The 51,900-nt window shown below is 72.3% G+C and carries 43 protein-coding genes and 3 pseudogenes; 28 read left to right on the forward strand and 18 right to left on the reverse strand.

Annotated elements, in window-relative coordinates; translation table 11 throughout:
* Positions 1-142 precede the first annotated feature (142 nt).
* On the reverse strand, positions 143-919 hold the full coding sequence (locus tag ACWEV0_RS22600; RefSeq protein WP_453151202.1) for an SDR family oxidoreductase: 777 nt from the start codon (positions 917-919) through the stop codon (positions 143-145).
* A gap of 134 nt (positions 920-1,053) precedes the next feature.
* On the opposite strand from ACWEV0_RS22600, the gene ACWEV0_RS22605 reads away from it, so the two are divergent.
* The gene (locus ACWEV0_RS22605; protein ID WP_453151204.1) at positions 1,054-1,827 is read left to right on the forward strand and encodes an SDR family NAD(P)-dependent oxidoreductase; all 774 of its coding nucleotides are present in this window, start codon (positions 1,054-1,056) and stop codon (positions 1,825-1,827) included.
* Here the strand turns inward: ACWEV0_RS22605 and ACWEV0_RS22610 are convergent.
* On the reverse strand, positions 1,788-2,891 hold the full coding sequence (locus ACWEV0_RS22610; protein ID WP_453151205.1) for a GlxA family transcriptional regulator: 1,104 nt from the start codon (positions 2,889-2,891) through the stop codon (positions 1,788-1,790). The two genes, ACWEV0_RS22605 and ACWEV0_RS22610, sit on opposite strands and share 40 nt — an antisense overlap.
* Positions 2,892-3,033: 142 nt before the next feature.
* On the opposite strand from ACWEV0_RS22610, the gene ACWEV0_RS22615 reads away from it, so the two are divergent.
* Positions 3,034-3,957: an NADP-dependent oxidoreductase gene (locus tag ACWEV0_RS22615; RefSeq protein WP_453151206.1), complete on the forward strand. Its 924-nt coding sequence runs from the start codon at positions 3,034-3,036 to the stop codon at positions 3,955-3,957.
* A gap of 133 nt (positions 3,958-4,090) precedes the next feature.
* On the opposite strand, the gene katG is transcribed toward ACWEV0_RS22615, so the two are convergent.
* A complete protein-coding gene (gene katG, locus ACWEV0_RS22620; protein ID WP_453151207.1) occupies positions 4,091-6,322 on the reverse strand; it encodes a catalase/peroxidase HPI in 2,232 nt (743 codons plus the stop codon).
* Positions 6,323-6,496: 174 nt separating this feature from the next.
* Between katG and ACWEV0_RS22625 the strand changes: the two are divergent.
* Positions 6,497-6,901 (forward strand): annotated as a pseudogene (locus tag ACWEV0_RS22625) (Fur family transcriptional regulator); the annotation flags it as partial.
* A 146-nt stretch (positions 6,902-7,047) separates the two neighbouring features.
* Here ACWEV0_RS22625 and msrB read toward each other — a convergent pair.
* From msrB to ACWEV0_RS22645, 4 genes are all read right to left on the reverse strand, one after another.
* Positions 7,048-7,455 (reverse strand): peptide-methionine (R)-S-oxide reductase MsrB, encoded by a 408-nt coding sequence (msrB, locus tag ACWEV0_RS22630; RefSeq protein ID WP_403799181.1) that lies wholly within the window; start codon positions 7,453-7,455, stop codon positions 7,048-7,050.
* Between the two features lie 28 nt (positions 7,456-7,483).
* Complete coding sequence (gene murC / locus ACWEV0_RS22635; protein ID WP_453151208.1) at positions 7,484-8,878, reverse strand: UDP-N-acetylmuramate--L-alanine ligase; 1,395 nt, start codon at positions 8,876-8,878, stop codon at positions 7,484-7,486.
* Positions 8,879-9,021: 143 nt separating this feature from the next.
* Positions 9,022-9,492, reverse strand: a complete 471-nt coding sequence (locus ACWEV0_RS22640) for an indole-3-glycerol phosphate synthase (RefSeq protein WP_451610798.1) — start codon at positions 9,490-9,492, stop codon at positions 9,022-9,024.
* A gap of 104 nt (positions 9,493-9,596) precedes the next feature.
* Complete coding sequence (locus tag ACWEV0_RS22645; RefSeq protein ID WP_453151209.1) at positions 9,597-10,367, reverse strand: pyrimidine reductase family protein; 771 nt, start codon at positions 10,365-10,367, stop codon at positions 9,597-9,599.
* A 36-nt stretch (positions 10,368-10,403) separates the two neighbouring features.
* Between ACWEV0_RS22645 and zapE the strand changes: the two genes are divergently transcribed.
* Both zapE and ACWEV0_RS22655 read left to right on the forward strand, forming a co-directional pair.
* Entirely contained in the window at positions 10,404-11,498 is a 1,095-nt protein-coding gene (gene zapE / locus ACWEV0_RS22650; RefSeq protein ID WP_453151210.1) for a cell division protein ZapE, read from the forward strand.
* 31 nt (positions 11,499-11,529) lie between these two features.
* A complete protein-coding gene (locus tag ACWEV0_RS22655; RefSeq protein WP_453151211.1) occupies positions 11,530-11,964 on the forward strand; it encodes an OsmC family protein in 435 nt (144 codons plus the stop codon).
* A 12-nt stretch (positions 11,965-11,976) separates the two neighbouring features.
* Here ACWEV0_RS22655 and ACWEV0_RS22660 read toward each other — a convergent pair whose 3' ends face one another.
* Positions 11,977-12,915, reverse strand: a complete 939-nt coding sequence (locus tag ACWEV0_RS22660) for an oxidoreductase (RefSeq protein ID WP_453151212.1) — start codon at positions 12,913-12,915, stop codon at positions 11,977-11,979.
* Here ACWEV0_RS22660 and ACWEV0_RS22665 point away from each other — a divergent pair.
* From ACWEV0_RS22665 to ACWEV0_RS22675, 3 genes and pseudogenes are all read left to right on the forward strand, one after another.
* A pseudogene (locus ACWEV0_RS22665) lies at positions 12,909-13,598 on the forward strand (TetR family transcriptional regulator); the annotation flags it as partial. The gene ACWEV0_RS22660 and the pseudogene ACWEV0_RS22665 sit on opposite strands and share 7 nt — an antisense overlap.
* Positions 13,599-13,627: 29 nt before the next feature.
* On the forward strand, positions 13,628-14,482 hold the full coding sequence (locus tag ACWEV0_RS22670) for a PPK2 family polyphosphate kinase (protein ID WP_453151213.1): 855 nt from the start codon (positions 13,628-13,630) through the stop codon (positions 14,480-14,482).
* A gap of 17 nt (positions 14,483-14,499) precedes the next feature.
* A complete protein-coding gene (locus ACWEV0_RS22675; RefSeq protein WP_453151214.1) occupies positions 14,500-15,387 on the forward strand; it encodes a polysaccharide deacetylase family protein in 888 nt (295 codons plus the stop codon).
* A 29-nt stretch (positions 15,388-15,416) separates the two neighbouring features.
* Here ACWEV0_RS22675 and ACWEV0_RS22680 read toward each other — a convergent pair whose 3' ends face one another.
* The 5 genes from ACWEV0_RS22680 to ACWEV0_RS22700 form a co-directional block, all read right to left on the reverse strand.
* On the reverse strand, positions 15,417-17,045 hold the full coding sequence (locus ACWEV0_RS22680; RefSeq protein ID WP_453151215.1) for a hypothetical protein: 1,629 nt from the start codon (positions 17,043-17,045) through the stop codon (positions 15,417-15,419).
* Between the two features lie 196 nt (positions 17,046-17,241).
* Positions 17,242-18,864, reverse strand: a complete 1,623-nt coding sequence (locus tag ACWEV0_RS22685) for a glycosyltransferase family 2 protein (protein WP_453151216.1) — start codon at positions 18,862-18,864, stop codon at positions 17,242-17,244.
* 104 nt (positions 18,865-18,968) lie between these two features.
* Positions 18,969-19,610, reverse strand: coding sequence for an ABC transporter (locus ACWEV0_RS22690; protein ID WP_453151217.1), 642 nt, complete (start codon positions 19,608-19,610; stop codon positions 18,969-18,971).
* On the reverse strand, positions 19,607-20,419 hold the full coding sequence (locus tag ACWEV0_RS22695) for an ABC transporter ATP-binding protein (protein ID WP_453151218.1): 813 nt from the start codon (positions 20,417-20,419) through the stop codon (positions 19,607-19,609). Before ACWEV0_RS22695 ends, ACWEV0_RS22690 begins: the two co-directional genes overlap by 4 nt.
* A 72-nt stretch (positions 20,420-20,491) precedes the next feature.
* Positions 20,492-21,166, reverse strand: coding sequence for an AIM24 family protein (locus tag ACWEV0_RS22700; RefSeq protein WP_453151219.1), 675 nt, complete (start codon positions 21,164-21,166; stop codon positions 20,492-20,494).
* 95 nt (positions 21,167-21,261) lie between these two features.
* Here ACWEV0_RS22700 and ACWEV0_RS22705 point away from each other — a divergent pair, with 95 nt between their 5' ends.
* From ACWEV0_RS22705 to ACWEV0_RS22725, 5 genes are all read left to right on the forward strand, one after another.
* Complete coding sequence (locus ACWEV0_RS22705; protein WP_453151220.1) at positions 21,262-21,972, forward strand: aminoacyl-tRNA hydrolase; 711 nt, start codon at positions 21,262-21,264, stop codon at positions 21,970-21,972.
* A gap of 117 nt (positions 21,973-22,089) precedes the next feature.
* Positions 22,090-23,520 carry a DUF692 domain-containing protein gene (locus tag ACWEV0_RS22710; protein WP_453151222.1) on the forward strand — a complete coding sequence of 477 codons (1,431 nt, stop codon included), beginning with the start codon at positions 22,090-22,092 and terminating at the stop codon, positions 23,518-23,520.
* The gene (locus ACWEV0_RS22715) at positions 23,517-24,587 is read left to right on the forward strand and encodes a TIGR04222 domain-containing membrane protein (RefSeq protein ID WP_453151223.1); all 1,071 of its coding nucleotides are present in this window, start codon (positions 23,517-23,519) and stop codon (positions 24,585-24,587) included. Before ACWEV0_RS22710 ends, ACWEV0_RS22715 begins: the two co-directional genes overlap by 4 nt.
* A 100-nt stretch (positions 24,588-24,687) precedes the next feature.
* Positions 24,688-25,434, forward strand: a complete 747-nt coding sequence (locus ACWEV0_RS22720) for a TIGR04222 domain-containing membrane protein (RefSeq protein ID WP_453151224.1) — start codon at positions 24,688-24,690, stop codon at positions 25,432-25,434.
* 92 nt (positions 25,435-25,526) lie between these two features.
* Positions 25,527-27,221 (forward strand): alpha/beta hydrolase, encoded by a 1,695-nt coding sequence (locus ACWEV0_RS22725; protein WP_453151225.1) that lies wholly within the window; start codon positions 25,527-25,529, stop codon positions 27,219-27,221.
* Between the two features lie 25 nt (positions 27,222-27,246).
* On the opposite strand, the gene hemQ is transcribed toward ACWEV0_RS22725, so the two are convergent.
* Positions 27,247-27,960 carry a hydrogen peroxide-dependent heme synthase gene (gene hemQ / locus ACWEV0_RS22730; protein WP_453151226.1) on the reverse strand — a complete coding sequence of 238 codons (714 nt, stop codon included), beginning with the start codon at positions 27,958-27,960 and terminating at the stop codon, positions 27,247-27,249.
* Positions 27,961-27,977: 17 nt separating this feature from the next.
* Positions 27,978-29,465, reverse strand: a complete 1,488-nt coding sequence (gene hemG, locus ACWEV0_RS22735; RefSeq protein WP_453151227.1) for a protoporphyrinogen oxidase — start codon at positions 29,463-29,465, stop codon at positions 27,978-27,980.
* A 138-nt stretch (positions 29,466-29,603) separates the two neighbouring features.
* On the opposite strand from hemG, the gene ACWEV0_RS22740 reads away from it, so the two are divergent.
* The 3 genes from ACWEV0_RS22740 (at position 29,604) to ACWEV0_RS22750 (ending at position 32,616) form a co-directional block, all read left to right on the forward strand.
* The gene (locus ACWEV0_RS22740) at positions 29,604-30,638 is read left to right on the forward strand and encodes a DUF4349 domain-containing protein (protein ID WP_453151228.1); all 1,035 of its coding nucleotides are present in this window, start codon (positions 29,604-29,606) and stop codon (positions 30,636-30,638) included.
* A 40-nt stretch (positions 30,639-30,678) separates the two neighbouring features.
* Complete coding sequence (locus tag ACWEV0_RS22745) at positions 30,679-32,055, forward strand: FAD-dependent oxidoreductase (RefSeq protein WP_453151229.1); 1,377 nt, start codon at positions 30,679-30,681, stop codon at positions 32,053-32,055.
* Between the two features lie 66 nt (positions 32,056-32,121).
* A complete protein-coding gene (locus ACWEV0_RS22750) occupies positions 32,122-32,616 on the forward strand; it encodes a hypothetical protein (protein WP_453151230.1) in 495 nt (164 codons plus the stop codon).
* Positions 32,617-32,661: 45 nt separating this feature from the next.
* On the opposite strand, the gene hemE is transcribed toward ACWEV0_RS22750, so the two are convergent.
* Positions 32,662-33,747, reverse strand: a complete 1,086-nt coding sequence (gene hemE, locus ACWEV0_RS22755; protein ID WP_451606361.1) for a uroporphyrinogen decarboxylase — start codon at positions 33,745-33,747, stop codon at positions 32,662-32,664.
* A 91-nt stretch (positions 33,748-33,838) separates the two neighbouring features.
* Here hemE and ACWEV0_RS22760 point away from each other — a divergent pair, with 91 nt between their 5' ends.
* From ACWEV0_RS22760 to ACWEV0_RS22775, 4 genes are all read left to right on the forward strand, one after another.
* Complete coding sequence (locus ACWEV0_RS22760) at positions 33,839-34,552, forward strand: DUF3000 domain-containing protein (protein WP_453151231.1); 714 nt, start codon at positions 33,839-33,841, stop codon at positions 34,550-34,552.
* Between the two features lie 286 nt (positions 34,553-34,838).
* Positions 34,839-35,504 carry a response regulator transcription factor gene (locus ACWEV0_RS22765; RefSeq protein ID WP_017242457.1) on the forward strand — a complete coding sequence of 222 codons (666 nt, stop codon included), beginning with the start codon at positions 34,839-34,841 and terminating at the stop codon, positions 35,502-35,504.
* A 174-nt stretch (positions 35,505-35,678) separates the two neighbouring features.
* A complete protein-coding gene (locus ACWEV0_RS22770) occupies positions 35,679-37,031 on the forward strand; it encodes an RNA-guided endonuclease InsQ/TnpB family protein (RefSeq protein ID WP_453151232.1) in 1,353 nt (450 codons plus the stop codon).
* Positions 37,003-38,286 (forward strand): ribonuclease D, encoded by a 1,284-nt coding sequence (locus ACWEV0_RS22775; protein WP_453151233.1) that lies wholly within the window; start codon positions 37,003-37,005, stop codon positions 38,284-38,286. Before ACWEV0_RS22770 ends, ACWEV0_RS22775 begins: the two co-directional genes overlap by 29 nt.
* A gap of 30 nt (positions 38,287-38,316) precedes the next feature.
* Here the strand turns inward: ACWEV0_RS22775 and ACWEV0_RS22780 are convergent, their stop codons facing one another.
* A complete protein-coding gene (locus tag ACWEV0_RS22780) occupies positions 38,317-39,525 on the reverse strand; it encodes an alpha/beta fold hydrolase (protein ID WP_453151234.1) in 1,209 nt (402 codons plus the stop codon).
* 290 nt (positions 39,526-39,815) lie between these two features.
* On the opposite strand from ACWEV0_RS22780, the gene ACWEV0_RS22785 reads away from it, so the two are divergent.
* The 8 genes from ACWEV0_RS22785 to ACWEV0_RS22820 all read left to right on the forward strand — a co-directional run bounded on the left by ACWEV0_RS22785 (position 39,816) and on the right by ACWEV0_RS22820 (position 51,564).
* Positions 39,816-41,042 (forward strand): thiolase family protein, encoded by a 1,227-nt coding sequence (locus tag ACWEV0_RS22785; protein ID WP_453151235.1) that lies wholly within the window; start codon positions 39,816-39,818, stop codon positions 41,040-41,042.
* Positions 41,039-43,177, forward strand: a complete 2,139-nt coding sequence (locus ACWEV0_RS22790) for a 3-hydroxyacyl-CoA dehydrogenase NAD-binding domain-containing protein (RefSeq protein ID WP_453151236.1) — start codon at positions 41,039-41,041, stop codon at positions 43,175-43,177. The genes ACWEV0_RS22785 and ACWEV0_RS22790 overlap by 4 nt, the downstream gene beginning before the upstream one ends.
* 163 nt (positions 43,178-43,340) lie before the next feature.
* Positions 43,341-44,411 (forward strand): phage baseplate protein, encoded by a 1,071-nt coding sequence (locus ACWEV0_RS22795; RefSeq protein WP_453151237.1) that lies wholly within the window; start codon positions 43,341-43,343, stop codon positions 44,409-44,411.
* 253 nt (positions 44,412-44,664) lie between these two features.
* Positions 44,665-46,659, forward strand: coding sequence for a hypothetical protein (locus tag ACWEV0_RS22800; RefSeq protein WP_453151238.1), 1,995 nt, complete (start codon positions 44,665-44,667; stop codon positions 46,657-46,659).
* 106 nt (positions 46,660-46,765) lie between these two features.
* On the forward strand, positions 46,766-48,271 hold the full coding sequence (locus tag ACWEV0_RS22805; protein WP_453151239.1) for an SDR family NAD(P)-dependent oxidoreductase: 1,506 nt from the start codon (positions 46,766-46,768) through the stop codon (positions 48,269-48,271).
* A gap of 55 nt (positions 48,272-48,326) precedes the next feature.
* A complete protein-coding gene (locus ACWEV0_RS22810; protein ID WP_453151240.1) occupies positions 48,327-49,130 on the forward strand; it encodes a rhamnogalacturonan acetylesterase in 804 nt (267 codons plus the stop codon).
* A 9-nt stretch (positions 49,131-49,139) separates the two neighbouring features.
* A complete protein-coding gene (locus tag ACWEV0_RS22815) occupies positions 49,140-49,952 on the forward strand; it encodes an Ig-like domain-containing protein (protein WP_453151242.1) in 813 nt (270 codons plus the stop codon).
* A 7-nt stretch (positions 49,953-49,959) separates the two neighbouring features.
* Positions 49,960-51,564, forward strand: a complete 1,605-nt coding sequence (locus ACWEV0_RS22820; RefSeq protein ID WP_453151243.1) for a glycosyltransferase — start codon at positions 49,960-49,962, stop codon at positions 51,562-51,564.
* On the opposite strand, the pseudogene ACWEV0_RS22825 reads toward ACWEV0_RS22820, so the two are convergent.
* A pseudogene (locus ACWEV0_RS22825) lies at positions 51,541-51,900 on the reverse strand (hypothetical protein); the annotation flags it as partial. The gene ACWEV0_RS22820 and the pseudogene ACWEV0_RS22825 overlap by 24 nt on opposite strands.

The following is a 51,900-nucleotide window of genomic DNA, read 5'->3' on the forward strand; positions in this document are numbered from 1 at the left end:
TCACGGGGTTGGTGGCCTCTGCGCTCATGGGGCACCTCCGGCGGCGTCGACCGGCGGAGAGCCGGGCAGGCGTGCCCGGTGGGCCGGTGCTTGATACTACCGGCCGGATCCGACGGGGGTGGATCCGGCCGCGCGGCTCGGCTCAGGCGCCCGGGTACGCCTCGACCTGCGCCGTCCTCGCCTGCGGCCGCGTCGTCAGGAAGTCCTCGAAGGTGACGCGTCCTTCGGCCCGGTCGGGGGCGAGGTGGCCGCCGGCGCGGAAGGCGCGGTAGGCGCTGCCGGGGAGGGGAACGGACAACAGCGGGCGGCGCTTCCCGCTCGCGCGCAGGTAGGCGCCGGCCAGGTCGGGAAACGTGCGCACCTCCGGGCCGGCCATGTCCGGGACGCGGCCGGCGGGCTCGCCTTCCGCCAGTTCGGCGAGCCGGTCGGCGACCTCGCCCACCTCGATGGGCTGGTCGGCGACGCCCGCCGGGAGCAGCATCACGGGCAGTCGGGCCGACAGCTCCAGGAACCGGAGGACGAGGTCGTGGAACTGGGTCGTACGGAGGATCGTGTGGCCGAGCCCGGACTCCTCGACGAGCTTCTCGACGGCGAGCTTGGCCTTGTAGTAGGGGAACGGCACGCGGTCGACGCCGACGATCGAGATGTAGAGCAGGTGCCGGACCCCGGCCCGCTTCGCGGCGTGGAGGAGATGCCGGGCGGCCTTCTCGTCGCCGCCGGTCTGCGTGCTCGCGCAGTGCACGACGGTGTCCACGCCCGCGAGCGCCGTGTCCAGACCGGGTCCGCCCTCGCGCAGGTCGACGGCGTACGGCTGGGAGCGCCGGCTCAGTACGCGCACCTCGTGGCCTGCGGCGCGCAGCCGCGCGGTGACGAGCCGCCCGAGGGTACCGGTCCCTCCGGTCACCAGGATCGTGGTCATGGCCGTGCCTTTCGTTCGTGTCGTGTCTTCCGACCTGCCGTCCGACACCTGGAGGACGGATCACCGTCCGGAAACGTGACATCCCTTCCTCATGGCCTGTGCCAGGATGCGAAGATCACTGCGAGGAGATCCGAATGACGTACCTGGACGACCTGTTCTCCCTCTCCGGTCGCACCGCCCTTGTCACCGGCGGCAGTTCCGGCATCGGCAAGGCGATCGCGCGGGCCCTCGCGGGCGCCGGCGCGCATGTCGTGATCGTCGCGCGGCGCGAGGCGGAGCTGAAGGCGGCCGTCGACGAGCTGACGGCCCAGGGCTGCCGGGCGGACCGGGTGAGCGGGGATCTCGGCACGCGTGAGGGCGTGCGGGCGGCCGCCGAGGATGCCGTACGGGCGCTGGGCGCCGAGCCGGACATCGTCGTCAACTCGGCCGGGATCAACCTGCGTCCGCCGCTGTCCGACCTCGGCGACGACGTCTGGGACCTGACCATGGCGGTGAACCTGGAGGCGCCGTTCCTGCTCGGGCAGCGCTTCGGTCCCGGCATGGCCGAGCGCGGCTTCGGACGGTTCATCCACATCACGTCCCAGCAGGCGCACCGGGCGTTCGTGAACTCGGGGGCGTACGGGGTGTCGAAGGGCGGCCTGGAGGCGCTGGCGCGTTCGCAGGCCGAGGCGTGGTCCCCGTACGGCGTGACCGCCAACACCCTGGTCCCGGGCTTCGTGATGACGCCCCTGAACCAGCGGCTCTCCGCCGACCCGGAGAAGGTCGCGGCGCTGGCCGCCCGCACCATGGTCGGCCGCAACGGGCTGGCCGAGGACTTCGAGGGCGCGGCCGTGTTCCTGGCGAGCCGGGCCTCCGCGTACGTGACCGGTCAGGCGATCTTCGTGGACGGCGGCTTCTCCGTCCACTGACCCCGTCCGGATCCCGCCCTCTGGGGCGCGTCGACGACGTCATGGGGGCTGAAGGTACGGCGGTAGGCGGCGGGCGAGACCCCGAAGGCCGTTCTCATGTGCGCGCGCAGGGAGTTCGCGGAGCCGAAACCGGCTCGGTGCGCGACCAGGTCGATCGGCAGGTCGGTGGTCTCCAGCAGCTGCTTGGCCAGTTCCAGGCGTTGCGCGGTGAGCCATTGCACCGGCGTCATGCCGACCTCGTCGCGGAATCGCCTGGTGAAGGACCGCAGACTCATCCGGGCGTGCTCGGCGAGCTGGGCGAGGGAGAGCGGTTCGCCGAGGTGTTCCAGGGCCCAGGCACGGGTCGCCGTGGTGCTGGCCACCGTGGGGTCGGGGACCGGGCGGTCGATGTACTGGGCCTGGCCGCCGTCCCGCCAGGGCGGTACGACGCACATGCGGGCGGCCCGGTTCGCGGCCGCCGCTCCGTGGTCGCGGCGGATCATGTGCAGGCACAGATCGACGCCGGCGGCCACGCCCGCGGAGGTCAGTACGTCGCCGTCGTCGACGAAGAGGACGTCCTCGTCGACCTTGACCCTGGGGTAGGCGCGACGGAACTCGGGGGCCAGGTTCCAGTGGGTGGTGGCCGGCCGGCCGTCGAGCAGCCCCGCCGCGGCCAGCACGTAGGACCCGGTGCAGATGGAGACCAGGCGGACGCCGGGCCGGACGCCGGCGATGGCCGCGGCGACCTCGGGAGGCAGGGGCCCGCCACGGCCCAGCTCGGGCATGGCGTGCGTGGGCGGGATGATCACGGTGTCCGCGGCGGCCAGGGCCTCGGGGCCGGCCGCGGGCTGCACGGTGAAGCCGGCGTCGCTCAGCACGGGGCGGCCGTCCGCGGTGCAGACGGTGATGTCGTAGAGCGGTCGGCCCTCGGCGTCCTCCACGCTGCCGAAGACACGTGAGGGGATGCCGAGCTCGAAGGGCGGCACCCCGGGCAGCGCGAGCACGGCGATCCGGTGCCGCCGGATCGTTCGTCGAGCCCGGTCCCGACCGCCGTCCGTCGCCGAGCGCCGCCGCGTCTCACTCATGGCCCGATCCTCATGGCCAGATCCTGTCACATCATGGCCGGACGGCCAACACCGTCGTGGGCGGGGATGGCCGACGGTGGACTGCGTCGCGCCGGGAACTGCCGGCGACGGCCTGATCGAGACAAAGGATTTGGCGGACAGCATGCGTGCGATGGTCGTGAAGCAGTGGGGCGGAGCCGAAAACCTCGTCGAGCGCGAGGTCGAGCGCCCGCGGCCGGGACTGAACGAGGTCCTGGTGCGGGTGCACGCGGCCGGCGTGAACCCGGTGGACTGGAAGACCCGCGCCGGCGGAGCGCTCATCGAGTGGGGCGCCGTGCCCGCGGTGGGCTGGGACGTGTCAGGCACCGTCGAGGCCGTCGGGCCCGGGGTGGGCATGTTCCGTCCCGGCGACGAGGTCTTCGGGATGCCGCTGTTCCCGCGCCAGGCGGGTGGATACGCCGAGTACGTCGTGGCGCCGGCCCGGCACCTCGCGCCGAAGCCGAAGGGCCTGACGCACGTGGAGGCGGCCGCGCTGCCGCTCGCGGCGCTGACCGCCTGGCAGGCCCTGGTGGACACGGCGGACGTGCGCCCCGGCGAGCGGGTACTGGTGCACGCGGCGGCCGGAGGAGTCGGCCACTTCGCGGTGCAGATCGCCAAGGCCCGCGGCGCGTACGTCATCGGCACGGCCAGCGCCGCCAAGCACGACCTGGTGCGACAGCTGGGCGCGGACGAGGTGATCGACTACCGCTCGGTGCGGTTCGAGGACGTCGTGACCGACGTCGACGTCGTCCTGGACGGGCTCGGCGGTCCGACGGCCGAGCGTTCCCTGAAGGTGCTCCGGGACGGTGGCCGGCTGATCACCCTGCCCGGCCCGGACGACGTGCCCGTCGCTCAGGACGGGGTGCGGGCGGTGTGGGTGCTGGTCGAGCCGGATCACCTGGGCCTGCGTGAGATCGCCCGGCTGGTGGAGCAGGACGCCCTGAGGCCCGTCGTCGAGACGGTCCTTCCGCTGGCCGAGGCCGCGCGGGCACACGAGATCGGCGAGCGGGGCCGCACCACGGGCAAGATCGTCCTGACGGTCGTCTGATCCGGGGCCGGGCCGCGCGGGGCCGGGCCGCGCGGGGCCGGCACCGGAGCGGCTGGTCACCGGGACCCCGCGGCGCAGCCGGAGGCCCCGGGCGGTTTCCCGCCCGGGGCCTCCTCAGCCGCTGGTCAGGCGATCAGCGCAGGTCGAACCGGTCCAGGTCCATGACCTTGGTCCACGCCGCGACGAAGTCCTTCACGAACTTCTCCTTCGCGTCGTCCGAGGCGTACACCTCGGCCACCGCGCGCAGCTCGGCGTTGGCGCCGAAGACCAGGTCGGCGCGGGTGCCGGTCCACTTGACGGCGCCGGCCGCGTCGCGGGCCTCGAACGTGGTCTGGTCGTCGGAGGTGGACGTCCAGTTCGTGTCCAGGTCCAGCAGGTTGACGAAGAAGTCGTTCGTCAGCCTGCCCGGCGTCTCGGTCAGGACACCGTGCTGCGTCTGCGGCTGGGTCACGCCCAGGACGCGCAGGCCGCCGACGAGGACCGTCAGCTCCGGGGCGGTGAGGGTCAGCAGGTTCGCCTTGTCGACGAGGAGGTACTCGGCGGGGAGGCGCTGCCCCTTGCCCAGGTAGTTGCGGAAGCCGTCCGCCTTCGGCTCCAGGGCGGCGAAGGACTCGACGTCCGTCTGCTCGGCGGTGGCGTCGACGCGGCCGGCCGAGAACGGGACCTCGACGGCGAAGCCGGCGTCCTTGGCGGCCTTCTCGACGGCCGCGGTGCCCGCGAGGACGACCAGGTCGGCGATGGAGACCTTCTTGCCGCCGGTCTGGGCGGAGTTGAAGGACTCCTGCACGCCTTCCAGGACCCGGAGGACCTGCGCGAGCTCATCCGGGTTGTTGACCTCCCAGTTGCGCTGCGGCTCCAGGCGGATACGGCCACCGTTGGCGCCACCACGCTTGTCGCTGCCACGGAAGGAGCTGGCGGCGGCCCAGGCGGCACCCACGAGCTGGGTGACGGTCAGCCCGGAGCCGAGGATCTGCTCCTTGAGGGAGGCGAGGTCGGCGGCGTCGACGAGCTCGCCGTCACGCGCCGGCAGCGGGTCCTGCCAGAGCAGCTCCTCGCTCGGGACCTCGGGGCCGAGGTAGCGCACGACGGGGCCCATGTCGCGGTGGGTGAGCTTGTACCAGGCGCGGGCGAAGGCGTCCTGGAACTGCTCCGGGTTCTCGTAGAAGCGGCGCGAGATCGGCCCGTAGATCGGGTCGAGCTTGAGCGACAGGTCGGTGGTGAGCATCGTCGGGCGGTGCTTCTTCGACGAGTCGAACGCGTCCGGGATGACCTCCGGGGCGTCCTTGGCGATCCACTGGTGGGCGCCGGCCGGGCTCTTGGTGAGCTCGTACTCGTACTCGAAGAGGTTCTTGAAGAACCCGTTGCCCCACTGGGTCGGGGTCTCGGTCCAGGTGACCTCGAGGCCGGACGTGATGGCGTCCTTGCCGACACCGGTGCCGTAGCTGCTCTTCCAGCCGAGGCCCAGCTGCTCGATCGGCGCGGCCTCCGGGTCGGCGCCGACGTGGTCCGCCGGGCCGGCACCGTGGGTCTTGCCGAAGGTGTGGCCACCGGCGATGAGGGCGACGGTCTCCTCGTCGTTCATCGCCATGCGGCCGAAGGTCTCGCGGATGTCGCGGGCCGCGGCGATCGGGTCCGGGTTGCCGTTGGGGCCCTCGGGGTTGACGTAGATGAGGCCCATCTGGACCGCGGCGAGCGGGTTCTCCAGCTCACGGTCGCCGGAGTAGCGCTCGTCGGCGAGCCACTCGGTCTCGGGGCCCCAGTAGACGTCCTCGTCCGGCTCCCACTCGTCGACGCGGCCGCCGCCGAAGCCGAAGGTCCTGAAGCCCATCGTCTCCAGGGCCACGTTGCCGGTGAGGATCATCAGGTCGGCCCAGGAGATGGCCTTGCCGTACTTCTTCTTGACCGGCCACAGCAGACGGCGGGCCATGTCGAGGCTCGCGTTGTCCGGCCAGCTGTTCAGCGGCGCGAAGCGCTGCTGGCCGCCGGCGGCGCCGCCGCGGCCGTCGCTGATGCGGTAGGTGCCGGCGCTGTGCCAGGCCATGCGGATCATCAGCGGGCCGTAGTTGCCGAAGTCGGCCGGCCACCACTCCTGCGAGGTGGTGAGCACCTCGGCGATGTCCCGCTTCACGGCCGCGAGGTCGAGGGCCTCGAAGGCGGCGGCGTAGTCGAACTCCTCACCGAGCGGGTTCGCCACGGCGGGGTTCTTGGCGAGGATCTTCAGGTTGAGCCGGTCCGGCCACCACTGGCGGTTGCCACCGCCCTGCGTCGGGTGCGGGGCGCGGCCGTGCGCGACCGGGCAGCCGCCGGTGCTCTCCGCCGCCGCCTCGTCCTCGGTGACAAGTGGATCGTGCTTCTGCTCAGACATCGGTGTTTCCTTCCGAACCATTCGGATCACGGAGCTCGGGAACTGCTGAGGCGTCGGTGCGGACGCACCCTCTTGCTCTTGGCTACTACTGGAGTCGATCCTATTGTGGACACAGTCCAAGTCAATATGACAGCCGGACTCATACGGATTACTCACACAGCAAGGCTGGTGACCATGAGCAACCTGCTGGAACGGCTTCGCGGTCGTGGCTGGCGGATGACCGCCCAGCGGCGCGTGGTCGCCGAGGTCCTCGACGGCGAGCACATCCACCTCACCGCGGACGAGGTGCTCGCCCGCGCCACCGAGAGACTGCCGGAGATCTCGCGCGCGACGGTGTACAACACGCTGGGCGAACTCGTCGCACTGGGCGAGGTGATCGAGGTCTCCGGCGTCGGCCGGGCCAAGCGCTACGACCCCAACGCGCACCGCGAGCACCAGCACCTGGTCTGCGGCGGCTGCGGGACCGTACGGGACGTGCACCCGGCGGGCGACCCGCTGGACGGGCTGCCGGAGGCGGAGCGGTTCGGCTTCACGGTGACGGAGGTGGAGGTCACGTACCGGGGACTGTGCCCGGAGTGCGGGTACGCCGGGACGGCGGACGAGCCGGGCGACCGGCCGGTGGCCGAAAACAGCCGGGAAAACAGGCGGGAAAGCAGCCGGAAGAACAGCTGAGCCGACCGGCGCGCGTGGCGCCGATCGGCTCGGGTGCTGGTGGAGCGTCATGCTCAGCTCTCGTCCGGCTCCAGACGGAGCGAGATCGAGTTGATGCAGTACCGCTGGTCGGTCGGGGTCGGATACCCCTCGCCCTCGAAGACATGGCCCAGGTGGGACCCGCAGCGGGCGCAGCGGACCTCGGTGCGGATCATGCCGTGGGAGGTGTCGGCGAGCAGCTCGACGGCGTCGCTGTCCTTCGGGTCGTAGAAGGACGGCCAGCCGCAGTGCGACTCGAACTTCTCGTTCGACGTGAAGAGCTCCGCGCCACAGGCCCGGCAGGAGTAGACGCCCTTGGTCTTGGTGTCCGTGTACTCACCGCGGAACGCCGGCTCGGTGCCTGCGAGCCGGAGCACCTGGTACTCCGAGGGCGTCAGCTCGGCCTGCCACTCCTCGTCGGTCTTCTCGACCTCGTACGCCATCCGTCTCCACTCCTCAGTTCGTCGCGGGTCAGTTCGCGGCGAGCCGGTCCAGGATCCTCGGACCCAGGTCCGTGACGTCGCCCGCGCCCATGGTGAGAACGAGGTCGCCGGGCTTCGCCATTCCCGCGATCACGTCCGGGACGGTGGCCTTCTCGTGCACGGCCGTGACGTCGGCGCCGGCCGCGCGGGCCGCGGCGATGATCAGCTCGCTGGTGACGCCGGGGATCGGGTCCTCACGGGCCGGGTAGATGTCCAGGACCACGGAGGCGTCGGCGAGCGCGAGCGCGTCGCCCATCTCGCGGCCGAGCTCCCGGGTGCGGGAGAAGAGGTGCGGCTGGAAGACGACCAGGAGGCGGGAGGCCCCGGCGGCGCCGCGCATGGCCTCCAGGTCGGCGGTCATCTCGGTGGGGTGGTGCGCGTACGAGTCGATGACCTGGACGCCCGCGGCCTCGCCCTTGAGCTGGAGGCGGCGGCCGACGCCGGTGTAGGCGGTGAGCGCCTGGGCCAGCCCGGCCGGGTCGATGCCCACGCGGGAGCCGGCGGCGAGGGCGGCGGCGGCGTTGTGCGCGTAGTGGCGGCCGGGGACGGAGACGGTGAAGGTGTGCTCGGTGCCGTCGAGGACGACGGTGACCTCGCTCTTCATCCCGTTCGGGACGATCTTCAGGATGCGGGCGTCGGAGTCCTCGGACTCGCCGACCGTGAGCACGGTCAGGCCCTCGCGGCCGGCGACCCGGCGGGCCAGCTCGCGCGCGCCCGGGTGCTCGCCGACGACCAGCGTGCCGCCGGGGCGGATCTTGGCGGCGAACGCCTCGAAGGACTCGTAGATCTCGTCCATGTCGGCGTAGTTGGCGTGGTGGTCCAGCTCGACGTTGAGGACGATCGCCACCGTCGGGTCGTACTTCTGGAAGCTGCGGTCGCTTTCGTCGGCCTCGGCGACGAAGACCTCGCCCTCGCCGTGCCGGGCGTTGGTGCCCGGGCCTGCCAGGTCGCCGCCGATGGCGTACGAGGGGTCGAGGCCCAGCTCGGTGAGGGCGACGGCCAGCATGGAGGTGGTCGTGGTCTTGCCGTGCGTGCCGGCGACGGCGATCGCGCTCAGGCCGTCCATGAGGGAGGCGAGCGCGTCGGAGCGGTGCACGACCGGGATGCCCAGCTCGGCGGCGCGGGCCAGCTCGGGGTTGTCGGCGCGGATGGCGCTGGAGACGACGACGGCGGAGGCGTCGTCGGCGAGGTGCTCGGCGGCGTGGCCGATGTGCACGGTGGCACCCAGGGCGCGCAGCGCCTCGGCGGTCGCGGACTCCTTGGCATCGCTGCCGGCGACCTTGGCGCCGCGCTGGGCGAGGATCTTCGCGATGCCCGACATTCCGGCACCGCCGATGCCGATGAAGTGCGGCCGTTCCATGGCGGCAGGGATGGCGGGTGCCATGCGGTTCTCTCCCCTGGTGTACGGATCTGGGCGTACGGATCCGGCTGTACGGATCCGGCTGTACGGATCTGGAGGTGCCAAGCCTAGTGCTTCGGGCCGGCCGGCCCGGGCGGGGCGCCCGGGCCGGCCGTCGCCCCGCGGCCCTACTCGCTGTGCGCGAAGAGCTTGAGGACCGGGACCCCGACCTTGTGCCGGGCGCGGGAGGCCCAGTCCCGGTGGAAGAACTCCTCCACGTAGTGCGGGGCGGTCAGCACGATCACCTCGTCGGCGCTGGTCTGCTCGACCATGGACTTCATCAGGTCCAGGGGGTGGTCCTCGACCACCTGTCCGACCGCCTCGCAGCCGGCCGCTCTCAGTGCCTGCAGCGAGACCTCCAGGGCCTGCTCGGCCACCGGCCGGGCCTTCTTGCCCTCGGGCTCGTCGCCCTCGCGGGTCGCCTCCTTGAGTTCGCCCATGGCGACGTCGTCGATGGCGCGCAGCAGTACATCGGCCTGGTCACCGCGCGGCTGCATCAGAACGATGAACGACACGCCCTCGTCGCCGTGCAGGGTGGTGACGAAATCCACGTCGACGGACGTCAGGGGCTTCTCGATCATCAGAACGCTTGTGAACACCTCAGGAGCCCTTCTGCGGAAACCATCCTTCCCCGTGCCCGCACGGGGACTGCGAAGTGATTGTGCCCAGCCAACGCAAAGCGGAACGACAAATTCCGCGATTGTCAGATCCGAAGGTAGCGGGTGAAGAGGAAGCCGTCCTGCTCCAGCACCGCCGCCACGGCGAAGCGTTTCGGAACGGCGACCGGGGGGCCTCCGGCGATCCGCTGCGCGGTGCCGGCGGTCATCGTCGGCGAGACGCTCAGGCACAGTTCGTCGAGCACCCCGGCGGCCACGAACTGGCCGAGCAGCCGCGGCCCGCCCTCGGTCAGCTGGCGCCGCAGCCCGCGCTCCGCGAGCGCCGTGACCACCCGCTCCGGCTCGACCCCGGGCCCGTCACCCGCGATCACCACCTCGGCGCCCGCCCGCTCGGCCTCGGCCCGGCGCTCCGGGGAGGACTCGGTCCCGGTCAGGACGAGGGTCGGGACGAGCGGCTCGGTGAAGAGCGGAAGCGAGAAGTCCAGGTCCAGCGAGGCCGTCACGACGGCGATCACCGGGGCCGGGCCCTGTCCCGCCGCCGCCCGGCGGGCCGCGAAGGCCTCCCGCGCCCGGGCGGGGCGGTAGCCCTCGGACCGTACGGTCTCGGCGCCGACCACCACGACGTCGGCGAGGCCGCGGAGCGTCCCGAAGATCCGCATGTCGGTCTCGGAGGAGAGCGGCTGGGAGCGTCCGTCGTGCTGGCCGGCCCCGTCGAGCGAGGAGACCATGTTGGCGCGCAGCCAGGGGCGGGCGGCGGCCTCCGCCGGATACGCGTAGGCGTCGGCGAGCTCGTCCAGGGACCACTCCCTGTCCGACTCGCTGGCTGTCATGTCCGTCACAGGGAACAGGCGTCGCATCCTCGCAGTCTGACATGGCGCTTACAGTGGAGAACTGTGTCGACCCGTGCCATAACCGAAGCCTCTTCCACCACAGCGGCCCCGTTGTCGCTGTGCTCGCGAGAGCCGCATGTCCCCGCCGACCGCCTGGTGGCGGAGATGGTGCCGCCGCCGCGGTTCGACTCGGTGCGCTTCGACACGTACATCCCGGACCCGAACCAGCCCAGCCAGATCGAGGCGGTCAAGGTCCTCGCCGACTTCGCCGAGGGACTCGGCGGCGCGCACGCCACGGGCGCCGGCAAGCGCCGCTGGTTCTCCAGGGCGCCGAAGAAGTCCGCGGCCCCGGCCGGCCCGCGCGGTGTCTATCTGGACGGCGGCTACGGCGTCGGCAAGACGCACCTGCTCGCCTCCCTCTGGCACGCCACCCCGGCCGAGCCGGCGCTCAAGGCGTTCGGCACCTTCGTGGAGCTGACGAACCTGGTGGGCGCGCTCGGCTTCCAGCAGACCGTGCAGACGCTCAGCGGGCACCGCCTGCTGTGCATCGACGAGTTCGAGCTGGACGACCCGGGCGACACGGTCCTGGTCTCCTCGCTGCTCAGCCGCCTCGTGGAGCACGGCGTCGCGCTCGCCGCCACCTCCAACACGCTGCCCGGCAAGCTCGGCGAGGGCCGCTTCGCCGCCGCCGACTTCCTGCGCGAGATCCAGGGCCTGTCGGCGCACTTCCGCCCGCTGCGGATCGACGGCGAGGACTACCGCCACCGCGGCCTGCCGGAGGCCCCCGCCCCGTACTCCGACGAGGTCGTCACGAAGACCGCGTACGCGACCCCGGGTGCCTCCCTCGACGACTTCCCGCACCTGCTCGAACACCTGGCCAGGGTTCACCCGAGCCGGTACGGCGCGCTGACCGACGAGCTCACGGCCGTCTGCCTCACCGACGTCCAGCCGGTCCCCGACCAGTCGACCGCGCTGCGGCTCGTGGTCCTGGCCGACCGGCTCTACGACCGCGAGATACCCGTGCTCGCCTCCGGACTCCCCTTCGACAAGCTGTTCAGCGACGAGATGCTGAACGGCGGGTACAAGAAGAAGTACTTCCGGGCGATCTCCCGGCTCACCGCTCTCGCGCGGGACGCGAAGGGGCTCGTGGCGCAGTAGCTTGGGGCCATACCCCAGCGAAAGGGATCACATGGCCACCGTGCGTCACGCCCACACCGTCTGGCAGGGCGACCTCCTCAAGGGTTCCGGCGTCGTCACCCTCGACTCCTCCAAGCTCGGCTCGTACGACGTCACCTGGGCGTCCCGCGCAGAGCAGCCGGACGGCCGGACCAGCCCCGAGGAGCTGATCGCCGCCGCGCACTCCTCCTGCTTCTCGATGGCCTTCTCCAACGGCCTGGCCAAGGCCGGCAACCCGCCGACCCGCCTGGAGACGAAGGCGGACGTCACCTTCCAGCCCGGCGAGGGCATCACCGGCATCCACCTCACCGTGCGCGGCGAGGTGCCGGGCCTGGACGCGGACACGTTCCAGGAAATGGCGGAGGACGCGAAGAAGAACTGCCCGGTGAGCCAGGCGCTGACCGGGACGACGATCACGCTGACGGCGGAGCTGGCGCAACCGGCGTGACGAGCGCGCGCGTCACGCCGGCTCGTACCGCACCTCGGTGAGGCGCTCCGACAACTCCCACAGACGGCGGCCGGTCTCCTGATCGGTCGCCGTCGGCGCGAGCGCGACCCGCTTGGGCGCGCCGCGCAGCTCCCCCGGCCCGTCCGGCCCGATGAACGCGCCGCCCTCGACGCCGGGCGCGGTCGCCGCGTAGAGCTGCGGCAGGGCGCCGGTCTCGGGCGACTGGGCGAGCAGCGGCCCGAGGATCCGGCCGAAGACCAGGCGAACCAAGGCGACGGGGGTTTCGTTCTGGAGGTTGGTGGCCGTGTAGCCGGGGTGGGCGAGGAGGCTGCGCACGGGGCTGCCGGCGGCGGTCAGGCGGCGGTGCAGCTCGTGGCCGAAGACGGCGTTGGCGAGCTTGGACTGGTTGTAGAAGCCCATGGGCGAGTAGCGGCGCTCGCCGTGGATGTCGTCGAAGTCGATGGCGCCCTTGCGGTGCTGGAGCGAGCTGACCGTGACGACCCGGGGCTCGCGCCCGGCGGCCAGGCGGTCGAGCAGCAGCCCGGTGAGGGCGAAGTGACCCAGGTGGTTGGCGGCGAACTGGAGCTCGTGGCCCTGGGCGCTGAGGGTGCGCGGCGGCGCCATCACGCCCGCGTTGTTGACCAGCACGTCGAGGCGCGGGTGGTCCGCGCGGAGCTTCGCGGCGAACTCCCGTACGGATTCGAGGTCGGCCAGGTCGACCCGCCGCACGTCCAGGCTGGCGCCCGGCACGCCGGCGGTGATGCCGAGCGCGGCGTCGCGGCCCTTGCGCTCGTCGCGGACGGCGAGGACGACATGGGCGCCGTGGTGGGCGAGGGCGCGGGTGGTGGCGAGGCCGAGGCCGCTGTTGGCGCCGGTGACGACGAAGACGCGTCCGCCGAGGTCGGGGATGCGGTCGGCGTTCCACTTCTGGGTGTCCAGCTGCGTATCCATGTGACACACGCTGCCGCCGGTGTCACTCGGTGTCAAGTTTTTCATTCGGTGCCATTCATCGGACTACGATGTGCGGCATGAGCCTCGCCGAACGCAAACGTCAGCTCGTCGCCACCGAACTCACCGAGTCCGCCCTCCAGCTCCTCGCCCTGAAGGGCTTCGACGGGGTCACCGTGGACGAGATCGCGGCCGCCGCCGGGGTGTCGAAGCGGACCTTCTTCCGCTACTTCGCGTCGAAGGAGGACGTGGTCGTCCAGTTCCTGTCCGGCATGGGCACCGACATCGCCTCGGCGCTCGCCGCCCGGCCGGCCGACGAGCCGGCGTCCGTCTCGCTCCGCCACGCCGTCGCCGTGCCGCTCGCCGCCTGCACCGACCAGCACCCCGACCACGCGGCCCGCGCGCTGCGCGTGGTCCAGCTGATCCTCCGCACCCCGGCCCTCCTCGCCCGCCTCCTGGAGCGGCAGGCGGAGTGGCGCGAGGCGCTCGCGGCGGAGCTGGCCCGGCGCCGGGACGTGGACCCGGTGGCCGACCTCTATCCGCGCCTCGCCGCCGGCACGGCGCTCGTCGCCTTCCACACGGCGCTCGAGCGGTGGAGCGACAGCGAGGCGGCGGCGGACCCCCTGGAGCTGCTCGACCGGGCGTTCGGGGTGGTGGCACCGGCGCTGGACGCGCAGGATCGGTAGCAGGCCGCCGGAAGGAAGGACGCGGACGAATGCCGAAGACGAAGACGAAGGGGCTGCGTACCGTACTGAGGCTTCCGGTGGGCGAGCGGATCGACCTCTCCTCGTACGACGCCTCCGCGACCCCGGCCGGCCCCGCCGACAAGACCGCCGGACGCGCCGCCACCGCCACCCTCGCCCCGCGCCTCGCCGAACTCCAGGAACGCCTCTACGCGGCGAGCACCGCCGGCGACCGGCGCCGCCTCCTCCTCGTCCTCCAGGGCATGGACACCAGCGGCAAGGGCGGCACGGTCAAGCACGTCATCAGCCATTTCAACCCCTCCGGATGCCGCATCCACGCCTTCAAGGCCCCCACCCCCGAGGAAAGCGCCCACCCCTTCCTCTGGCGTGTCGCCCAGGCCCTCCCCCGTCCCGGCGAGATCGGCATCTTCGACCGCTCCCACTACGAGGACGTCCTCGTCGCCCGCGTCCGCGCCCTGGCCCCGCCGGCCGAGATCGACGACCGCTACGCCGACATCGCCGGCTTCGAGAAGTCCCTCGCCGACAACGACGTCACCCTCGTCAAGGTCTTCCTGCACCTCTCCTACGAGGAGCAGCGCGCCCGCCTCCTGGCCCGCCTCGACAACCCCGCCAAGCACTGGAAGTTCAGCGCCGGCGACATCGACGACCGCACCCTCTGGCCCGCCTACCAGAAGGCGTACGAGGTCGCGATGGAGCGCTGCGCCACCGACCGGACGCCGTGGTACCTGGTCCCGGCGGACCGCAAGTGGTACCGCAACTGGGCGATCAGCGGGCTGCTCCTGGAGCATCTGGAGGAACTGGATCCGCAGTACCCGAAGGCGGACTTCGACGTGGCGGAGTGCCGGAGGCGGTTGCTCACCGAATGATCGGTTAATTTCCGTAGGTGACCATTTCTGTACGAAAGCTGTCGGCGCTGGCTCTTCTTGGCGCCGTACTCGTCGGCTGCGGCGGGGGTGCGGCCGGCTCCCCCGCGCACCCCGCGCACCCCACGGCGTCCCCCACGGCGGCGTCCCCCGGCACCAAGGCCGCGGCGCCCGCGCCGGGCCACCCCGCCGCGCCCGTCCGCAAGGTGCCGCCCACGCTCGCGCCGGCGGCCGGCGGGCTCACGCCCGTCTACACGCACCGGGCGAAGAGCTCGGAGAAGGTCGTCGCGCTCACCTTCGACGCGGACATGACGGCCGACCAGGGGCCGCGGGCGGCCCGGGGCGAGCACTTCGACAACCCGGAGCTGATCGCGACCCTGCGCCGGCTCAAGGTGGACTCGACCGTGTTCATGACCGGGCGCTGGGCCGAGCAGTACCCGGACGAGGCGAAGTCGATCGGCAACGATCCGCGTTTCGAGATCGCCAACCACTCCTTCAGCCACTACGCCTTCGCCAGCCCCTGCTACGGCCTGCCGACCGTCGCCGGGCCCGACATGGCCTCCGACGTCCAGCGCGCCTTCGACGCCTTCCGCGACGCCGGCGCCACCAACGTCGTCCCGTACTTCCGCTTCCCCGGCGGCTGTTACGACGACGAGGCACTCCGCGCCCTCGCCCCGCTCGGCGTCACCGCCATCCAGTGGGACGTGGTCAGCGGCGACGCCTTCGCCAAGGACGCCGACGCCGTCGCCGAGCAGGTGCTCTCGGGGGTGAAGCCCGGCTCGCTGGTCGTCATGCACTGCACCCGCAGCGCGGCCCCGGTCACCGAGCAGGCGGTCCGCCGGATCGTGCCGGAGCTGCGGGCGAAGGGCTACCGCTTCGTGAAGGTGTCGGAGCTGATGAGCCGTTAGCACCCTGAGAGCGTACGCGCGTACGGCCGTCAGGGCTGGCTCAGCAGCTTCACCATGATCGAGCCGTCGGGGCGGACCTTGCGCCACGGGTACTCGCAGTTCATGCGCTTCACCTCGACCGGCTGCTCCACGAACGTCCGCGCCGGGAACGGCTCGCACTTCCCGCGGTCGGCGTACTTCGGGCAGTTCCCGTCCGGCTTGGTGAACTGATGGGCACGCCAGGCCAGGGTGCCCGCGAGCTTCTCGTCGGGGTGGGTCGGCAGGTACTGGTTGCTGAAGAACGAGCCGATCATGCCGCCCGCCAGGGCCATGGCGAGCAGCACGCCCACCGCCGTGAAGCGCTGCTGCCGCCGAACCGGCCCGTCCGTCTCCAGCGGCCCTTCGCCGAGCCGCTTCAGCAGCGGGACGAGCCGCTGGGCCGCCACGACGCAGGCGAGGACGGTGAGCGCGGTCAGCGTGACCTGGATCTGGATCATGGTGCGCGGGAAGAGCTGCACCTGCTGGTCGGCCTCCATGCGGCCGGCCAGATAGAAACGGATCAGCCACGCGCTGCCGAAGCAGGCGAGCGGCGCGACCACGATCGCCTTGCGCAGGCCGAGCGCCACGGCGATGCCGAGGCCGATGAGCACGACGACCGCGTACACGTGCAGTCCGGAGAACTCCCCGACGCCCGGGTACTCGCCCGGCTCGTCCCAGGCCAGGCTGGTCAGCGGGGTGGTGCCGATGTACGCGGGTTCGGTGAGCGTGTAGCCCGAGCACCACTGGTCACGGGTGCTGGTCGCGCCGAGCAGCACCCGCAGGTACACCCCCGCCACCAGCAGGAAGCCAAGCAGCGAGCTGCCGAGGAAGAGCAGGCCGCGCAGCCGTCCCGTACACCACGGATAGAAGAAGAGGACGGCGACGAGCACGCCGGGCAGCGACCACAGATGCCAGCCCGAGTAGACGAGGAACAGCAGCCCGAACAGAAGGCCCAGGAAGCCGCCGCGCAGCACGGTGCCGCGCGCGCTGAAAGCCGGCGAGGCGCGCAGCCACATCAGCAGCTTCGCGATCAGCGGCAGGATCAGCACGAGGACGAAGGGGCTGTACGGCTTGTGCGGCAGCGTCTGCTGGAGCGCGGGCAGCAGGCCGACGGCGAGCGCCGGCAGCGGCCTCAGGCACATCCGCCAGAACAGATAGGCCGCGGGTCCGGTCAGCGCCACGAACGCGATGAACACCCACTTGATGGCGAGCGCGGGCTCACCGCCGAAGAAGCCCAGCTTGGCCAGATACCCGAGGGTGTACGGCACGGCCGGCGGATAGAAGGCGTCCATCGCACCGTTGTGCAGCACCTCCTCGCCCCAGCCGATGATGCGGTTGTTGTCGCCGTAGGGGCCGTTCAGCGTCCAGGGCGTGCCGCGGAGCGCGAAGACCTGCCCCGCGCCGAGGAAGCCGGTCGACAGGCCGGCGACGGCCGCCGCGGCGAGCCGTGTCGTCAGACGCCGCACGCGCTCGGTGCCACGGACCGTCGCCCAGCCGACCACGGCCGGCACGATCAGGGCGAGGCAGGCGAACCGGAGCTGGAGGTTCGACAGGCCGCTGATCTGGCCGACCCGGGTGAGGGGACTGTGGTCGACGCTCAGGCCCCACACGGTGAAGCCCAGCGCGGCCACGACGGACACGAGGATCTCGCCGCTGGTCGGGGAACAGCGGCGCAACTCCCGCCGGAGGAGTGCACGGGGCCCTCTCGGCCCTGCCTTCGGAACGGGTGTGGCGATTGTCGTCAACTGTCTGTCTCTTCCGGAAAGCGGAACGCCTGGGAAGAGTCAGATGAGCGGGCACCGGCCTGAGGTTGGCCGCCACCAGAGTGACGCGTTCTCAGCGGGCGAGGCGGCGGAGCTTGCGCTTGACCCGGGTGAGGAACGAGGGCGGGACCGGCGGTGGAGGCGGCGCCGGCTGCTGCTTCAGACGGAGAGTCAGCTGAGGGCCTTCCGGGCCGAGACTCACGTCGTACGGGCGGCTGCCCTCGGGGCCGAGGGCGAGCGTGCGGCGTTCGATGCGGCGCGGGATGTCCGGGGCGAGCGGGCCGCCGAGGCGGCCCTCGGCGGTAAGGCCATGCGCCGCACAGCGCAGACTGATGTCCCAGGCACCCTCGGCAAGGGTGGCGACGTCGATTCGGATCCGGAAGCCGGCCCGGCCGTAGTCGTACGTCTCCCGGCCGCGGCTGACCGTGAGGTGCGGGGTCGTCTCGTACGTCACCGGGAGCACCGTCTCGCGCCCGCTGTCGCGGTGGCGCAGCACGGTCTCTATGGTCAGCTCGTCGGTGTCGACCTGGTCGAGGTAGGCGTAGCCGGCGAGTTCGACGACGTTCCCGTCCCAGGTCAGTTCCTCGACGCGGCGGCGCGGGCTGGCGCCGAGGGCCTCGTCGGTGACGTCGCACAGTTCGGGCAGCCCGGTGTACGGCGCCGCCGCGTACAGGCGCCCGTCGCGGACGACGGTCTTGCCCGGCCGGCCTGCCAGGTCCCACTCCACGACGTCGGCCAGCTCGTCGAGCAGGCCCTCCTTGATGCAGTGGACGCGCAGCCGCTCGGCCACGTCGAGGCGGCCGAGGACGCCGGGCGTCACCCAGCGTTCGGCGTGCGGGCGGGCGAGTTCGGCGACGGTCTTGCGGTCGGCCTCGGAGTCGTTCAGGAAGCGGCGGTCGAAGCGGCGCAGCAGCTCGACCTTGACGTGACGGGTGATCAGCCGGTCGCGGAGCTCGCCGGGTTCGGTGAGCTCCTCGACGATGTCGACGAGCTCGTCCGCCTGCGCCACCATCGTCGGGTAGTCGAGGCCGCCGTGGGTGATGTTGCCCTGGTCGCCGCGGCCCACGAGGTAGTAGCAGTCGTAGTCGCCGACGACGGATATCACCGAGCTGTGCAGATACGCGCGGGCGACGAAGTGCTGGTCCTCGCTGATCCGCATGTGCTCCGGGAAGCGAAGTCCGTGCGCCTCGATCATGGCGCGGCGGAACAGCTTGAACGGCATCAGCGTCCAGTACACGACCGCCGGGTCCGCGCGGTCGACGTTCTTCGCGAAGACGTCCCTGACGGTCTTGGGGATGGCCCGGCCGGCGCCGACGAGCTTGGCCAGCACGGTGTCCGCGCCGTTCTTCTCGGCCATCGCCACCAGGCGCTCCAGCGCCTGCGGCCCGAGGCAGTCGTCCCCGTCGAGGAAGAAGACGTACGTCCCGGTGGCGTGGTCGAGCCCCACGTTCCGCGGCCGGCTCGGCCCGCCGGACGCCTCCTGGTGGATCACCGTCATCGTCCCGGCGTAGCTCTCCGCCCACGCGTCCAGGAACTCCCCGCCCCCGTCCGTGCTGCCGTCGTCCACGGCGACGATCTGGACAGCGTCCGCCCCGAGGCTCTGCCGCGCGACCGAGGCGAGCGTCTGCTTCAGGTACGGCATCGCGTTGTAGACCGGGATGACCACGGAGACGGTGGGTGTGGGGGTTGCGCTCATGGTGCGGTGGCTCCCGTGCGGACGTACGGACCAGGGGACGTGACGGAATCGTGAAGAGCGAGCCAACGGTACGGCACGCTCGGCGGGTTGCGCAGGCGTCTGCCTCAGCCCGAGCGGGCCGTGAGCCGGCAAGCCGCGGCCGTTGTCGCCGTCGCGAGCGCGAGGGCCGTGGCGAGGGCCGGCCAGGGGAGGGAGAGGGGTGCTGTGGGGTGGGAGGTGGTGAGGAGGGTGGTGAGGGCGGACTTGGCCGGGGAGCCCGTGGTGACCAGGGCCAGGAGGGAGCCGAGGAGCAGGGTGGTGAGGGACCAGCCGCGGGAGGGGACGAGGGGGCGGGTGGTGAGGGTGCCGACGGCCGCGCCCGTGAGGGTGCAGGCGGCGGCCACGAGCAGGCCCGCCATGGCCCCGCCCGGGTGGGGGGTGCTGATGGCGGTGACGGCGAGGACGGTGACGCAGGCGACGAGGAGGACGGCCGCGGTGGCGGTGACGATCGCCGCCAGGTGGACGCGGGCCGGACCGGCGGCCGCGGCGACGACCGTGCGGGCGGCGGGCGGCTCCTGGTTGAGACAGATCCGTACCGCCCAGGCGGCCACCGGGACGAGGGCGGTCGCCGCGTAGCCCAGCGAGCCGAACAGGGGTTCGCCGGGGCGGACGCCGACGCCGACGTAGGCCGCGTAGAGGAGGAAGGGGGCGAGCCAGCGCTGGGAGCGCAGGAGGAGGGCCGCCTGGTAACGGAGGAGCGCGGTCACACCCGTACGCCTTCGGTGCTGAGGTGGTCGATGTGCCAGCCCGCGTCGAGCAGGGCGCGCAGGACGGCGTCGGAGCGGTCCGCTTCGACGGTGAGGGTGACGACGCGGCCGTCGGTGCGTTCCGCTCGCACGTCCGGCGGGAGCTCCGTACCGCCCGACGCGGTGATACGCGTACGGGCGCGCGGGACTTGGGACCGCTCCGCGCGCGTCACCCGGCCCGCCGCCACCGCGTACACCGCGTCCGCCTCCCCCGCGAGCCGTCGCGGGTCGTGGTCGACGAAGACGACCCGGCCGCCCGCCGTGACCCGTTCGCGCACCGCGCGGTCGAGTTCGGCGCGGGCGGCGGTGTCGAGGCCGGTCCACGCCTCGTCGAGGACGAGCAGACCGGGCTCGGCGAGCAGGGCCTGGGCGACGGCCACCTTCTGGCTGGTGCCCTTGGAGAGTTCGCCGAGCGGGGTGTCCCGGTACGCGGCCGCGCCGAAGCGGTCCAGCCACTCCCCCGCCCTCGCCCGGGCCGCCGCGCCGCCGAGGCCCTGGATGCGGCCGAGGTGGATCAGGTAGCCGGCCGCGGTGAGCGGCAGGGCGGCGGGGAAGCGCTCGGGGACGTACGCGGTACGGGCCGGCCGGCCGGTGACGCGGCCCGCGCTGGGCGCGTCGATGCCCGCGACGAGCCGCAGCAGCGTCGACTTGCCGGAGCCGTTGGTGCCGGTGACCCGGGCCAGGGTGCCGGCGGGCAGGGCGAACCCCACCTCGCGCAGCACCCAGGGCCCGCGCGCCCCGTAACGGCGCCCGACGTCCTCGAACCTCACCCCGTCACCCCGTCAGCTCGTCAGCTCGTCACTCCGTCACCCCGCCAGCTCGTCAGTGCGGATCCACCGGGGTCAGTTGGCGACCTTCTGCGGGACGGCCTCGCTCGGGCGCACGATGACGAAGCCCTGGCCCTCCAGCTTCAGCTGGACCGCCTCGCCCGAGCCGCCGCGGATCATCGAACCGAAGGACTGCGAGCGGTGCAGTGAGGTGTGCAACTGCTCGCTCCAGCCGACGACGGCGTCGGTGTCCACGAACACCGGGGCCTCGGGGGTGACGGGGATGACGATCGGGTTGCCCTCGCACATCAGGGCGATCTTGCCGTAGCCGGTGAAGACGCTGTTGAACAGGCCGCCGCCGGTCATGCCGGCGCCCTTCACCGTCTTGATCTCGTAGTGCAGCGTGGCGTCGAAGCACAGCACGTTGCGGCCGTTCACGGTCAGGGCGTCGCCCTGCTCGACCTCCACGATGAAACAGTTCTGCGCCTCGTGGGCGAACCACGCCTCGCCCTGGCCGCGCACGGCCATCAGCGCCAGGCCCTCCCCGGTGACCGCCCGCTTGAGCAGGCCGCCCAGGCCCTGGCTCTTGTGCTCGAACTGGAGGTTCCCCCGGAAGGCGACCATCGAGCCCTGTCGGGCGTGCATCTCCCCGTTGACGGTGTACTTGACCGACTTGGCGTTCTGGAGGGTCATCCCCGGAAACGTCGCCGCCTCGGCGAGGTGCTCACTTGCGAAAAGATCACTCTTCATGGCAGGCATCCTGTCCCGGAAGCATTCATTCCTACAAGAAACTCGTGTTCGGAACGCGTGCTCGATGCCCGTGAGCGCGGTGGCAGACTTGCCGGGTGAGCAGCAACGACCCCCGTGACCTCCGCGACGGCCGCGACGAGAAGCCGCAGTTCGTCCTTCCTCTCGTCGTCCGCATCGAGCGCGCCGAGCCCCCGGCCCGTACCGACGCCCTGGAGACGGCCGCCCGCGCGGTCCTCACGATCCTGGCCGACGAGCGTTCGCTCGGCGACGGCGAGTGGGCGCAGGCGATGACGGACTGGCAGGACGCCCGCATCCGCAAGGTGGTGCGCCGGGCGCGCGGCGCGGAGTGGCGCCGGGCGCAGGCGCTGCCGGGCATCACGGTCGCGAGTGCGCAGGGCACGGAGGTGCGGGTCTTCCCGCCGGTGCCGCTGGACGGCTGGCCCAAGGAGCTGGCGCGCCTCCAGGTGTCGGGCACCGACCTGGACGACCCGGCCGCGCCGGGACCGGTACCGGAGGGCGGGGCCGTGCTGTGGCTCAACCCGGAGCTCGACATGTCCGCCGGCAAGACGATGGCGCAGACCGGGCACGGTGCCCAGCTGCTGTGGTGGGAGCTCTCCGACGCCGACCGCAAGAGCTGGCGCGAGGCCGGTTTCCCGCTCTCCGTGCGGACGGCCGGCCCGGAGCACTGGGCGCGGCTGACGTCGGGCGGGCTGCCGGTGGTCAGGGACGCCGGGTTCACCGAGATCGCGCCCGGCTCGTGCACGGTGGTGTCGGAGTTCCCGGCGCTGGGCTTCCGCGCGGGCTGAGTGGGCAGCGGGCCGCCACCAGCGGTTCCCAACCTCAAATCAACCTCTGAAGGTTCTCCCCGGCGGATTCGAACCGCCCGTTCCGGGCCATCAGCTCAGGGACCGAAGGAGGGGGACATGGGGGACGTGAGGAGTTCCGGCGCGCTCGGTGTCGGCATCGGCTGGCGGCCGGAGATCGCGGACGCGGTGGAGGCGCTGGCAGGGGTCGACTGGGTGGAGGTCGTCGCCGAGAACCTGTGCGCCGATCATCTGCCGGACTCGCTGGCGCGGCTGCGGGCGCGCGGGGTCACGGTCGTGCCGCACGGGGTGTCGCTGGGGCTCGGCGGGGCCGACCGGCCGGACGCGGGGCGGCTCGCGGCGCTCGCGCGGAAGGCGGAGGTGCTCGGCTCGCCGCTGGTGACGGAGCACGTGGCGTTCGTCAGGGCCGGGGGGCCGCTGACCGCGACGCCGCAGCTGGAGGCCGGGCATCTGCTGCCGGTGCCGCGCACCTGGGACGCGCTCGACGTGCTGTGCGAGAACATACGGATCGCGCAGGACGCGCTGCCGGTGCCGCTGGCCCTGGAGAACATCGCCGCGCTGATCTCCTGGCCCGGCGAGGAGCTGACGGAGGGCCAGTTCCTGACGGAGCTGGTGGAGCGCACGGGGGTGCGGCTCCTGATCGACGTGGCGAACCTGCACACCAACCACGTCAACCGGGGCGAGGACCCGGCGGAGGCGCTGTCCTCGCTGCCGGTCGAGGCGATCGCGTACGTGCACGTCGCGGGCGGTCTGGAGCGGGACGGGGTCTGGCACGACACCCACGCCCACCCGGTGTCCCGGCCCGTCCTGGACATCCTGGCGGACCTGGCCTCGCGCGTCTCCCCGCCGGGCGTGCTCCTCGAACGGGACGACCACTTCCCGGAGCCGCGGGAACTCGCGGCCGAGCTCACCGCGATCCGGACGACGGTGGAGGCGGCCGCGGCGACCGCCCGGCGCCGGCCGCTGCTGATCGGCGCGGGTGCCCGGGCCTCGGGCGGCGCGATGCCGGTCGCCGCCCCGCCGACCGCACCCATGGCCCCGCCCCGTACCGCCGACACGGCAGGCGCACCCGGCACGGCCGCGGGCACACCCGACCCGGCCTCCGACCGCGCCCGGCAGCGAGTCGGCCTCGCGCAGGCCGCGCTGCTCTCCGCCCTGGTCGCCGGGACGCCCGCGCCCGAGGGCTTCGACGTGCGGCGGCTCGGGGTGCAGAGCCGGGCGCTCGCGGCCAAGCGCGCGGACGTCGTGGCGAAGGTGGCGCCCGAGCTGCCCGAGATCCTCGGCGCCGGCTACCGGCCGGCCTTCCTCGCGTACGCCCGGACCCGGCCCATGACGGACGGCTACCGGCACGACGCCCTCGACTTCGTCGAGGCGCTGCTGGTCGCCGGGCGCCCCGTGGACCCGGCGGCGCACCGGCGGCTCACCGCGTGGTGGCGCGACCGGGCGGGCATCCGGCCGCCGGGCCCGGTGGCGCGGCTCGCGCACCGGGTGCGCACCGCACTGGGCAGGACGGGGGTGGCGGCGCCGTGAACGTGGTCGCGATCGTCTACGACGCGCTCGGCGCGGGCGCCGTCGCGCTGCTGCTCGTCCTGCTGCACCGGGCCCGGCGCGGGTCCGGCGGGGCGGTGCACGACCGGTACGAGGCCGCGTTCCTGAACGGCGGCCCGGCCCGGGTCGTCGACTCGGCGCTCGCCTCGCTGCACGGGGACGGACGGCTCAACGTGAGCGACCCGGGGATCGTGTGGCTGACCCGGTCGGACGCCCGGGCGCACGACCCGGTGGAGCGGGCCCTGCTCGGTACGCACGTGGCGGGGCAGGGCGCGCTCGCGCCGCTGCGGCTCGACGTGATGCGTCACCCGGCGGTGCAGGAGATCGGCGACGGGCTCGCGGCCCGCGGGCTGATCATGACGCCCCGGGCCCGCCGGTCCGTGCTGGTCTGGAGCTGGGCGCTGGGCGGGGCGGTGCTCCTGTCGGTTCCGGTCGTCCTGTTCCTGACCGTGGCGGCGCTGGTGGCCACGGACGATTCCGTGCCGTTCGTGGTGAAGGTGGTGCCCGCGCTGCTCGGCGTGCCCCTCACGGCGGTGGCGTGCGGTGTGGCGGCCTCGGGCCGGGTCACGCCGGCGGGCCGGGCCGCGCTCAGGACGTACGGGCAGGAGCTCGCGCACGTCACCGAGCCGGGCCTGCTGGTCGCGCTCCACGGGCTCGGGGCGCTGCCGGACCCGCTGCTGCGGGCGCATCTGGTCACGGCGGCCCGTACCCGGGTGCGGGCGCGGCCGGTGGCACCCGCGCGCTCGTCGCACTCCGCCCACGGTTCGTCCTCCCACCACTCGTCGAACGACGACGCCTTCCTGCCGGTGATGTGGTGCGCGGCGGCGGCCGGGGGCGGCGGGGGCGGGTGCGGGGGCGGCAGCTCGGGCGCGGGCGGCGGGAGTTCGTGCTCCGGGGGAAGCTCGTGCTCGGGAGGAAGTTCGTGCTCCTCGTCGTCGAGTTCGTGCGGCTCCTCGTCGAGTTCGTGCGGCTCCTCGTCGAGTTCGTGCTCGTCCTCGTCCAGTTCCTGTTCCTCCAGCAGCAGTTCCTGTTCGTCCTCGTCGTTCTGACCCGAGCCGCGCCGCGCCGAACCGGCCCGAGGTCGAGCCGAGGCGAGCCGAGCCCTGTATTCCGGTGGCGGCCCCGGCCCCCGTCCCGTACAACCAGGGCATGGTCTGGGTCCCCCTCCTCCTCGTCGCCTTCGCGGTGTCCGCCCTCGCGTGCGCGCGGGTGTGCCGCGACGCCGTCGCCGTCGACACGGCCGAGCGGCGCCGCGCGGACGGCGCCGGGCTCACGGTGCCCGAGGCGGCGTATCTGGCGGGTGGGCCGCTGCGGGTCGTCGACCTCACGCTGGTCGGTCTGCACCGCTCGCGGGCCGTGCTGCTCGCCCACACCGGCTGGGCGACCGCCGTGGACCCGGGCGCCGGCCGGGACGAGCTGGAGCGGGCCGTGCTCGGCGCGATCGGGCCCGCGGGGCAGTCGCCGATCCCGGCGGTACGGCCGCTGGCCGCGGAGACGGAGTGCGTACGGGCGCTCGGCGACGGCCTGGTGGAGCGCGGGCTCGCGTTGCCCGAGCCGGTGCGGCGCACCTCGGCGGCCGGGGTCCGGGCGCTGCGGGGCGCGTTCCTGCTGACGCTGTCCCTGGGGACGGCGGCCGTGCTGCTCGTGCCCGCGGGCGAGCGCACCCCGGTCCTCGCCTGGTTCTCGCTGCCGCTCGTGGCGGTCGGGCTGTGCCTGGTCATCGCCCGCGCCGACGACCCCGGTCTCGGCTGCTGGGCCTCCCCGGCCGGCCGCCGGCTGCTCGCCGCGCTCTCCCCGGCCGACCCGCTGACGGCGCTGGCCCGGCGCGGCACGGAGGTGCTCGAACCCGAGCTGCGTGCCGCCTTTCGGGTACATGACAGCGGACACCTGGCGTAGATCCTTTACACGCGAGGCGCGCCGAGGTCCCCTTTTGGGGTCTTTGCCGTCCGTGCCACCCCGCTCCACGGCACCGAGAAGGGGATGCGCCGATGAAGTCCGTCGCGCTGTTGCTGTCCGCTCTCCTCGCCCCCACCGCCGTCGCCCTCCCCCGCGCCGGCGCCGCCGAAGCCGCCGGCGCCCCGCCGTCCGAGAGCCGCGGCGTCGCGGTCGCCGCGCGGGCCGCGGCGGCCGAGGGGATCCGGTTCGGGCCGTGCCCGGCGGCGGAGAGGCTGCCGGCGCCGGTGGAGTGCGGCACCGTCCGGGTGCCGCTCGACTACGCCGCCCCGCATGGCGCCAGGATCCCGCTCACCGTGAGCCGGGTGAAGGCGTCGGGACCGGCGTCCGGGCGGCAGGGCGCGCTGGTCTACAACCCGGGCGGGCCGGGCGCCTCGTCGACGTACTTCCCGCTCGCTGCCGGGCTGCCCGCCTGGAAGCGGATCTCCGCCGCGTACGACCTGGTCGGCTACGCGCCGCGCGGGGTCGGCCGGTCCGCGCCCGTCTCCTGCCAGGACCCGGCCGACCGCACCCAGGGACCGACGCTCGCGCCGACCGTGCCCTCGGAGGTCTTCAAGAAGGAGCGGATCGCCCGCGCCCGTACCTACGCGCAGGGCTGCGCCCGCCGCACGGGTGCGGCGCTGCGGCACTACCACTCGCTCAACAACGCGCGTGACCTGGAGGTGCTGCGGGCGGCGCTCGGCGAGCGGCGGCTGACGTTCATGGGCGCGTCCTACGGCACGTACTTCGGCGCCCTGTACGCCACGCTGTTCCCGCACCGGGTGCGCCGGATGGTCTTCGACGCGCCGGTGAACCCGGCGCCGGCGCAGGTCTGGTACGTCAACAACCTCGACCAGTCGGCGGCCTTCGAGCGGCGCTGGGCGGATTTCCGCACGTGGGCGGCGAAGCACGACAAGGTGTACGGGCTCGGCACGACGGCCGCCGAGGTCGCCGAGAACTACGAGAAGGTGCGCGCCGAGCTGGCCGCCGCCCCGGCGGGCGGCAAGGTCGGACCGGGGCAGCTGCACGGGGCGATGCTCCAGGCGCTGTACGACGACCGGTTCTGGGCGGCGCGGGCGGGCGCGCTCGGGGCGTATCTGAAGGGCGACCCGAAGCCGCTGGTCGCGCAGGCCGGACCGGCCGAGTCGCCCCGCAGCGGCAAGGCGGAGGCCGGCGATCCGGGGAACGCGAGCGCCGTCTACACGGCGGTGGAGTGCAACGACGCGCCCTGGCCGCAGGACTTCGCGGTGTGGGACCGGGACAACACCCGGCTCGCGGCGCTCGCGCCGTTCGAGACCTGGGACAACGTGTGGGCGAACCTGCCCTGCGCGTACTGGACGGCGCCGCGCCAGAAGCCGCTGGACGTGCGCACCGGGCCGGGCGTGCTGCCGCCGGTGCTGATCCTGGCGGCCGAGCGGGACGCGGCCGCGCCGTACGCGGGCGCGCTGGAGCTGCAGCGGAGGCTGGGGGGCGCGGCGCTCGTGACCGAGCGGGGCGCGGGGACGCACGGCATCGGGGGCGGCCCGAACGCCTGCGTGAACGCCTATCTGGAGCGCTATCTGCTCACCGGAGCCGTACCGGAGGAGACCATGAGCGCGGGAAGCGCGGAGGAGATGACGCCGGTGCGGCGCGCTTCGTGCGCGCCGCACCCGGAGCCGGACCCGGTGTCGCTGGAGCGGCAGGCGGAACTCCGCCGGCCGTCTGATCTTCCGGGTCAAGGGGTCACCGCCCGGCTGGGCGCCGGACGGTGACCGGGTCGGTGGTGCCGGGGGGCCGTCAGGCCAGGCCCGCCACCAGGTCGGCGACGCTCTTGCGGCGGCCGGTGTAGAACGGGACCTCCTCGCGGACGTGCATCCGCGCCTCGGAGGCCCGCAGGTGACGCATGAGGTCGACGATGCGGTACAGCTCGTCGGCCTCGAAGGCGAGGATCCACTCGTAGTCGCCGAGCGAGAAGGAGGCGACGGTGTTGGCGCGCACGTCCGGGAAGCCGCGGGCCATCTTGCCGTGGTCGGCGAGCATCCGGCGGCGGTCCTCGTCCGGCAGCAGGTACCAGTCGTAGGAGCGCACGAACGGGTAGACCGAGACGTAGTCGCGCGGGGTCTCGTCGGCCAGGAAGGCCGGGATGTGCGACTTGTTGAACTCGGCGGGGCGGTGCAGCGCCATGTTCGACCAGACCGGCTCCAGGGCGCGGCCCAGGCGGGTGCGGCGGAAGAGGTTGTACGCCTCCTGGAGCTCGTCGCTCGTCTCGGCGTGCCACCAGATCATGACGTCGGCGTCGGCGCGCAGACCGGACAGGTCGTACGTGCCTCGGATCGTGATGTCCTTGGCGGCGAGCTGGTCGAAGAGCTCCTGGACCTCGTCGGCGTAGCCGGCCCGGTCCTCGGGCAGAACGTCGCGCAGCTTGAAGACAGACCACAGGGTGTAGCGGATGACCTCGTTGAGGTCCTTCGCCTTCTTACCGGCGTTCGGGATCTTTTCGGGCGCACTCATACGCCTATTCTCGCCCGTCACGAAGAGTGCCCTGCACCAGGGTGGGTGGTTTTCGACGTGGCGATGATCTCGTCGGCGGCGCGGTCGCCCGAGGCGATGCACGCGGGGATGCCCACGCCCCCGTACGCGGCGCCCGCGAGGGCCAGGCCGGGCAGGCCGGCGACGGCGGCGCGGACGCGCTCCACGCGGGCGAGGTGGCCGACCGGGTACTGCGGCAGGCCGCCGATCCAGCGGGTCACGGTGGTGGCGACCGGCCGGGCGGCGAGGCCGGTGGCGGCGGCCAGGTCCTTGAGCGAGACGTCGACGAGGTCGGCGTCCTCGCGGTGCACCTGCTCCTCCTCGCCGTACCGGCCGACGGAGGTGCGCAGCACGAAGAGGTCGGGGGCGGAGTCGGTCACCCACCGCCACTTCTGGCTGGAGAAGGTGGACGCCTTGATGGTGTGGCCGTCGACGGGCGGGACGAGGAAGCCGGAACCGGGCAGCCCGCGGCCGGGGCCGCCCTGGACGTCGGTGCGGCGGAAGGCGAGGGTGACCAGGGCCATGGAGGCGTACTCGACGGCGGCGAGCTCGGCGGCGGCGGCCGGCGCGTGGCCGGCGAGCAGCGCGGCGGCGGGTCCGGCGGGGGCGGCGAGGACGACGGCGTCGGCCGGGTACGTACGCTCCGGGGTCACGACCTGCCAGCCGGTGGCGCCGGTGCGGTGCAGCGCGGTGACCGGGGTACGGGTCAGGATCGTGCCGCCCGCGGCCCGGATCGCGTCGGCGACCGCGCCGGGCAGGGTGCCGACGCCGCCCCGGATGCCGGCGAACACGGCCCCGCCGAGTCCGGTCGCGGCGCCGGCGACGTCGGCCGGCGTGGCCGCGCCGGCCTGCTGCACGGCGCGGACGGCCTCGGTGAGCGTGGGGTGGCGGCGCGCGGCGGCGAAGAGCGCGGGCACGGCGGCCTTCATCGAGATGCGGTACGCGTCGCCCGCGTAGACCCCGCCGAGCAGGGGCTCCACGAGCCGGTCGACGACCTCGTGGCCCATGCGCTCGGCGACGTACGCGCCGATGGCGATGTCCTCGCCGATCTCGGTCGGCGGGAGGTCGCGGTCGCGGCCGATCCGCGCCACCGCCTCGGCCGACAGCAGGCCCTCGACGGCGCGGCCGTCGCCGGGGACGCCCATGACGTGGCCCTTGGGCATCGGGACGAGTTCGCCGCGCGACCACACGGAGGCGGTGGCGGTGGCGGGGGCCTGGAGGCGGTCGGCGAGGCCGACCCGTTCGGCGAGCGCGACGGCCTCGGGGCGGCGGGCGAGCAGCGACTCGGCGCCGAGGTCGACGGGGGCGCCGGCGATCTCCCCGGCGAGCAGCTTGCCGCCGAGCCGTTCGCCGCCCTCCAGGAGGGTGACCCGCGCGCCGGCCGTGACCAGGCGGTGGGCGGCGGCGAGGCCCGCGATGCCGCCGCCGACGACGACGACGTCCGGTCCGGGTGCGGGGTGCGACTTCGCGTTCGTGGGGCCGTTCATGGGACCACTCTCTCAAATCGCCCCGGCGCTCCCGATCCGAGGCCGGACCGTGACCGCTTCGCGACCGCGGAACGGCAACCCGCTCCCCGGCAGGGACGTCCAACCGGCACCACGACAGCATCACCTTGGGGGGTACGGATGCGAGGAACGCGTACGGCGAGAAGGCGCGCGGCCGCGGCGGCGGCGCTGCTGACGGCGTCGCTCGTCCTGACGGGCTGCGGCTCGGGGGGCGGCGGCGCGGACGCCGCGGGCGACAGCAAGAGGGACATGAGCGCGGCGAAGCCCGCGTACGAAGGGCCCGAGGCGGCGGGCGGGTCCGGGACGGCTGACGGGTCCGGGACGGCGGGCGCGAGCGGGGCCAAGGGCCAGGCTCCGGCCCGTACGCCCGCGGCCGCCCAGCACGTCATCCGCACCGCCGAGCTGTCCGTCGAGGTCAAGGACGCGGCGAAGGCGACGGCCGCGGCCCGGCGGGTGGCCACGGACGCGGGCGGACACGTCGAGAACGAGTCGACGGAGCGGGTCGACGACACGCACCTCGTCTCCCGGATCGTCCTGCGGGTCCCGCAGGAGCGTTACGACTCCGTCCTCGCCGAACTCGCCGGCTCGGGCAGGCTGCTGTCCCGCAAGGCGAACGCCAAGGACGTCACCGACCAGGTCGTGGACGTCGACAGCCGCATCGCCACCCAGCGGGCGAGCGTGGCGCGGGTGCGGGCGCTGATGGACCGGGCGACGAAGCTGGGCGACGTGGTCACCCTGGAGGGCGAGCTGAGCCGCCGTCAGGCCGACCTGGAGGCGCTGCTCGCCCAGCAGGCGGCCCTGAAGGACCAGACGACGCTGGCGACCATCACCCTCGACCTCACCGAGCCGGAGTCCGCCCCGGCGGACGACAGCCACCGCCCGGGCTTCCTCGACGCTCTGGCCGGCGGCTGGAACGCCCTGGTGTCGGCGGCCGCCTGGCTCCTCGTCGTGCTCGCCGCGCTCGCGCCGTGGCTGGCGGTGGCGGCGCTCGCGTACGCGCTGTGGCGGTGGCTGGTGCGCCCGCGGCTGCGCCGCCGCCCGCGGCCGGCGCCGCGGCCGCACCCCTGGCAGGTCGACGCGGCGGGCGTCCCGGCCCAGCCGACGGCCCCGCGGAGCGGGCCGGTGGCCGAACCGGTGGCCGAACCGCAGGACTGAAAACGCCCGCAAGCGCGTGAAGCCCTGAAAGATGGCTCCCATGAGCGAACGACTGGTGGTCATCGGTGGCGACGCGGCGGGCATGTCCGCCGCGTCGCAGGCACGCAGGCTCAAGAAGCCCGAGGAGTTGGAGATCGTCGCCTTCGAACGGGGGCACTTCAGTTCGTACTCGGCCTGCGGGATCCCGTACTGGGTCGGCGGCGGGGTCGGCGCCCGGGACGAGCTGATCGCCCGGAGCCCCGAGGAGCACCGGGCGCGGGACATCGATCTGCGGATGCGGACCGAGGTGACCGAGCTGGACCTGCCCGGCCAGCGCGTGCGGACCCGGGACCTGGAGTCGGGCGCGGAGGACTGGACGGGCTTCGACAAGCTGGTGATCGCGACGGGAGCGCGGCCGTCGCGGCCGCCGCTGCCGGGGATCGACGCGCCGGGTGTGCACGGGGTGCAGACGCTGGACGACGGCCAGGCGCTGCTCGACTCGCTGGGCCGGGCGCCGGGGCGGCGCGCCGTGGTGGTGGGCGCCGGGTACATCGGCGTGGAGATGGCGGAGGCGCTGCTCGGCCACGGCTTCGAGGTGACGGTGCTGAACCGGGGCGAGCAGCCGATGGCGACGCTCGACCCGGACATGGGGCGCCTGGTGCACGAGGCGATGGACGGGCTCGGCATCACGACGGTCGGTTCCGCGGCCGTGACGGAGGTCCGCGGCGGTGCGGACGGGCGGGTGCGCGCGGTGGTCACCGACTCGGGTGACGAGTATCCGGCGGACGTGGTGGTGCTCGGCATGGGTGTGGTGCCGGAGACCTCGCTGGCGCGGGCGGCGGGGCTGCCGACCGGCACGTACGGCGGTCTGCTGACCGACCTGTCGATGCGGGTGCGCGGCCACGAGAACGTGTGGGCGGGCGGCGACTGCGTGGAGGTCCTCGACCTGGTGTCGGGGCGGGAGCGGCATGTGCCGCTCGGTACGCACGCGAACAAGCACGGCCAGGTGATCGGCTCGAACGTGGGCGGCGACTACGCGACGTTCCCGGGCGTGGTGGGGACCGCGGTGTCAAAGGTGTGCGACCTGGAGATCGCACGGACCGGGCTGCGCGAGAAGGACGCCCGGGACGTGGGGCTGCGGTACGTGACGGTGACGATCGAGTCGACGAGCCGCGCGGGCTACTACCCGGGGGCGGCGCCGATGACGGTGAAGATGCTGGCGGAGCGGCGCACCGGGCGGCTCCTCGGGGTGCAGATCGTGGGCCGTGAGGGCGCGGGGAAGCGGGTGGACATCGCGGCGGTGGCTTTGACGGCGGGGATGACGGTGGAGCAGATGGTCGCCCTGGACCTGGGCTACGCGCCGCCGTTCTCGCCGGTGTGGGATCCCGTGCTGGTGGCGGCGCGCAAGGCCGTGGCGGCCGTTCGGGCGGCGGGCTGACCCGGGCGGCAGAGGGACCGCCGGTGACGAATTGCGACCATGGCGGCACCGTGGGTGACTCTTCACATGATCAGACACAACGCCGTGCGTGCGCTCTGCGCCGCCTCGCTCGCCCTCGCCCCGCTCGCCCTGGCCGCCACTCCGGCGTACGCCGCGACCGCCTGCACCGTCAACGGCAAGCCCGTCGCCGGCGACACCGTGAACGGGACGGCCGGGCCCGACTACATCGTCTGCTCCCGCGTCGAGGCCGGCGGCGTCGTCCACGGCCTCGGCGGCGCCGACTCCATCGTCCTCACCGGCCCGATGAACGGTGTCGTGATCGGCGGCACCGGCGGCGACAGCATCACCGTGTCGTCGGGCGTCACCGTGAACGGGATCCTCGACGGCAGCGACGACGCCGACTTCATCAGGGTCCCCGGAGTGCTGAACGGCCTGGTCTCCGGTGGCGCCGGGAACGACTACCTGCAGGTGGGCACGAACAACAACGTCGTGGACGGCGGCACCGGCCTCGACTTCTGCCGGGTCGGCTCGGGCAACCCGCCGATCCACTGCGAGGGCTGAGCCCAGCCCTCGCAGCTCATCAGACCCCGCGCACGCGGGCGGTCGTCAGCGGGCCGTCCGCGTGTGCACGTAGTCGACCAGGCGGGTCAGCGCCTCCGGATCGGTCGTCGGCAGCACCCCGTGACCGAGGTTGAAGACGTGGCCCTCCAGGTCCTTCGCGGCGGCCAGGACCTCGTCCGTCTTGGCCTCCACGGCCTCCCGCGACGAGAAGAGCACGGCCGGGTCGAGGTTGCCCTGAAGCGCCTTGCCCGGGCCGACGCGGCGGGCGGCCTCGTCGAGCGGGACGCGCCAGTCGACGCCGACCACGTCGGCGCCGGCCTCGCCCATGAGGCCGAGCAGCTCGCCCGTACCGACGCCGAAGTGGATGCGCGGGACGCCGTACGAGGCGACCGCGTCGAAGACCTTGGCGGAGGCCGGCATCACGGAGCGGCGGTAGTCGGCGGGGGCGAGGGCGCCCACCCAGGAGTCGAAGAGCTGGACGGCGGAGGCGCCGGCCTCGATCTGCACCTTGAGGAAGGCCGAGGTGATCTCGGCGAGGCGGTCGAGCAGGTCGGCCCACAGCTGCGGGTCGCCGTACATGAGCGCCTTGGTGTGCTCGTGGTTGCGGGAAGGACCGCCCTCGACGAGGTAGCTCGCGAGGGTGAACGGGGCCCCGGCGAAGCCGATGAGCGGGGTGGACCCCAGTTCGGCGGTGAGCATCCCGATCGCCTCGGTGACGTAGTGCACGTCCTCGGGGGTCAGGTCGCGCAGCCGGGCCAGGTCGGCGCGGGTGCGGATGGGCTCGGCGACGACGGGGCCGACGCCGGGCTTGATGTCGAGGTCGACGCCGATGGCCTTGAGCGGGACGACGATGTCGCTGAAGTAGATGGCGGCGTCGACCTTGTGCCGGCGGACCGGCTGCAGCGTGATCTCGGTGACCAGCTCGGGCCGCATGCACGACTCGAGCATGGGGATGCCCTCGCGGACCTTGAGGTACTCGGGCAGGGACCGCCCGGCCTGCCGCATGAACCAGACGGGCGTGTGGGGCACGGCCTCACGCCGGCACGCCTTCAGGAACGCGGAGTCGTACGTCTGCGGCTGGTGCTTCGTCTGGTTCGTCTGGTTGCCCTCGGGGCTGTGGTTGGCGCTCACGCCCAGAATCTTCGCATGTGGCGAGAAGCCGCTCGCCCGGCCCGGGTGTCCCTCCCTGCGCGCGGGCCCCGTTCCGCCTACTCTTCCCCGCATGGCTGCGGCTCAGGGACATTTTTCCGATCATTCCGACGGCAATCGAGGGGCGGAGAAGACGGCGGGCGACAGGGTGGACCCCACGGACCCCACGGAGACGAATCCGCTGCCGCCCGCGTTCCGGCGGGCGGTCGAGGGGCTGCGCGCGGTCCGGCTGCGGCCGGAGATCGAGGTGGACCCGACCCGGCCGCCGCAGCGGCTCGCCCCGTACGCGTACGCCCTGGAGGCGGCGGTCGTGGCGGGCGAGGAGGACCTCGCGGACGGGCGGCTCGTGCTGCTGCACGACCCGGCCGGGCACGATGCCTGGAAGGGCACCTTCCGCCTGGTCACGCTGGTACGGGCGGAGCTGGAGCCGGAGATGGCGGCGGACCCGCTGCTGCCGGAGGTCTGCTGGTCGTGGCTGACCGGGGCGTTCGAGGCGCGCGGGCTCGCGTACGAGGAGGCGAGCGGCACCGTCACGATGGCGGGCTCCCACTATTTCGGGGGACTCGCGGAGCGGCGGCCGGCGACGCAGATCGAGATCCGGGCGTCGTGGACGCCGCGGGAGGGTCCGGCCGGGGTGCCGGACACGGGGGCGCACCTGGCGGCCTGGTGCGATCTGCTGTGCCAGGTCGCGGGGCTGCCGCCGTCGGCGGCCGAGCCGGGCGCGGGGACGGCCTCGGGCGCGGGGGTCGTCCCGCTGCCGCAGCGACGGGGCCCGCAGCACCCGTAGCCCACAGCACGCGGAGCCCACGAACCCCGAGAGCACCGAGGCGGCGGTCGAAGAGGGTCGTTTTTCGGACACTTTCGGGTGGGGCGGAGTCCCGGATCGCATGAGGCTCGTACGATGATCGATCGCGCGTCCGAATTGCCCCAATTGTTACTCACTAAATCGTGATCTTTCCCTAAAGGCGGGCGCCCCTGCTGCCGAAGGAGTCAGTGACCCCTTCAAAGCAACGGGTTCGCCCCCGGCTTCTTCCCCGAGCCGGCTCCGTCCCGCACCTTCCCCAGGAGGCCTGGTGTCCGTTCTCCTCGAGCAGCCCGCAAGCCTGGTCGCCTACCGCCCGAACAAGCCGACGGCCATGGTCGTCGTGGCCGACCCGCGCGTCCGCTCCACCGTCACCCGCCACCTGTGGGCGCTCGGAGTGCGTGATGTCATCGAGGCGTCGTCCATCGCGGAGGCCCGTCCCCGCGTCGGCAACCCGCGCGACATCTGCGTGGCCGACGTCCACCTCCCCGACGGCAGCGGACTGACCCTGCTGTCCGAGACCCGCGCCGCGGGCTGGCCCAACGGCCTCGCCCTCTCGGCCGCCGACGACATCGGCGCGGTACGCAACGCCCTGGCCGGCGGCGTCAAGGGCTACGTCGTCACCGGCACCCGTACGAACATCGGGCACCCCACCCGCCCCGGCGCCGCCCCCATCGGCTCCGCGGCCGCCCGCCTCGGCCACCGCCGCCCCCCGGGCGCCCCGAGCCACCCGGGCGGCTACCGAGAGCTCTCCGGCCGCGAGGTCGAGGTGCTGCGTCTCGTCGCGGAGGGCCAGTCGAACAAGGCCATCGGCGTCTCCATGGGCCTCTCCGCACTCACCGTGAAGTCCCACCTCGCCCGCATCGCCCGCAAGCTGGGCACCGGCGACCGGGCGGGCATGGTCGCGGTGGCACTGCGGACCGGGATCATCCACTGACCTGACAAAGAGCGAGCGCCTGTCGGCTAAACGTTCCGTCGACAGGCGCTCAGCGTTGTCAGCGACCGCCGGCGAACCCACGGAGTCGCACAGGAATCCGGCGAGGCACTGGACCTGGTGGCTGCCGCGAGAATGCCGCTCCTCTGTGCGGCTGCCGGACTACGGTCGGGTGTCGTGAAGCTGGTGGTTCAGATCAAGCTGGTGCCGACGCCTGATCAGGCATCGACGCTTGGGGCAACCCTGCGGGCGTGCAATCGGGCCGCCGATCACGCTTCCGCCGTGGCCTTCGCCCGGAATCTGAAGGACCGCAATCGTCTGCAGAAGGCGGTGTACGGGGAGCTGAAGGCCACTTTCGGGTTGTCCGCGCAGCCGGCGGTGCGGGTCGTGAAGAAGGTCGTCGACGCCTACACCGCCCTGAAGGCCGGCGTTGGTGCGAGAACCCTCGCGGCCCCGGTCACCTTCCGGGCGGAGGCGGCGCAGCCGTTCGACGACCGTTGTCTGTCGTGGCGGTTCGACGCTCGGACCGTGTCCATCTGGACGGTTGGCGGGCGGATGAAAGGGGTCCGGTTCGCCTGCTCACCCGACCAGCTGAAAACGCTGGTGGCCCACCGGAAGGGCGAGAGCGACCTGGTACGGCGAGACGGGAAGTGGTTTCTGATCGCCACGTGCGACCTCCCGGACCCGCAGGTGTGCGAGCCGGTCGACTGGATCGGGGTGGACCGGGGCATCGCCAATCTGGCCACTACCTCGGACGGCACGAACTACCAGGGGCGCCGGCTGGGCCGCTACCGGCGCTGGCAGGCGCGTAAGCGTGCCGAACTCCAGGCAAGGCGCACCCGCTCGGCCACCCGCCGGCTCGCCCGGCGGGCGAAGAAGGAGCACCGTCATGCCACGCAGGTGAACCACCTGATCAGCAAGGAGATCGTGTCCGTCGCGCAACGCACCGGTCGTGGGATCGCCGTCGAGGAGCTCGGCGGCATCCTGGACCGGGTACGGCTTCGCCGCGACCAGCGGGGCACCCTCTCGTCCTGGCCCTTCCACCAGCTCGGACAGCACCTCGCCTACAAGGCCCGCATGGCCGGGGTGCCGTTCCTGGAGGTGGACCCGGCCTACACCTCGCAGCGCTGTCCGCGCTGCGGGCACACCGAGCGGGCCAACCGCCCCACTCGGGACCGGTTCCGTTGTCGTCGGTGCGGGCTCGCTGGCCCGGCCGACGTCGTCGCCGGGATCAACGTGCGCGATCGCGCACGCTCGGCGTGGGCATTCGTCACCATGCCCGTCCCACCCCCGGCGCGGCCGGGGGTGGGAGATGCGCCCCGTGACCGTCCCGTCGTAGGGGACAGTCGGGAGCGCGACGAGGCGTGTCGGCCGCGCGCACACGCTCGGCCGGACAAGGCCACGAAGGTGACAGATACCCTTGACGAGGAGTCCGGAGGGCATGCGCATGCCCTCCGCGAAGTACAGGTGGGTCGCTTGCACGGGCAGATACCCTTGACAGGTGACCGACGCCCAAGACACCGCGAGTGACACCGCACTGCGAACCACCGGGGGCGCCCCCTCGGACGACGACGTCCCTGCGCATGGGCTGCCGATCCCGCTGCTCGAACCGCGCGAGGGCATTCCGCCCGTCGTCGCGACCGAGGACGCCCTCGCCGAGGTGATCGCCGCCTTCGCCGCCGGCCGCGGCCCGGTCGCCGTCGACGCCGAGCGCGCGTCCGGCTACCGCTACGGGCAGCGCGCCTATCTCGTCCAGCTCCGCCGTGAGGGCGCGGGTACCGCGCTGATCGACCCGGTGGGCTGCCCCGATCTGTCCGGTCTCGGCGAGGCGCTCGTCGGCACCGAATGGATCCTGCACGCCGCGACCCAGGACCTGCCGTGTCTGCGCGACATAGGCATGGTGCCGACGCGGCTCTTCGACACCGAGCTGGCCGGCCGGCTCGCCGGCTTCCCACGGGTGGGTCTGGGCGCCATGGTCGAGTCGGTCCTCGGGTACGCCCTGGAGAAGGGCCACTCCGCCGTCGACTGGTCCACCCGGCCGCTCCCCGAGCCCTGGCTGCGGTACGCGGCGCTCGACGTGGAGCTGCTCGTCGACCTGCGCGACGAGCTGGAGAAGGAGCTGGACCGGCAGGGCAAGCTGGAGTGGGCGCTGGAGGAGTTCGACGCCATCGCCGCCGCGCCGCCCGCCCCGCCGCGCAAGGACCCCTGGCGCCGCACGTCCGGGATGCACAAGGTGCGCCGGCGCCGTCAGATGGCGGTGGTGCGGGAGCTGTGGACGGCCCGTGACCGGGTGGCCCAGCGGCGCGACGTCTCCCCCGGCAAGGTGCTGAGCGACTCGGCGATCGTGGAGGCGGCGCTCGCACTGCCGCCGAACGCGGGCGCGCTCTCGGCGCTGCCCGGCTTCGGGCAGCGGATGGGCCGGCGGCAGCTGGAGCAGTGGCAGGCGGCCGTGGACCGGGCGAAGGCCCTGCCGGACGCCGAGCTGCCGCAGCCGGGCCAGCCCGTGGCCGGGCCGCCCCCGCCGCGCGCCTGGGCCGACAAGGACCCGGCCGCGGCCGCCCGGCTCGCCGCGGCCCGTACGGCGGTGTCGGCGCTGGCCGAGGAGCTGAACCTGCCGCAGGAGAACCTGATCACGCCCGACACGGTGCGCCGGGTCTGCTGGGAGCCGCCGGCCCCGGTGAACCCGGACACGGTCGCGGCGGCCCTGGCCGGCTACGGCGCGCGGGCGTGGCAGGTGGGTCTGGTGACGCCGCTGCTGGTCACCGCCCTGGCGACGAAGGCCTGAGCCGTACGGCTCGACGGGCTTACGGGGTCCTCACTCCTCCAGGAGGGTGAGGGCCCCGTCCTCGTCCCTGGCGTAGCTCCCGGTCTCCGCGCCCTCGACCTTGCCCTGCTTGAGCCAGTGCTCGGACATGGTGTGCAGCGTCTTCGCATGGCGCTCCCAGACGATCTGGTGGCCGGCGCAGGAGACGCGGATCATCAGCTTCTGGTGCCCGGGGATGCCCCGGTAGAGCTCGGGCGTCGAGAAGTACACCAGGCCGAGGTCGGGCGAGGTGTTGACGATCGAGTCGTTCTCGCCGTACACGATGCACACCGGCACCTGGTGGCCGAGGACGTTGTGGAGCTTCACGGTGGTCTTGTTCCAGCCCCACCAGTACGAGTTCCGGATCCGGTTGAGACCATCCGGGTGGCCGGCGATGCCGCCTCCCCAGGTGGCGCCGACCGGGTCGGCCTCCATCATCGCCTTCCAGACGGCGTCGACCATGCCGTCCTCGCGCTGGTCCGGACAGCCGAGGTCCTTGCGCCACGCGATGTCGAGGCCGCCCTTGGTGCTGACGCTCATCGGGTAGCCGAAGGCTCCCGCCGGCGTGGACACCGGCAGCGGCACGGGGGCGCCGAAATCGGTCCCGGGTGCGCTCTGGCGGCCGTCGGGCGGGAAGATCGGCGCAACGAGGAAGAGGCTGCGGACCTTGTTGGGGTACTGGATGGTGTACGGGCCGAGCTGCTGGGCCGCCGCCGACCAGCCGATGAGGTCGACCTGGGAGACGCCGGTGCGGGCGATGATCCAGTCGACGACCGTGCCGACCTCGTCCCAGTCGCTCTTCGAGTTGTTCAGCTGGGCCGCGTACTGCACCGGGCCGGTGTACGGCGAGGCGTTCGGGTTGGGGCTGAGCAGCGCCCGCTGGCTGGGCGAGGGGTTGACGTTGCGGTGGTCGTCCATCGTCGGGCGGGTGGACAGGCCGGAGCCCTGCAGCTCCATCACGTACACGTCGAAGTCGGCCTTCGCGAGCTCCTCGGCCCAGCTGTACTTCTTGTTGTCGTGCTGGAGGTCGAAGCCGGCCAGGGCGGGGACGCTGCGGCCGTGCAGCATGAGGACGGGTCTGGGCGTACCGCCGTGCGGCGTGCCGTTGCGCTCCCGGACGAAGAGTTTGACCGGCTCTCCGGCGTTGGCCGGGATGGTGGAGGTGTGGTCCACGTAGTGGTCGGTGACCACTACGGCGTGTGAGGCGATCGTCGATGTCACGGTGCTGCTCCGTTTCCGTGTCTGGTGGGCCTGTCCAGCGTCGGCATGCGGCGGCCCCCGCCACCGTCGACGCGGCCGTCACGGACGGTCGTTCGACCCGATCGGACGGGCGTACGGAGGGGGCGCGGGGGCGCGTTCCGGGTGTGACGTTCACCGCTCCCGGCCCGGGGACTGGGCAGCTTGGTTACTCGTAAGTAGCATGGGGGTAGCAAGCGCGCGCTTAGCCGCGTGCCGGGCGCCTCGCGCCCGCGCAGCAGCAGTGCCATCCCGCACCCTGGAGGAGAGCCATCGTGCCTCGTACCGTCAGGGACGTCGTCTTCGTCGACGGCGTCCGTACCCCGTTCGGCAAGGCGGGCCCGAAGGGCATCTACCACGAGACCCGCGCCGACGACCTCGTCGTCAAGGCCATCCGGGAGCTGCTGCGCCGCAACCCGGCTCTCGACCCGGCGAAGATCGACGAGGTCGCCATCGCCGCGACCACGCAGATCGGCGACCAGGGCCTGACCCTCGGCCGCACCGCCGGCATCCTGGCCGGTCTGCCGCAGTCCGTGCCCGGCTACTCCATCGACCGCATGTGCGCCGGCGCGCTGACCGCCGTGACGTCGGTCGCCGGTTCGATCGCCTTCGGCGCGTACGACGCCGTCATCGCCGGTGGTGTCGAGCACATGGGCCGCCACCCCATGGGCGAGGGCGTGGACCCGAACCCGCGCTTCGTCAGCGAGAAGCTGGTCGACGAGTCCGCCCTCTTCATGGGCATGACCGCCGAGAACCTGCACGACCGCTACCCGACCATCACCAAGCAGCGCGCCGACGAGTACGCCGTGCGCTCGCAGGAGAAGGCCGCCAAGGCGTACGCCGACGGCAAGATCCAGCAGGACCTGGTGCCGATCTCGGTCCGCCGCACCGACCCCGCCGGTGGCGAGACGGGCTGGGGCCTGGTCACCGCCGACGAGCCGATGCGCCCGGGCACCACCCTGGAGTCGCTGGCGAACCTGAAGACGCCGTTCCGCGTCCACGGCAACGTCACCGCGGGCAACGCGGCCGGCCTGAACGACGGCGCCACCGCCTCGATCATCGCCTCCGAGGACTTCGCCCGCGAGAACAACCTCCCGGTGAAGATGCGCCTGGTCTCGTACGCCTTCGCCGGCGTCGAGCCCGAGGTCATGGGCTACGGCCCGATCCCGGCCACCGAGAAGGCGCTGGCCAAGGCCGGCCTGTCCATCTCGGACATCGGTCTCTTCGAGATCAACGAGGCGTTCGCCGTCCAGGTCCTCGCGTTCCTGGAGCACTACGGCATCGCCGACGACGACGCGCGCGTCAACCAGTACGGCGGCGCCATCGCGTACGGCCACCCGCTCGCCTCCTCCGGCGTCCGTCTGATGACGCAGCTGGCCCGCCAGTTCGAGGAGCAGCCGGAGGTCCGCTACGGCCTCACCACCATGTGCGTCGGCTTCGGCATGGGCGCCACGGTCATCTGGGAGAACCCGAACCACAAGGACGCCGGAGGCAGCAAGTGAGCACCACCGCAGAGCTTCTGAAGGGCGCCGCCGAGCTCTTCCCGGACGAGGTCGTCACGTCCGCCCACGTACGGCACTTCGAACTCCCCGCGGGTGCGGGCCGGTTCGCGCTGATCACGCTGGACAACGGCTTCGACCACACCAAGCCGACCACCTTCGGCCCCGCCTCGCTCGCCAACCTCAACACGGCGATCGACCAGGTCGAGGCGGAGGCCGCGAACGGTGAGATCGTCGGCGTCGGCATCACCGGCAAGCCGTTCATCTTCGCCGTCGGCGCCGACCTCAAGGGCGTCGAGCTGCTGAAGAAGCACGAGGAGGCCCTGGCCATCGGCAAGGGCGGCCACGACGTCTTCAAGCGCCTCGCCGGCCTGGCCGTCCCCACCTTCGCGTACTACAACGGCGCGGCGATGGGCGGCGGTGTCGAGGTCGGTCTGCACTGCACCTACCGCACCGTCTCCAAGGCCCTGCCGGCCTTCTCGCTGCCCGAGGTCTTCCTCGGTCTGGTGCCCGGCTGGGGCGGCTGCACGATCCTGCCGAACCTGATCGGCGCGGAGAAGGCCGTCCAGGTCATCATCGAGAACTCGCTGAACCAGAACCGCCAGCTCAAGGGCAAGCAGGTCTTCGAGCTCGGCATCGCCGACGCGATCTTCGAGGGCGCCGACTTCCTGGAGCAGTCCCTCATCTGGACCGCCCGGGTCCTGAAGGGCGACGTCACCGTCGAGCGCCCGGAGATCGACCGCGGCGAGGGCTGGGACCAGGCCGTCGCCAAGGGCCGTGCCGTCGCCGACTCCAAGGTGCACGGCGCCGCCCCGGCCGCCTACCGCGCCCTCGACATCATCGAGGCGTCGAAGGACGGCGACCTGCAGAAGGGCTTCGACGCCGAGGACCAGGCCCTCGCGGACCTGATCATGGGCGGCGAGCTGCGCTCCGGCATCTACGCCTTCAACCTGGTGCAGAAGCGCGGCAAGCGCCCGGCCGGCGCGCCGGACAAGTCGCTGGCCCGCCCGGTCACCAAGGTCGGTGTCGTCGGCGCCGGTCTGATGGCCTCCCAGCTGGCCCTGCTCTTCCTGCGCCGCCTCGAGGTGCCGGTCGTGCTGACCGACATCGACCAGGAGCGCATCGACAAGGGCGTCGGCTACGTGCACGGCGAGATCGACAAGCTCCTCGGCAAGGGCCGCATCAACCAGGACAAGGCCAACCGCCTCAAGGGCCTGGTCTCCGGTGTCCTGGACAAGGCCGAGGGCTTCGCGGACGCGGACTTCGTCATCGAGGCCGTGTTCGAGGAGATGTCGGTCAAGCAGCAGGTGTTCGCCGAGGTCGAGGCCGTCGCCCCGGCGCACGCGATCCTCGCCACCAACACCTCCTCGCTGTCCGTCAGCGAGATGGCGTCCAAGCTGAAGCACCCGGAGCGCGTGGTCGGCTTCCACTTCTTCAACCCGGTCGCGATCCTGCCGCTCCTGGAGATCGTGCGCGGCGAGCAGACGGACGACGCCTCGCTCGCCACCGCCTTCGGTGTGGCGAAGAAGCTGAAGAAGACGGCCGTTCTGACGAAGGACGCCCCGGCGTTCGTCGTGAACCGCATCCTGACCCGCTTCATGGGCGAGATCCAGAACGTCATCGACGAGGGCACCTCCGTCGAGACGGCGGAGAAGGCGGTCGAGCCGCTCGGCCTGCCGATGTCCCCGCTGGTCCTCCTGGAGCTGGTCGGCCCGGCGATCGGTCTGCACGTCTCCGAGACCCTGAACCGCGCCTTCCCGGAGCGCTTCAAGGTCTCCCCCAACCTGAAGGCCGTCGTCGAGGCCGGCAAGCGCGGCTTCTACGTCTACAACGCGGAGAACGGCTTCAAGCCGGAGCTCGACCCCGAGGTCGCCGCGCTCCTCAAGCAGGGCGACGTCGTCCTGACGGAGGAGCAGGTCCGCGACCGCGTCCTGGACGCGGTGGCCCAGGAGATCGGTCTGATGCTGGAGGAGGGTGTCGTCGCCGAGGCGCAGGACATCGACCTCTGCCTCATCACCGGCGCGGGCTGGCCCTTCCACCTGGGCGGCATCACGCCGTACCTGGACCGTGAGGGCGTCTCGGAGCGCGTCAACGGCAAGCGGTTCCTGGCGCAGGGCGTGGCGAGCGTCCCGGCGTAACACCGCGGCAGACGAAGGCGGATGCCCGCCCCTCGACGAGGGGCGGGCATCCGTGCGCAGGGCCCGTGTCGCCCCTGCCTCACCCGCTCGACCCTCTGTTCGGGATGCGATCAAAGGGTGGCAGAATGGCGCGTCTTGTCCTCGGCAGAACGGCTTTCGCACCATGTCGAACCACGGCTCCGGCCCCAGTCGCCGCACGTTCCTGGTGGCCGGCACCGCCGCCCTGGCCGTGGGCGGTCTCGCCGGGCTCGCGCTGTGGGGAGACGAGGAGACGGACCAGAGCAGGAACGTTCCGGTGGCCCCGGCGATCGCGGGGGCGTTCGACATCGCCCGGCCGACCCGGCTGTGGCAGCCGACCCCGCTGAGCGACGTCACCGGGCCGCAGTCGCTCGCCTTCGACGACACCAACCGGCACGTGTACGTGGTCCAACTGGTCCAGGGCGGGCTGCGACTGCGCGGCGAGGAGGCCCCGGTCGACGCGGCGCGGCGGAAGCGGGCGGGGGACCTGTGCGTCACCCGGTTCTCCCGCTCCGGGGAGCAGTTGGGCCGAATGTACCTGCGGGGGTTCGGGCACGGCATCTCCATGGGTGTGGAGCCCCGAGGCGGCACGGTGTGGCTGTGGATGGAGTCCGAGGCGCACCCCAGGAGCGGGTTCGGCCGGGCGGTCGCCCGGATCCGCTTCGAGGACGGGGCGGTGCTCGACAACGACGACCCGTCGGTGCGGCACCAGCGGATCGCCCCGAAGGGCAGTACCCGGGTCCATCCGGCCGTGGACATGACGGCCGGGCGGCTGCTGATCAGTTATGTGGGCACCGACGGAAAGCACGGTTATTCCGTTCACTCCCTGAACGACGTCCTCGCGGGCGACAGAACGCCGCTGCACAGGATTGACAGCGCCGCTTTCCTGGAGAGCGAGACGTTTCAGGGATGCGCCCTGCACGGCGCTTTCATATACCAGCTGACCGGAAATCCTTACAGCAAATCGGGCGGCCGGAATCCTCGCGATTCCGGGGGGAACACCTTCATTTCCGCGATCGATATCCGCACGGGCCGGGTGGCGGGTCATCAGCACGTCTCGGTCGATCCCTCGCTGCGCTTCCGCGAGCCGGAGGGTATTGCGGTGCGCATGGCCCCCGAACCCCTCCTGTGCATGGGCTTCTCGGTGAAGACCGCCGATCGCAGGAATATCGCCCTCTACGGGTTCCAGCCCACCCCGAGTGGTCACCACAGGTAATCGGGCGGCGACTTTACGTCAGGGTTGTGCGGGCGAAGGACACTCTTGCGGCATGGTTCGATAACTATTCGGTGAACGACTGCACCATCTTCACTTCACGGCCACCCCGCGTACGTCCGCGCGTCACCCTTGCCTATACTTTGCGGACGCTTTATGGCGTCTTCACAACCCGACGGTCACGCCCCCCACCGTGGCGCGGTTTCGGCGCGCAGTGACACGCGTCACGGCAACGGCAAGGAGGGGCCGCACGGCCATGAACAAGCAGCAGCGTCAAGCCCTGCTGGGCGTCCTCATCTCGGGCGCCCTGGTGCTGAGCTTCCTCGGCATGATGGTCGCGGTGGTGATGCCGTCCCTGACGGTCTTCGCCGCCTCCGCCGCCGTCAGCTACCTCGCCGACCTGATGCTGCACAGCGCCCAGTCCTCCACCCTGGACCGGCTGCGCGACTCCCGCTTCGGTCTGACCATCCGCTTCATCATCCGTCAGTTCCTGCTGCTGGCACTGTGCGGCGCGATCGCGGACATCGACTCCTTCGTCGTCCAGATGACCTCGGTCGGACTGCTCCTGCTCTTCGTGCTCCAGCTCGCCTACGGCGCGGTGCTCAAGCACGTCCGCAAGAAGCGCGCGGAACTGCCGTACACCACCCGTGGCCTCGACATGGAGGTCCTGGGCATCCGGCGCATGCCGCACCCGTTCCTGATGAACAAGCACGTCCGCAAGACGCTGCACCTGGACGTCCCGCTCTTCGCCGGCGCGCTCGGCACCATCGCCACCGACAACTGGCGGTACGTCACCTACGGCGGCATCCTCTCCGTCTCGGTCGCCTACCTGGCCCTCCTCGTCCTGCTGCCCGGCGCCCGCAACGCGCTGATCCTGCCCGACACCGACGAGGCCATCGACCTGCTCAACGAGGAGCTGTCCCGGTACCGTCCCCAGGTCGCCCTGTACTTCACCTTCGCGGCGATCTCGAAGGACTTCATGTACCAGGTGAACATGTGGCTGGAGTCGCTGGAGGCGATGGAGCTGCGGCCCGTCATCGTGCTGCGCGAGCGGGCCACCCTGCGCTACCTGGACGCCACCGCCGTCCCGGTCGTCTGCGTCCCGAAGGCCGAGTACCTGGCCCGGGTCGAGATGCCCGAACTGCGCGTGTGCCTCTACCCCGGCAACGCCGGCAAGAACGTGCACATGCTCCAGCGCCACGACGTCAAGCACGTGTTCATCGGTCACGGCGACAGCGACAAGGCCGCCTCCAGCAACCGCGTCAGCAAGGTCTTCGACGAGATCTGGGTGGCGGGCCGGGCCGGCCGCGACCGCTACGAGCGCATCAAGCACGCCGTCCGCCCCGAGCAGATCGTCGAGGTCGGCCGCCCCCAGCTGATGTCCCTGCACCGCTGGACCGGCCAGGCCAGCCAGCCCGTCCCCACCGTCGTCTACGCGCCGACGTGGGAGGGCTGGACCGACGACGCCTGCTACACCTCGGTGATCCCGGCCGGCGAGAAGCTGATCAAGGCGCTGCTCTCGCACGAGCGGCAGCTGCGCGTCATCTACAAGCCGCACCCGCTCACCGGTTCCCGGTCCGCCGAGGCGGGCGCCGCGCACCGGCGCATCATCGCCCTCCTGAACGAGGACAACGCCCGCCGCTTCGGCCGGAAGATGACCGACTCGAAGAGCGCGGCGAAGAAGCTCGCCCGGATCGACAAGCGCATCGCCGAGCTCTCCGAGCGCGGCGTCCGCTCCCCGTACCCGGACCTCACCGAGGCCGAGCGCACCGCCCGCATCCGGCGCAGCCGCAACCAGGCCGGGGAACTGTACTGGAGCGCCGTGCCCGACGCGGCCCACCACGTGGTCCTGGACCGGATCCCCGCGCTCAACGACTGCTTCAACCACTCGGACCTGCTCATCGGCGACATGTCCAGTGTGGTCTCGGATTTCATCGCGACCCGGAAGCCGTACGCCATCTTCAATCTGGAGGGCCTGCCGGACCACCAGTTCCGCAACGAGCAGCGCACGGCGTACGCCTCGTATCTGCTGGATCCGGACTGCAACGGTCTGGACGCGGCGCTCGACGCGATGCTCAACCCGGAGCGGGACACGATGGCCGCCTACCGTGAGCAGTTGAAGGATTATCTGCTCGGCCCGGACTATCCGCCGTCCGTCGTCCGCTTCAACGCGGCGGCGACCGACCTGTACGCGCGCGGTCTCGGGGATTTCCCCATCGAGTATCCGGACCCGGCCCACATCCACGCGTAGGTCCGATCCGAGGTCCACCCGCAGGTCCGCGCCCGGCACCCCGCGAACCGGCGCTGCTTCCCGACGCCAGTCGGACCCATCCCTTCACCCAGGAGACCGAAAGACCGTGACCAGCCCCGCCACCCGTCGTCGTACTGTCGCTGTCGTCCTCGCCGGCGGCACGGGCCAGCGTGTCGGACTCTCGATCCCCAAGCAGCTCCTGAAGATCGCGGGGAAGTCGATACTCGAGCACACCCTGTGCATCTTCGAGAGCGCCCCGGACGTCGACGAGATCATCGTGCTCATGGCCGCCGACTACACGGCGGAGGCGGAGAAGATCGTCGCCCGGGCGGGCCTCGGCAAGGTCACGCGGGTGCTGGCGGGCGGCTCGACCCGCAGCGAGACCACCAGCATCGCCATCCGGTACGTCACCGAGAGCCTGGCCGAGGGCGAGGACGCCAGCCTGCTGTTCCACGACGCCGTGCGCCCGCTGCTCTCGCAGCGCGTGGTCAAGGAGTGCGTGGAGGCGCTGGAGCGCTACCAGGCGGTGGACGTGGCGATCCCGTCCTCGGACACCATCATCGTGACCCGGACCCACGGCGACGACGGCGAGTTCATCACCGAGGTGCCGGACCGCTCGCGGCTGCGCCGCGGCCAGACCCCGCAGGGCTTCCACCTGTCGACCATCCGCCGGGCCTACGAGCTGGCGCTCGCGGACCCGTCGTTCGAGGCGACCGACGACTGCTCGGTCGTCATCAAGTACCTGCCGGACGTCCCGGTCCACGTGGTCATGGGTGACGAGTACAACATGAAGGTCACCCAGCCGGTCGACGTGTTCATCGCCGACAAGCTGTTCCAGCTCGCCTCGTCGGCGGCGCCCACGGCGGCCGGCGAGGACTCCTACCGGGAGGCGCTGCACGGCCGCACCATGCTGGTCTTCGGCGGCTCGTACGGCATCGGCGCGGACATCGCCCGGCTCGCCGAGGGATACGGTGCGACGGTCTACGCCCTCGGCCGCTCCAGCACGGGCACCCACGTGGAGAACCCGCAGCACGTCGAGGAGGCGCTGGCGAAGGCGTACGCCGAGACCGGCCGGGTCGACTACGTGGTGAACACCGCGGGCGTGCTGCGCACCGGCCGGCTGGCCGACACCGACAGCGAGACCATCCGCGAGGCGACCGAGGTCAACTACCTCGCCCCGGTGAACATCGCCCGCTTCTCCTACAAGTACCTGGCGGAGACCCACGGACAGCTGCTGCTCTTCACCTCCAGCAGCTACACCCGGGGCCGCTCCGAGTACAGCCTCTACTCCTCCACCAAGGCGGCCGTGGTCAACCTGACCCAGGCGCTCGCCGAGGAGTGGGCGGAGGACGGCGTCCGCGTCAACTGCGTGAACCCCGAGCGCACCGCGACCCCGATGCGCACCAAGGCGTTCGGCCAGGAGCCCGCCGGCACCCTGCTCTCCTCCGGGACGGTGGCCCGCAGCGCGCTCGACGTCCTGGTGTCCCGGATGACGGGCCACGTCGTGGACGTCCGGCAGCAGGACCCCACCGGCGGTTCCTCGGCGCAGTCGGGCTTCGAGCGGGCGATCGCCTCGGTCCTCAGCAGCAGCCAGGAAGCGCAGGAGCTCTGAGTCCGGTGCGCGCTGTGAGGTGGGACATGAGAGGGGACGCAGGAGGGGACAGGGCATGACGTACACGGACGAACAGCCGGGCCACCGGACCAGGATCTTCCTGGCCGGCGGTTCGGGCACGGTCAGCCGGCCGGCGAGCCATCTGCCGATGATGGGCTGGGGGCAGGCGCTCGACCTGTTCCTCACCGACGACCTGGAAGTCGTCAACTGCGCCCGGGGGCGGGCGAGCAGCAAGAGCTTCCGGGAGCGCGGACGCCTCCAGTGGATCCTGGACGCCATGGCGCCCGGGGACTACCTGGTCATCGCGTGGGGCCAGATCGACTGGAAGCCGGATCCGGGCCTGCACACCGAGCCGTTCGAGGACTTCATCGAGCACCTGCGGGCCTACGTCACCGGTGCCCGCGAACGCGGTGGACACCCGATCCTCATGGCGCCGTTCGAGCGACGCCGTATCGACCGGCACGGCAACGTGAGCCGGTTCCTCGGCGACTACCCGGTGGCCATGCGGCAGCTGGCCCAGGAGGAGTTCGTCCCGTTCGTCGACGTCTACGGCCAGAGCCTGCAGTGGTGGGAGGAGCTCGGCCCGGAGGACACCAAGCACGTGTTCACGTACCTGCGGCCCGGTGAGCCCCTGTTGCCCGTCGTGCAGGACGCCGACAACGTCCACGTGCGGCCCGAGGGCGCGATCGAGGTGGCCCGGTTCACGGTCCGCGCCCTGCTGACGCAGCAACTGATCCCGGCCCACTGGGTGAAGGATCTCGACCGGCGGACGTTCTCGTACGACGAGATGGGCTGGCTCGACGACGCCACCTTCCTCCACCGCACCAAGTCCCGTGTCACTCCCGCCCGCGATCTGTAAGGCCGGTCCATGAACCACCTGCTGTGCGCCGGCAAGGCCGTCGGCACCGAAGAGAACTCCCCCGGCGTGGTGCACGCCGCGCTCTACTGCTCGGTGCCGCCCTTCAGTGGTGTCGCCCCCGGAGACGTCGTCCAGTTCGCGCTCTCCGTCGCCGTGGAGAACGCGCCGTTCGGCTACGCCTATCTCCAGGAGAAGCACTTCGCCGACGCGGCGGAGGTCCTCGCCGTCCAGGACGTGGACTGCTTCCCGAAGCAGCGCTGGTACCGGGTACGGGCGGAACCCGGCCGGAACGGCGTCGGCTTCTTCTCGGTCCGCGTGAAGAAGCCGAAGAAGCGGGAACCCCGGCTGCGCCCGCACATCGCGGTCGCCGTGCCCGACCGGGACAGCCGCAAGATCGTCCGCACCGCGTCACTGCGCGACCGCTCGCTGCTCATTCGCACGATGTTCGCGCCCGGGCTGCGGCTGGTCACCGCCCCCGGCGTGCCGGGCTCGCTCGACGTGCTCGCCGCGGTCCCGCCGGGCAGCACGCCGGTCTCGGTGACCCAGCCGCGCTCCGGGTCCGCCCAGCTGGGGCCGGACGGCCGGCTGGACTACCTCCCGCACCAGGGCTTCACCGGCTACGACCGCTTCGAGTACACCGTGGCCACCCCGGAGGGCGAGAAGGTCACCGCACCCGTGAACGTGTACGTGGGCAACCTGGAGGGCCGGCCGGGCGTCTTCCCTGAGCACGGGCTCACCACCGACTTCCGGCCCTGGCAGTGGCCGGAGCTCACCGGCGAGATGCCGTGGCCCAGGACCACCACCACCCCGCAGAACGGATAGCAGGCCCATGACCACCTCCGTGCCCGTGCACCCGGGCGAAATCCGCGACGTGACCGTGGTCCTGCACGTCAGGGACCACGCCCGCACGCTGCCGGCCTGCCTGGAGTCGCTGCTCGGCCAGACGATCGGTGCCGAGCGGATCGAGGTCATCGCGGTCGACGACGGCTCGACCGACAGCAGCAGCTCCTTCCTCGCGGAGGCCGAGCAGCGGTACGCCGGCTGGCTGCGGGCCGGCCAGTTCCGGCGCGGCCTGTCCACCGCCGACGCCCGCAACTGGGGCATGAGCCAGGCCACCGGCCGCTACCTCCTGTTCCTGACGGGCGCGGACCGGCTCACGCCGAAGGCGCTGGAGCTGATGGTCGCCTCGGCCGACGCCAACGAGGCCGACGTGGTGCTCGGCAGGCTGGAGAGCTCCGGCAAGCATTCCGTCGCGACGTCGATGTTCCGCAAGACCCAGGCGTCGGTGGACCTCTACGGATCGCGCGTGTACTGGTCGCTGACGCCGGACAAGCTGTTCCGTACGAGCCTGGTGCGGCGCTGCGGCCTGGAGTTCCCCGCCGACATGACCATCGGGGAGGACCAGGCGTTCACCGCCGCCGCCTTCATCCGTGCGGACAACATCGCGGTCGTGGCCGACGAGCCGTGCGTGATCAAGGGCCCGGGGCAGACCGGGGGCGTGGCCCTGCCGCAGCGGGTCGCCCTGGTCGGCCGGATGATCGCGCTGCTGACCGCGATGCTGCCCGCGGGACCGGGCAGGGACCTGCTGATCTCCCGTCATCTGGAGGCCGACCTCGGCAAGGCCACCGGACCGCTGCTGCTCGCCTCGGAGCACCTCGCCGAGCGGGAGAGCACCCTGTGGGCGGCCGCCGAGCTGCTGCGCGGTCAGGTCCCCGCGAGCGCCCTGGCACTGCTGCCGCGTCCCCTCGCGGTGCGGTACGCGCTGATCGCCGCCGGCCACCACCAGCAGGCCGAGTGGATGGCGTCGTACGAGGCGGACAAGGAGCGTCCGGCGCCCAGGAAGACGGTCGAGAACGGGCGGGTCTACTCCCTGCTGCCGTTCTTCCGTGATCCGGCGGTGAACCTGCCGGACGAGCTCTTCGACATCACCGACAAGATGACGGTGAACCAGCAGCTGACCAGCATGCGGTGGAACGGTCCGCTGCTGCTGCTCGACGGCCACGCGTTCTTCGAGCAGCTCAGCACGCGCGAGCGGAACACGAAGGTCGTGCTGCGGCACCGGCTGACCGGGGCGGAGGAGCGTTTCTCCGTCACGGCCCGCCGCGACGACACCCTGCTGAACTCCAAGGGCAAGACCCGGGCGATGGGCCGTTTCTCCACCCGGATCAACCTGCGCCAGATGTCCGACGGCTGGCCGCTGCGCACCGGAGTGTGGGACGTCCACCTGGCGGTGAGCTTCGAGGGGGTCACCCAGGAGGTCCGGCTCGGCCGCAGGCGCTCCGACGAGGTCGACGTGGTCAGCCGGGCGCCGATGGTCTTCGCGCCCTCGGCGACGACGCCCGGTCACGAGCTGGCGGCGACGCCTTTCTACACACCGGAGGGCGACCTGTCCCTCGAGGTGTCCGAGCGGCTACCGCTGCCCGGAACGCACTGACGGCGCATGGTCTGCCACCCGTTGCCACGGCCCGAAGACGAGGCCGTCCTGCGTCAGGTCCTGACGGGACAGCAGCAGGGCGCCCGTGCCGTCGAGCGCGGCGACGACCAGCCGTCCCGCGCCGTCCACGCCCGGCTGCGGGGCGTGCGCGGTGGTCGCCGGATCGCCGATGGGCGCCCACCAGGTGCCGTAGCTCTCGTTCTCGGTGACGTAGGCGGTGACCTCGATGCCGCCGTGCGCGCCGCACTGGGCGAGCACGGTGCAGTCGTAGTCGCCGATGACGGTCCGCGCCGCGCCGGGGCGGCCCCGGCCGCCGGGGCCGCCGAGCGCCATGAC

It is taken from the genome of Streptomyces sp. NPDC003943 (genome assembly GCF_053605265.1).

Bases quoted from the DNA above. Each gene is read 5' to 3' on its own strand.
- ACWEV0_RS22810 (WP_453151240.1), top strand. From the start codon at position 48,327: ATGACGTACACGGACGAACAGCCGGGCCACCGGACCAGGATCTTCCTG.
- ACWEV0_RS22600 (WP_453151202.1), bottom strand. From the start codon at position 919: ATGACCACGATCCTGGTGACCGGAGGGACCGGTACCCTCGGGCGGCTC.
- ACWEV0_RS22685 (WP_453151216.1), bottom strand. From the start codon at position 18,864: ATGAGCGCAACCCCCACACCCACCGTCTCCGTGGTCATCCCGGTCTAC.
- ACWEV0_RS22605 (WP_453151204.1), top strand. From the start codon at position 1,054: ATGACGTACCTGGACGACCTGTTCTCCCTCTCCGGTCGCACCGCCCTT.
- ACWEV0_RS22795 (WP_453151237.1), top strand. From the start codon at position 43,341: ATGTCGAACCACGGCTCCGGCCCCAGTCGCCGCACGTTCCTGGTGGCC.
- ACWEV0_RS22700 (WP_453151219.1), bottom strand. From the start codon at position 21,166: ATGAAGAGTGATCTTTTCGCAAGTGAGCACCTCGCCGAGGCGGCGACG.
- ACWEV0_RS22745 (WP_453151229.1), top strand. From the start codon at position 30,679: ATGAGCGAACGACTGGTGGTCATCGGTGGCGACGCGGCGGGCATGTCC.
- hemG (WP_453151227.1), bottom strand. From the start codon at position 29,465: ATGAACGGCCCCACGAACGCGAAGTCGCACCCCGCACCCGGACCGGAC.
- ACWEV0_RS22800 (WP_453151238.1), top strand. From the start codon at position 44,665: ATGAACAAGCAGCAGCGTCAAGCCCTGCTGGGCGTCCTCATCTCGGGC.
- ACWEV0_RS22615 (WP_453151206.1), top strand. From the start codon at position 3,034: ATGCGTGCGATGGTCGTGAAGCAGTGGGGCGGAGCCGAAAACCTCGTC.
- ACWEV0_RS22725 (WP_453151225.1), top strand. From the start codon at position 25,527: ATGAAGTCCGTCGCGCTGTTGCTGTCCGCTCTCCTCGCCCCCACCGCC.
- katG (WP_453151207.1), bottom strand. From the start codon at position 6,322: ATGTCTGAGCAGAAGCACGATCCACTTGTCACCGAGGACGAGGCGGCG.
- ACWEV0_RS22740 (WP_453151228.1), top strand. From the start codon at position 29,604: ATGCGAGGAACGCGTACGGCGAGAAGGCGCGCGGCCGCGGCGGCGGCG.
- ACWEV0_RS22610 (WP_453151205.1), bottom strand. From the start codon at position 2,891: ATGAGTGAGACGCGGCGGCGCTCGGCGACGGACGGCGGTCGGGACCGG.
- ACWEV0_RS22660 (WP_453151212.1), bottom strand. From the start codon at position 12,915: ATGGATACGCAGCTGGACACCCAGAAGTGGAACGCCGACCGCATCCCC.
- ACWEV0_RS22720 (WP_453151224.1), top strand. From the start codon at position 24,688: ATGGTCTGGGTCCCCCTCCTCCTCGTCGCCTTCGCGGTGTCCGCCCTC.
- murC (WP_453151208.1), bottom strand. From the start codon at position 8,878: ATGGCACCCGCCATCCCTGCCGCCATGGAACGGCCGCACTTCATCGGC.
- hemQ (WP_453151226.1), bottom strand. From the start codon at position 27,960: ATGAGTGCGCCCGAAAAGATCCCGAACGCCGGTAAGAAGGCGAAGGAC.
- ACWEV0_RS22815 (WP_453151242.1), top strand. From the start codon at position 49,140: ATGAACCACCTGCTGTGCGCCGGCAAGGCCGTCGGCACCGAAGAGAAC.
- ACWEV0_RS22645 (WP_453151209.1), bottom strand. From the start codon at position 10,367: ATGCGACGCCTGTTCCCTGTGACGGACATGACAGCCAGCGAGTCGGAC.
- ACWEV0_RS22760 (WP_453151231.1), top strand. From the start codon at position 33,839: ATGGCTGCGGCTCAGGGACATTTTTCCGATCATTCCGACGGCAATCGA.
- ACWEV0_RS22750 (WP_453151230.1), top strand. From the start codon at position 32,122: ATGATCAGACACAACGCCGTGCGTGCGCTCTGCGCCGCCTCGCTCGCC.
- ACWEV0_RS22820 (WP_453151243.1), top strand. From the start codon at position 49,960: ATGACCACCTCCGTGCCCGTGCACCCGGGCGAAATCCGCGACGTGACC.
- ACWEV0_RS22655 (WP_453151211.1), top strand. From the start codon at position 11,530: ATGGCCACCGTGCGTCACGCCCACACCGTCTGGCAGGGCGACCTCCTC.
- ACWEV0_RS22670 (WP_453151213.1), top strand. From the start codon at position 13,628: ATGCCGAAGACGAAGACGAAGGGGCTGCGTACCGTACTGAGGCTTCCG.
- msrB (WP_403799181.1), bottom strand. From the start codon at position 7,455: ATGGCGTACGAGGTCGAGAAGACCGACGAGGAGTGGCAGGCCGAGCTG.
- ACWEV0_RS22710 (WP_453151222.1), top strand. From the start codon at position 22,090: ATGGGGGACGTGAGGAGTTCCGGCGCGCTCGGTGTCGGCATCGGCTGG.